Here is a 57,671-nt window from a genome sequence, read left to right on the forward strand (position 1 = left end):
GGCTCTCGCCCAGCTGGCCCCGGAAGATTGGGCCAGGCTACTGCTGCATCCTCAATACCGCTTGCAGATACTGTCCACGTCTTACAACGTGGCGGCCTTCCGCAAAGCGGCCGACCTGGGCGAGCCCAAACCCAAATTGGTGCATTACAGCACGGCTCAGTCCGTGCTGATCTGGCGCCAGGAATGGACCGTACGCTACCGCACACTGGAGGACGATGAGCTGATCGTGCTGGAAGCCGCCATTGGCGGCGCGACATTTTCCGAACTATGCGACCGGTTGGGCCGTTTTCATGACGAATCCGCCGCGCCAGCGCGCATGGTGGCGATACTGCAGGGTTGGCTGGCCAGTCATCTGCTGCGGGCGCACACAGTCTGATGTCATATCCCCCTACATGACCCATCGATATCGAGTACTGTGATGTAACTTCGGAAGCTGCTTCCGCGAAGGCCTGTTATCGGAATGAAACCGGAGGGCCGTAGTGTGAACATAGGACACAACACACAGAAGGAACGCCGTGTGCATATCGAGCCCAACCCCCGCCTGTTAGTAGAAGGGGGGCCCGCTCCGATTCTTATCGAGCCAGCCCTTGAGTCACTACTGAACCAGTCGATGCTGCGCGTCGACGTTATCGCCGAGCTGCATCGCTGCGGCACCTGGTACGAAGACGAACCCCGTTACCACTGTGGACTGTTCCATCTGGTCGGAGCGGGACAGTGCAAGGTGGAAAGCCGTTCCCTGGAAGAAGCCATGACGCTCGACGCCGGCGATCTGGTGGTGCTGCCACATGGCGATGCTCACTCGCTTCGCGTCGACGGTCGAGCCGATCTGCGTGCCGATGACGTCACCAGCCTGATCTGCGGTGAATTGCACTTCTCGGGCAATTCCAACCATCCCCTCAATCACGCGTTGCCATCCTGCTTCGTCGTGCGTTCGAAAGAGGCTGGCCATACCTTTCGCCAGCTTTCGGAAATGATGGTGCATGTCGTCAATTCCGGCATGGTCGGACGCCAGGTTCTCTTGAACAAACTGGCCGACGCATTGTTTACCTTGGCCGTGTGCGATTACGCGCATCGCGCCGAAGATCGCCGTGGACTGTTCGCCGCCCTGGGCGATACGCGCATCTGCCGAGTGCTGCAGGCGGTGCATGAAAACCCCGGACATGCCTGGACGATGCAGAACATGGCATCGCTGGCCTGCATGTCGCGCTCGGCTTTCGCCGAACGTTTCACCCAGCTGATGAAGGTGCCTCCGATGCAGTACGTCACGCAGTGGCGCGTGACGATAGCCGAACAGATGCTGCGGGACAGACAGATGTCGGTGGCCGCCATCGCCCAGCAACTGGGATACAGCAGCGAGGCGGCTTTCCGCCGCCTCTTCAAGCGGGTCAGTGGCGTCAGCCCGGGCCGCATCCGATCCGAGAGCGACGAGGCACCTGCCGAGCCCGCTGATGTACCGGTCATACCCAACGTGTTGATCAACTGACCTCCCATCACGGAGCCCAGGCTTTGCGTCACTTTCTCTGCGTTGCGTCGATGTGCCTTGCGCTATCGTGCACTACGGCGCTTGCGGCACCCGTCGCATGTGCCGTAAAGGTCGGCTGGCAAGTACTGGGCAGCGGCGGGCCGGAGCTCAATGGGCGCGCACAGAGCGGCCATGTGCTATGGATCGACGGCAAGGCCCGCGCCGTGTTCGATGCAGGCAGCGGCACCGCGGTGAATTTCGGCAAGGCGCATGCACGCATCGAGGATCTCGATGTCATCGCGCTGACTCATCTGCATACCGATCACAGCGCCGACCTTCCCGCCTATATCAAGGCGTCGTTCTTCGGTGAACGCGACCGCGCGCTGCCCATTCTGGGACCGGCCGCAGGCCATGGCTTTCCTTCCGTAGAAACCTTTCTGCAAGCACTGTTCGCCGACGAACGCGCCGCTTACCCATACCTGGGTGGATTCATGCGCGATGGTGAGGCGAGTTACCGGATCAAACCCGAGACCTTGTCGCCGCGCGATGGCGACATCGCCGTCGTATTCAAGAACGAGCGCATGACGATACGCGCCACGCCGGTAAAGCACGGGCCAGTACCCGCGTTGGCTTACCGGGTGGATGTCGACGGCCATGCGGTGGTGTATCTGGGCGATACCGATGCGCGTGCGCCAGCCTTGGTAAAGCTGGCCGAGCATGCGGATCTGATGGTGGCGAACATGGCGATTCCCGAAGGCGGCGACGATCCGGTAGCCAACGCGCTGCATGCACCGCCGTCGCGCATTGCAGCGTTGGCCAAGCAGGCGGGTGTGCGTCGACTCCTGTTGTCGCACTGGATGGTGCGCTCAGAGCAGGCGATGCCGGCGATCCGACGGACGATCGCTTCGATCTTTTCGGGCGAAGTGCTCGTTGGATATGATGGGGAATGCGTGAGTTTGGATGCTTCGAAGGGTCACGACTTCAGCCGCGACCACTCCGCGATCGCGCCTCAACCCGGCGCCAGCAACGCATCCAGATCGCCCTGATCGAAGCTCAGCCGCTCGCGACTGCCGCCACCCTCGAGCACCGCCTCGGCCAGTTCCGCCTTGCGTGCCTTGAGCTCCTCGATACGCTCCTCGACGGTCCCGGCGGTAATCAACCGGAACACGAATACCGGTTTGTCCTGGCCGATGCGATGCGCACGGTCGGAGGCCTGCGCTTCGGCGGCGGGATTCCACCACGGGTCGTAATGAATCACCGTGTCGGCCGCGGTCAGGTTCAGGCCCACGCCGCCGGCCTTGAGCGACAGCAGGAACAGCGGCACTTCGCCTTCCTGGAATTGGCGCACCGGCTCGGCGCGATCGCGTGTCTCGCCGGTAAGGGTGACATAGCGAATGCGTCGGCGATCGAGTTCGACGGCAATCAGCTTGAGCATTTCGGTAAATTGCGAGAACAGCAGCACCTTGCGGCCTTCGGCGAGCAAGGCCGGCAGCATGTCCATCAGCAACTCGAACTTGGCCGAATCGCGCACGCCACGCGCAGCTTCAAGCTTCACCAGGCGCGGATCGCAGCAGACCTGGCGCAGCTTCAACAGGGCATCGAGCACGACAATGCCGCTATGGGCGATACCGCGCTGCGCGATGACTTCGCGCAGTTCGTCGGCCAGTGAAAGACGCAGACTTTCGTATAGCTCGCGCTGGCGGCCTTCGAGCACGACGCGGCGAGTGATTTCGGTTTTCGGCGGCAACTCGGAAGCCACCTGCGCCTTGGTCCGTCGCAGGATGAACGGCGCGAGGCGACGATTGAGACGATCCTGGCACTCGGTGTCGCGCTGCTTTTCGATCGGCACGCGATAGTGACGACGGAACGCACCCTCGTCGCCAAGCAGGCCAGGCACGGCCAGATCGATCTGCGACCACAGCTCGCCGAGATGGTTTTCCAGTGGCGTGCCGGTGAGGCAGACGCAGCGCGGCGCACGCAAGGTCAGCAAGGCACGGCGCGCCTGGGTGCGTGGATTCTTCACCTGCTGCGCTTCGTCCAGCACGATCAGCGAGAACGGCTGCTTGCGCAGCGTCACCACGTCGCGCGGCAGCAGGGCGTAGCTGGTCAGCACGATATCCTGTGCGCCCAGCTGCCCGAATTCGCCACCGCGCTGCGGGCCGTGCAGCGCCAATACGCGCAAGCCCGGCGCGAAGCGCGCGATTTCCGATTGCCAGTTGGGAATCAGGCTGGTCGGTACGATGATCAGCGCCGGCTGGTTCAACGTCCCCTGCTCTTTCAGTGCAAGCAGGTGGGTGATCAGCTGCAGCGTCTTGCCCAGGCCCATATCGTCGGCCAGCACACCACCAACGCCGGCTTCCGCCAGCGCGTTCAACCAACGCAGGCCTTCGCGTTGATAAGGGCGCAGCTCGACCGTGAGATCGGCGGGCACCGCATCGCTGGCACGTTCGGCGGCATCGCGCAGACGCGCCGTGAAGCCACGCAGTTGCTCCGGTGCCTGCAGCTCGCCGCCCGACGGCAACGCATCGACGATTTCTTCCAGACGCCCGGCCTGCACGCGCGGCAGATGCAGTTTTTTGCGCGGGCGCTCCAGATATTCGGCCAGTGGCGCAAGCAGGCCACGCAGCTCTTTCAGACGCACCGGCACGCGTCGACGTTCGTCGACCGGCGCGTACCAAACGGCGTCTTCGGGCTCATTCGGCGACGGGCTGAGATTCAACTGGTGCTCGGCCAGCGCCTGCGCCACCGCGGGCAGCAGGTTGTGCCGCTTGCCTTCCACCTCGATACCGATTTCCAGATCGAAGGCATGATCGTCGGCGTCTTCCACCGCATTGCCGTACCAGCGGACCGGCCCCTCCAGCACCTCGAACGGAAAGCTGGCGTTGTAGTCGAGCTGAAACCCCTCGCCCTCCAGCTTGGGCCGCAGCGCCAGCCAACGTGCCGGCGTGTTGACTTCGAGAGCGCCGGCATAGCCTTTGCCAGGGAACAGCCAGGCATCCTCGGGCAAGGTGTCGGCAAGGTCCCAGGGCAGCCCTTCGGTGTCGACGCCCGGTGTGAGGCCGGCGCGTTCGAGCTGTTCCATTGCCGAAAGCTCTTCGGCACGACGACGGGTGATCTCGACCAGATGACCGTTACGTACACGCCGCACCAGCGGCTCGCCGCCACGACCCGGCAGGCGTTCGCCGGCGTAATCGAAGGCAAGGCGCGCATAGGCCAGCGGCGGCGTACCTGCGGCCAGGCGGGCGTGCCGCGTCAATGCATGCAAGGTCAGCACCGGCTTGGGCGCGAGCTCCGACTTGCGTAACTCCCCGAACACCTGGGGTAGCGGCACGCGATGCGCGAGACGACTGTCCGGTAACGCGTCGCGCAGGTTCTGGCTGTATTCGTGCTTGAGCGGCGGGAGGTCGAGCCAATGGGTTTCTTCCGCATCGGCATCGAGGCGGCCAAGTTCGGCACGTTCGGCATCGAGATACCACAAGCCATTGATACGCAGCAGGCGCAAGTTGGTCGGCATGGCGGGCAGCAGTCGCTGGCTGCCGTCCTTTTCCATCTGCCAATGCCAGTTGAGCTGGTGCGACTTGCCGCGGGACAGGCGCAAACCAGCCAGCCCACCGAGGAAGCACGGCGAGGTATCGAGTATTTCGGCAAGCAGTACATCGCCGACATGGCCGGACAGCCGCGCGTAGCTGCGACTCTTGCGCAGGGTCTGCGGCAGGCCGAGCAAGGTGGCGGCAAGACGTTGTTCATGGGGCGCCAACGGTACGTGCGCCAGATGCTTGCTATCGAGCGGCGCGGGGCGTACGAAGCGCCCTTGCTCACCTACCGACAGCAGCGCCGGCGCGACTTCCAGATGCGCCCAAGCGGCACCTTCCTCGGCCATGACTTCCAGGAAAAAGCCAAGTACACCGGGTTCATGTGCCGGGGGCGGCACCGGTACGGCAAGCAGCTTGCTCCACACGCCGGGCAGCACGTCTTCGCTGTCTTCCAGCGCGGAGGTAGAGCGTAGCGGCTGTTCGTCCGATGGCTGCATTGCGACTCGCGATGGCGCCCAAAGGAACCGAGCTTAGCAAGCTCGCCGTGCGAATGTCCGCAATAAAATGGTGAAGCCGTTCGCGGCGTTCACTGTGAAGAGCGAAGCAGGCCGCCATGCAGCCTGAAAAGCGCATGGCGACCGGCTTTAAGGCTTCTCGAACAACGACTGCGGATATTCCGGCTTCTGTTCGCGCGCCATCAATGCCTTGAGACCTTCCACCGGCGTCACTTCGCCATGCAGCACGGCGTGCACGCCGCGGCTGATGGGAAGTTCGAGACCGTGCTTGTCGGCCAGGCGCACGACCTCATTGGCCGTCAGCACGCTTTCGACCACCTGACCGATCTCGCGCACCGCTTCGTCGATGGCCTTGCCGCGACCCAGGGCAAGGCCCAGGCGGCGGTTGCGCGAAAGATCGCCGGTACAAGTCAGCACCAGATCGCCCAGACCGGACAGGCCCATCAGCGTTTCCGGACGCGCACCCAGTGCCACGCCCAGGCGCAGCATCTCGTTCATGCCGCGGGTGATCAGGCCGGCACGTGCATTGAGGCCCAGTTCCATGCCATCGGCGACACCGGTGGCCACCGCGAGCACGTTCTTCATGGCGCCACCGAGCTCGGCACCAAGTACGTCGCTGCCCGAATAGGCGCGCAGGTTCGGCGCATGCAGCAGCGAGGCCACCTTGTGCGCGAACGCGTCGTCTTCCGAGTGCACCGTGACCGCGCTGGGCAGCCCGGCGGCCACTTCGCGGGCGAACGACGGCCCGGTAACGACTGCCGCCGAGCGGCCTGGCAATTTTTCGGCGACCAGCTCGTGCAGGAAGCGGCCGGTACCCGGCTCGAACCCCTTGGTCGCCCAGGTAATCGATGCGCCCGGTTCAAGCAACGGGGCGATCTCATCGAGCATCGCCGCGAACGCATGGCTGGGCACCACGATCAGGACCACATCGGCGCCACGCAATGCGCGCGCCAGATCGCTTTCGTAGGTCAGCTCGGCAGGCAGCTCCAGGTCGGGCAGATAGCGCGCGTTGCGATGCGTGGCGGCCATGGCCGCCAACGCATTGGCATCGCGCCCCCACAAGCGCGTGGGCACACCGTTTCGGGCAGCCAGCGCCGCCAGGGCGGTGCCCCAGGAGCCTGCGCCAAGAACGGCCAGTGTCGGTCGAACGGCCATGGCCCTTGGCTCAGCTGTTGAGCGTCGGAGCCTCGTCACCGCCGGTCATGCGGCGCTGCTGCTCGGCATACAACGCGTCGAAATTGATCGGCTGCAACAGGAAGGGCGGGAAGCCGCCTTCCAGCACCAGGCCGGAAATGACCTGACGCGCATAGGGGAACAGCAGGTTCGGGCAGTAGCTGCCGATGATGCCGGCATGGTCCGGCTCGCTGAAACCGGCAATGCCGAACAGACCGGCCTGCTCCACTTCGGCCAGATACGCCGTGCGATCGCCGACCGCACAGGTCAGGGTCAGGCTCAGGGTCACTTCGTACAGGTCGTTACCCAGCGAGGTGGCCTTGTGGCCCAGGTTGAGCTGCACCTGCGGCGGCTGGTCGGTCTCGCCGATCTCCTGGAAGATCTGCGGCGCATTGGGCGCCTCGAACGAAACATCCTTGACGTAGATCTTCTGCAGCACCAGCTGCGGCTGGTTGGCCTGGCCATTGGCCTGGCCGTTGGCGATAACGTCTGCCATCGGGTATCCCTCGGTTCGCGAATGCGGTTTAAGCAAAGAGGTCGATTGTTTCATAACGGCGGGGAACGGGGAACAGCACATGCCGCAGCCTGCAGGCCCAGGCGAACGCCCCGGGCGTCAGTAGGGAAACCCCGGGAACTTGCATACGGCCCTGATTTCCTGAGAGAATACACGGCTCGACTATGCCGGCCCGACTCTATCGGGCATGTCCGCTACGCGATGCGGGCCTTAACGGCAACCTCGAAAGCTTCAATCTCCAGCATCGCGGGCGCCGAGGCGCCGCTGGGCCGATGTCGCCCTGGCTAACGGGCGGTCAAAAATTTTACGGAGGTCATCATGGCCCGTGTATGCCAAGTCACCGGAAAGGGTGTGCAGACTGGTAACAACGTCTCGCACGCTAACAACAAGACCCGTCGCCGCTGGTTGCCCAACCTGCATGAGCGTCGCTTCTGGGTTGCCAGCGAAAACCGCTGGGTGAAACTGCGCGTCTCCAACCAGGCGCTGCGCACTATCGACAAGAAGGGCATCGAGGCCGTGATCGCCGACCTGCGTGCCCGCGGCGAAAAGGTCTGAGGAGATAAGTCATGGCTAATAGCAAGCAAGACAAGATCCGCTTGATCTCGTCGGCCGGTACCGGCCACTTCTACACCACGCAGAAGAACAAGAAGAACACGCCCGACAAATTCGAGTTCAAGAAGTACGACCCGGTTGTCCGTAAGCACGTGATCTACAAGGAAGGCAAGATCAAATAATTCGCCATCAGGCGAATTATTTGATCTCTTCGAAAACCCGCCCTTGTGGCGGGTTTTTTTATGGCCCTGTCATGCCTCATTGTGGGGCGGCTTCAGAGAATCTCTAAAAAACCTCTCCTATTCGTCATCCCGGCGCAGGCCGGGATCTATTCCTCGGTCCTCGCTTGTCAGACAGCCTTTGGCAAGCATCTGAGCTGAGGAATGGATTCCGGCCTGCGCCGGAATGACGACAAGGTGAGGCTAATTGAGTCTTCTGAAGCCGCTCCCACAGAAAAAACAACTCAAGGCGCAGCGGCCCCCTGCTTCGAAGGCACCGCCGCAGCGGGCTTGGCATTTTTCACATAACGATCGAACCAGGTCAGCATCTCGTAGACCTCCTGCTCGTTCGATTCCATCGCCGTATACCAGTGCGGCTCGTGCGGCAGCATCACCAGACGCGTCGTGCCACCCAGGCCGCGGATCGCCTGGAACAGCTTGGGCGACTGGATCGACTCCGTACCCGGATTGGCGTCGTCCATGCCATGCATGAGCAGCAGGGGCGTCTTGATCTGGTCGGCGTGGAAGAAGGCCGACGCCTGCTCGTACACCTTCGGCGCCTGCCAGAGCGAACGTCGCTCGTTCTGGAAACCGAACGGCGTGAGCGTCTTGTTGTAGCTGCCGCTGGTGGCCACACCCGCGCGAAACAGCTGCGTATGCGCTAACAGGTTGGCAGTCATCAGCGCGCCATGACTATGGCCCGTAACGCCGATGCGGTTGCGATCGACCACACCCAGCTCCACCGCCTTGTCCACCGCCGCCTGCGCATCCATCACCAGCTGATCGATGTAGGTGTCGTACGCCTCGCGCGGATCGCCCACGATCGGAAACGATGCGTTGTCGATGATCGCGTAGCCCGAGAGCAGCAACAGACGATAACCGCGCAGGATGTCGAACTTCTGTTGCGACCCGCTGACTTGGCCCGCCTTGCTCGGATCGGCGTAGTCCAGCGGATAGGCATAGAGCACGGCCGGCAGGCGGGTGCCTTCCTTGTAGCCCGGCGGCGTGTACAGGGTGAAGGACAGTTCAACGCCGTCCTTGCGCTTGTAGGTCACCAGACGCTTGCCGATGCCACGCACCTGCGGCGTCGGGTCGGCGATATGGGTAATCGCATCATTGGTGGAAGCGTAAGCGGCCTCACCCGGTTTGGCATCGCTCATCGCTGCGCCGAGTGCATGCATGAACAGATTCGGCGGCTCGGCCGGCGATTGTCGCGCCGTGATGAAACGCTGGCCACCATCAAGTACCGCGACAGGCGATTCATAATGATCGCCACCGCTGCGGAACAGACGCTCGGTGCGTCCGGTGGAGAGCGAATAGCGGTCGAGGAACGGACGGTCTCCCTGGGGCGTACCACCCGAGCCTACGAGATACACGAAATCGCCATCCTGTCTCACGACGCGCGCACCCGTGGGCAGCTGGCGCATCATCAGCGAGCCGGGTTCGTTGTAGTTCTCGTCCATCGAATAATCCCACACCGTGCGGGCAGGCTTGGACGGATCGGCAACATTGATGCGAGTGATGTGGATCCAACGCTTGTTCGCATCCACCTCGTACACGAAAGGCTCATCGCCGTCGGCCAGCCAGCGCATGCCGCTGAAACGCTGCGCGGTCTGCGCCACTTCCTTCGGCTTGCCGCTGAAGGGGGCGGTCCACATCATGACCTTGTCGCGATGCGGCACATTCACCTTCCAATCGCCCTGGTCCAGCGCCTCGGGCCAGATCAGCGTGGCCGGCGCGTTGTCGCGCCATTCGAAGTCGCGCGGACCGGTCGGAACGCCATGAACCGGCACACGATCGGCCAGCGGCAGCGAGGCGATGACGGCCGATTGTCCACTGCGAACGTCGACGACATTAACGTCACGCGCAAAACGTTCGTAGGTGGTGACGTAGGAGTATGGCTTCTTGAGCGTTTCGACCAGCACATGCTCGCCATCGGGCGCACCGGAAACGCCCGCGATCACACCGGGGCGACCCACAGGTCGAACCTGGCCGCTGGCTGCGTCGACGGTAGCAAGCTGCGCGGTCGCGTAGTAGTCGAACAGCGCTTCGTCTTCAGGGCTGGAGAGCGTATCGCGCGCTTCGTACGAACTGCTTTCACCCTTGCCTTCGATCGATTCCTTGATCTCGGGACCGGCAGCCACATCCGCCTTGGGAGCGGGTCCCAGGTTGGACGGCACCAACTTGACCAGCAACGAATCGCTGCTGTGCAGCCATTGCACCGCATCGTCCATGACCGGGTTGAGCGATACGCCTTCCACGCGGTGCGCCTGACCGGTCAGAGCGTCGCCCAGCCACAGCTCGGTGCGCTCACGGGTGGTATTGGTAAAGGCGAAACGGTGCCCATCGGGAGACCATTGCGGCAGCCCAGGGCAGGCATCGGCCGGCAACGCCACCGGGAGCTGCTTGTGACTGGCCACGTCCTCTACCGTGAAATGCTTCAGGCAGGTGCGAATGCCATAGCCGCTGGAGGCATCGTGCCGGCTGTGATTGGCCGGCTCGATGCGCAAGCCCGCCAGCTTCAGATACGGCTCGGCAACGCGCGCTATCGGCGGGTATTGCGACTGCTCGACCAGCAGCATGCGCTCGCGGGTCGGATCGAGCATGGGCACCGCCGGCAATGGCGCGTGCATCACGCCGAGCAGCGGCTCCGGCGGCTTGTCGTAGCCAGCCAGCGCCAGGGCGGGCAGGCAGGCAAGCACGCAGGCGGTGAGCAGAAATCCTTTGGGTAGGGCGGACGGCATCGTGCGGTCTCCTGTGGGCATTCCACTGACGTTACAACGCCTACCGGGGTACACCTCCCTGCCGTAAGTCATGCTTAGGCTCGAAGAGCACTGCACGCTTTCATTCACCGCACTCCGGCGCTCACAATGAGGGGCATGACACCCCTCTTTCCCACCCTCCTGGGTCCCGACGCCTGGCAAGCACTGCCGGCACCGGTGCAACGCATGCACGGCTCGCCTGTGCGTGTCGTCGCGGAGGGAGAAGCCGATATCGAGGGGGCATCGCACCTCGTCGCCAGACTGCTGCGTCGCCTGCTCGGCCTGCCCGAGCCCGCTCCACGCCAGAAGCTACGCGTTGTCATCACGCCGGACGGCATGCAGGAAACCTGGGCTCGCCATTTCGTTTCGCGGCGCATGCAATCCGTGTTGAGTCGGCGCGTAGGCTCCGGGCTGCTGTATGAGTGCCTTGGACCCACGACGCTTGGCTTCGTCCTGCGTCGCGATGGCGATGCGATCGACTGGTCGCTGCAGCACGTGTGGGCTTTCGGCATTCCCCTGCCGCGCGTCTGCTTCGGCAGCATCCTCTCGCGCAGCGGCTGCGCGGACGGCCGCTATGCGTTCACCGTCGACACGCGCCTGCCGCTGATCGGACAACTGGTCGCCTACCGCGGCTGGCTGGAGATCGTGCCCGATGCATGACGTACGCTCTATGCGTCGAGTTTCTCCAACTGCGTGGTCATGGCATAGCTAGATAGTGCAGCCAATGCTTCATCCAGCGTAAACAAGCCCATGCAGGGCACAGCACCCCGCTGCATCAGTTCGCCATCGGCAAGCTTGCGCGCCACCACTACCGCCGGTATCGCCGGAATCTGCGGGCCATCGCCGGCACCGGCGTGGATCGTCCAGCGCAGATGAAGCGGTTGGCCGTGGTGATCCACGCCACGCAGTTGTACCACCATGCCGCCTTCGTCGGAACCGGCGCGAAGAAACCATTCGCTCATACGGCGCAGCCGCGATGCGTGGCGTGGCAAGTTCTTCGCCAAGCCCATACGCGCCAGCCACGCGAACATCCAGAGGCCAAAATGCAGGCGATAGAGCTCCAGGCCGGCGCGGAAGGTCACCGAACGCACACCTTTGTAGCGTTCGGGAAAAAGCACATTGTCGGGCACATCGCAGATGCCGACGAAGCGCGATCCCGCCGACAGGAACGGCGCGCGCTTCGTCGATAACCAACCGTAGGCATACTGCCATTGGCCATTGCGCCAGATCGGCACGCGCCGGCCGCAGTAACCCAGGATCGAAGCCACCGTCGCGTCGCCACGCGGCGTGCGGTTACCCGGACTGATGGCATGCTCGATCTCGTCGAGCGAGGCAAATCGATCGCGCAAATGATCGATCGCCGCGGCACTCATGGCCGGCAGTGTCGATGCACCGCTCACGATCAAACGCCCAGCTTCACGCGCCCTTGCATCCAGCGCACCGATGCCGGCGACAAACTGACGACCATCGGCCAGATCGACATAGTCGCTGCCGCAGGCAAGACAGGCTTCGGCAACACGGTAGTCCTGTGACTGGAACGGCCCGGCGGAATGGATCACCAGCTGCGGCGATTGTGCCGCCAGGGCTGCCGGCAGATCGGACGCGTGCACATCGATCATCGCCGTGCGCACGGAGGCATCGCCGAGCTCGACGCGCATCGCGTCGAGCGCCTTGAGCGTTCGCCCGGCAAGGGTCAACTGGAAGCGCTCATCGTGCGCCAGCTGACGTGCAATACGCTGGCCGAATACGCCGGTAGCGCCGATCAATAGCACTCGAAGCAAGACGGATGACCCCTGTGGAAAATTCTTATGTCGCCTCGTGGCAACGCAATGATTGTTTGTTATTGAAATTGCAATTTCAACGGCAAACTCTATGATGCGCCGGAGAGGCTGACCCCAACTTACGATGGGTACTGTGCAGCCGTGGAGGCTTCGACCATGAAAGCATCCGTTTTTGTCGGCACCAGTCTCGATGGTTTTATCGCCCGCGTCGATGGGGCTCTCGATTTTCTCCCGCCGGGCGGCGGCGAACCGCACGGCTACGACGAGTTCATGGCGACGGTGGATGCCTTGGTCATCGGCCGCAATACCTACGAGACGGTACTGGCTTTTGATCCGTGGCCGTACGGGAAGAAACGCGTTTTCGTGCTCACTACCGGCACGCTTGCGGCCGCTCCACCGGGTGCGATCGTAGAGCCTATGTCGGGCGATCCCAACGACATCGTGTCGCAGCTTTCCAGTCGCGGCATCGGGCATATCTACGTGGATGGTGGCATCACCATTCAGCAGTTTCTCCAGGCCGGACTCATCCAGCGCCTTATCGTTACGCGTGTTCCGGTACTCATCGGTTCGGGCATCCCACTCTTTGGCCCGCTGCAACAGGACGTGGCGCTCAAACATGTCGCGACACGTCAGTACGCCAGCGGGCTGGTTCAGAGCGAGTACGACATCGCATGAGTCCATCATCCACGGGTTATTCGGGAACGCCTCTTGCGAAGAAGCTCGGCATCGTGGAGGGCAGTCGCGTCGTTACCCTGCACGCGCCCGACGGCTACACTCGCTGGCTCTCACCCATTCCATCGGATGTCGTGTTCGAAGGGAAAGTCACACCGCTGACCGATATCGTGCATGTTTTCAGCACCGGGAAAGCAGAACTGAAGGTGACGCTGGAAACCTTGCGAAACGCCATCAAGCCTTCCGGAACGGTGTGGGTATCCTGGCCCAAGAAAACATCGAAGCTGCCCACGGATATCACCGACAACACGATCCGCGAGGTGGCGCTTCCGCTCGGCTTCGTCGATATCAAAGTCTGCGCGGTAAGCGACGTGTGGTCAGGACTGAAGCTCGTCATTCGCAAGGAACAGCGATAAAAAAAGCCCGCCGGTAAGGCGGGCTTTTACTTGAAGCAAACGAGCCGAAGAGATCAGGCTGCGCTGGTAACGCCGTAACCCTTCAAACGCTGCGCGAAGTTCTGCAGCGCCTGGATACCACTCTGCTCGGCTTCGTGAATCCACTGCTGCAGACCATTGAGTGCCTGGTCCGCACCGCGCTGTTCCATCAGGGCCGACAGACGCGTGCGGAAGTCGCACACCGTCTGCAGAGTCGGGCGCTTGGCCAGCACGGCCTGCATGCGGTCGCGACCTTCGTTGTCCAACCAGCGACCGCCATCGGCCAACGCCAGGCGCATGCGGCGCGGCACCGACTTGATGTTCTCGCCGGCATGCTGCGCTTCGTCGCGCAGGGTCGGCACGATGACTTGACGGTAATAATCGGTCATGGCCTGGAAGCGATGAGTCAGCACGGCCTTGAGCGTTTCGGCATCCGGCAGGTGTACGTTCGGGCGAATGTCCAGCGCCGGCGCAACGCGCAGCACCTTGGCCAGGCCCACGGCACGCAGCATGCAGATCGCTGCCCAGCCGATATCGAACTCCCACTTGCGCAGCGCGAACTTGGCCGAGCTCGGGAATGCGTGATGATTGTTGTGCAGCTCTTCACCGCCGATCCAGAAACCCCACGGGATCAGGTTGCGCGCAGTGTCGGCGCTTTCGAAATTGCGATAGCCCCACCAGTGACCGATACCGTTGACGAAGCCGGCGGCCCAGAACGGGATCCAGATCATCTGCACGGCCCAGATCAGGCCACCGATGACACCGAACAACGACAGGTCGATGACCGCCATCAGGGTCGGGCCCCAATAGGGGTGCGCGCTGAACAGCTTGCGCTCGATCCAGTCGTCCGGCGTACCGCGGCCGTACTTCTCCATGTCTTCCTTGTTCTCGCTTGCATCGCGATACAAGGAAACGCCATCGAGGAACACCTTCTTGATGCCGTAGATCTGCGGGCTATGCGGATCTTCTTCGGTCTCGACCTTGGCGTGGTGCTTGCGATGGATCGCCACCCACTCCTTGGTGACCATGCCGGTGGTGAGCCAGCCCCAGAAACGGAAGAAGTTCGCGATCAGCGGATGCAGATCGACGCCACGATGGGTCTGGCAACGGTGGAGGTACAGCGTCACCGTAAAGATGGTGATCTGCGTCATCACCAACGTATAGACCAGCATGGTGACCCAGCTGGCGTTGGTCAGTCCCTGGGACAGGAAAGTCAGCACTGCATCAAGCATGTATTTGCACTCGGGTATTTGGGTCTGAGTCTAGAACAGGGTGTCCGTACCCGCCAGCATGGAACCCTATGAATCTGAACGGCGAAATGTGCCGCAGTTCCCAGGGCTTTCGAGCGCCCGGTTGTTTAACGGTGTGGGCACCGTGACAATCATGCAATGACCGCGCCTACTACCGTTTTACAGCTACAAGATGTCAGCCGCCACCGCGCCGGCCGCCCCGCCGTGCAGGGTCTCAGCCTGACCCTGGACTCGGGACAGGTACTGGGTTTGCTGGGCATCAACGGGGCCGGTAAATCCACCACCTTGTCGATGATCGCCGGCGCCCTGAGCCCGGACAGCGGGGAGATCAGGCTGAACGGCGAAGACTTCCTGGAACGGCCTGAGCTGGCGCGCCAGGTCATAGGCTGGTTGCCCGAACGTGCCCCGTTGTGGCCGGAATTAACGGTCATCGAACATCTCGAGGCTCATGGAAGGCTGCGCGGCCTGGCATCTGCGGCGTTATGTCAGGCGCGCGACGCCGTGCTGGAGCGACTGGATCTGACCTCGCTGAGCCGACGCCTGGCCGGCGTGTTGTCGCAAGGCCAGCGCCAGCGGCTGGGCCTGGCCTGCGCACTGCTGCACAAGCCCGGACTGCTCGTGCTTGACGAGCCGGCCAATGCGCTCGATCCGGTGCAGGTGTCCATGCTGCGCACGCTGATTCGCGAAGTCGCCGACCAGGGCGCCGCCGTTATCCTCTCCACCCATCTGCTTGCCGAAGTCACCGCCGTCTGCGATCGCGTGGCGATTCTGCACGAGGGCACGTTGCGCTACGACGCGGCGATCGCGGGCGCCGGCCACGAAGCGCTGGAACAGACCTTTTTTGATATCGCCCTGCGTGGCGGCACAGGGAAACAGGCTGCATGAGTGTTTTGGCTGTGACGCGGCTGGAGTTGCGCCGCCTGTTCGTGCGCCCGCTCGCCTGGGTATTGGCCGCGCTGACGCTGGCCGAGCTGGCCTGGCGTTTCGTGCTGCTGCTGGGGGCGTTTCTCGCCAACCAGATCAAACTTGGCGCCACGCCAAGCGGTCCCGGCTATACCGATCTGGTCGCGGTGCCGATATTGAGCAGCTTTTTGACCGCCGGCGTGATCCCCTTCGGCCTGATCGAAATGGCGCTGGTCATCGTGCCGGTGTTGACCATGGCCAGCATCGCCGGCGAACGCACGCAGGGAACCCTGCCGCTGTTGTTCGGCACCGGTTTGCCAGCCTCACGGATCGTATTGGGTAAATATCTCGCGCTGCTGCTGTGGCTGGTGCTGTGGCTGCTGCTGGCCATCGCGATGCCGCTCAGCATCGCCCATGGCGTGCATCTGGATACGGGCAAGTTCGCGGCGGCGACGCTCGGTACCGCGCTCGCCCTGGCCACCCTGGCGGCCATCGGCGTTGCCTGTTCGGCCTTTTCCTCGCATCCGGCGATCGCAGCGGTGGCCAGCCTGATGATCGGCCTGGCGCTTATCGGCGTGAATTCCGGTGCGCAGATGGCCGGGATCGATAACGGGGCCATCAACTGGCTCGCACTCAGCACCCATCTGGAGACCCTGCTGCGCGGCCTGGTATCGACCAGCGACGTGCTGTGGTTCGTGCTGGTCATCGTATTCGCGCTGGCGCTGGCGACGCGCCGCCTTGCGGCAGACAAGGAGCGCGGCTGATGAAGCGTCGACTTTCGCAACGACTCGACGGCTGGTTGTTCGCGCTCGCCCTACTGCTGGGCGTCGCCGCGCTGGGCTATCTGAGCACACGCTACGACCACAGTTTCGACTGGACCTACGGCGGGCGGGCCAGCCTTCCGCCGGAAAGCCGCGCGGTGCTGGCGACGCTCAAAGGTCCGGTGGAGATCGTCAGCTACGCCAATCCCCAAGGCGATCTTCGGCAGACCATTGCCGGCTTTATTCAGCGCTTCCAGCGCGTCAAGCCGGACATCAACCTGCACTTCGTCGACCCGCAGCAAGACCCGGCGGCAATGCGCGAGCAAGGCATTACGGTCGACGGTGCCCTGATCCTGCACTACCAGGATCGCGAGCAACGCCTGGACGAACTGGACGAGCGCAGCCTTACCAATGCACTGGAGCGACTCGCGCGCGGCGGCGAGCGTATCGTCGCTTTCGTCACCGGCGATGGCGAACGTCGTGCCGACGGCAAAGGCAATGCCGACCTGGGCACCTTCATCGCGCAGCTTGAAGGGCGCGGCATGCGTGCGGTGCCGTTGAATTTCGCGCAGGTCACCGGCGTGCCCGAGCACACCAACCTGGTCGTACTCGCCAGCCCCTCACTGGCCTTGCCACCCGCCGAGATCAAGGCGCTGGTCGACTACGTCAATAACGGCGGCAACCTGCTGTGGCTGACCGAACCGTCGAACGACGATCTCGGGCTCTCGCCACTGGCAGAAGCGCTGGGCGTCCGCGTCCTGCCTGGCGTACTGGTCGACGGCCAGGGTGTCGCGCTGGGCTTGAAAGATCCACGCATCCTTGCCTTGGGCGACTACCCTGCACAGGCCATCACGCGCGGCTTCATGCTGTCGACGGTATTCCCGCAGGTTTCCGCGCTGGCGAAGGTATCGAACGCGAATTGGGGCATTGCACCCTTCCTGCGCTCAGGCGCGCAGAGCTGGACCGAGTTCAAGCCGATCGACAACGCACACGACTCGACCATTCGCTACGACGCCGACGCAGGCGAACTCAAGGGCCCGCTGGACTTCGGTTTTGCCTTGAGCCGTATTTCGCCCAGCCCCGACAAAGCCGAACAGCGCGCCGTAGTCATCGGCGATGGCGACTTCCTTTCCAACAGCTTCCTCGGCAACGGCGGCAATCGTGCCTTGGGCGAACGCGTCTTCGACTGGTTGCTGGGCGACGACGCACTGGTCAACCTGCCGCCGCGTGGAGCGCCAGACCGCCTGCTGCAATTGTCGCAAGCGCAACTCAACGCGGTGAGCATGGGCTTTCTGCTCGGGCTACCGCTGGCCTTGCTGCTGGCGGGCACGTGGATCGCCTGGCGCAGGCGTCGCGCATGAAACGCGCGACGCGCGGTCGGCTGGTGCTGCTGGTCGTCGTGGGCGCCGTGGTGGTCGCGGCGCTATGGCAATGGCAGCGCGACCGGCACGACGATCCGGGCAATCTGCTCGGCATCGATCCTGCCGCGGTCGACCAAATCGGCCTGCAATTTCAAAGTGCGCCGATGCAGCATTACAGCCGCCATGACGGCCATTGGTGGAACGCCGATAGCCACAACGCACGCGCGGACGATGGCCGCCTCAACGAGCTGGCTCAGACGGCCGCCGCCGAGGTATTGCAATGGCGACCCGCACAGGATTTCTCGCTGTCCAGGATCGGGCTGGCACCGCCCTCGGCCACCCTGGAATTGAACGGCCAGCGCGTGGAATTTGGCGAAACCTCGGTGACCGGGCCACAGCGCTACGTGCGCGTGGGCGATCGTATCGCCCTGATTCCAGCGCGTTATTCTCCGCGTCCGGTCGAAGGCAAGGCGATGTCATTGGGGTTGTAAGCCCTCGAACATTGATCGCCTCCTTACATCCGATCTTGTACAACGGGCGGGATTCCCCATATCCGGGGCAGTACACGAGAACCTCAAGGAGTCACCAGATGAGCAAGCAACCGATCGGCGTGGTCGGCATGGCGGTCATGGGCAGCAATCTTGCGCTCAATATCGAAAGTCGCGGCCACACGGTATCGATCTGGAATCGGTCCAGGGAACTGACCGACGAGGTGATCGCCAAGCACCCGGGCAAGAAGCTTGTCCCGACCTATACGCTGGAAGAATTCGTCGACTCGCTGGAAAAGCCGCGGCGCATCCTGCTGATGGTCAAGGCCGGCCAGCCGACCGACGACACCATCGAGAAACTCAAGCCGCTGCTGGACAAAGGCGACGTGCTGATCGACGGCGGCAACACGTTCTTTCAGGACACCATCCGTCGTAACCAGGATCTGGCCAAGTCCGGCCTGCACTTCATCGGCACCGGCGTGTCCGGCGGCGAGGAAGGTGCGCTGCATGGTCCGTCGATCATGCCCGGCGGCGCACGCGAGGCCTATGACCTGGTCGCGCCGATTCTCACCGAGATTGCCGCCAAGGCACCCGGCGATGGCGAGCCCTGCGTGGCCTATATGGGCCCCGATGGCGCCGGCCATTACGTGAAGATGGTGCACAACGGCATCGAATACGGCGACATGCAGCTGATCTCGGAAAGCTACGCCGTGCTCAAGAACGTGCTCGGTCTTTCCAACGACGAGCTGGGCAAGGTATACGCCGAATGGAACACAGGCGAACTCGATAGCTATCTGATCGAAATCACCGCCGACATCTTCAAGAAGAAAGATCCGAAGACCGGCAAGGACCTGCTCGACATCGTGCTCGACCGCGCCGCACAGAAAGGCACCGGCAAGTGGACCAGCCAGAATGCGCTGGACCTCGGCGTGCCGCTGCCGCTGATTACCGAATCGGTGTTTGCGCGCTTGTTGTCTTCGCTCAAGGAACAGCGCGTGGAAGCCAGCAAGCAGCTTGCCGGCCCGAACAACACGTTCAAGGGCGATTGTACGGCCTTTATCGAATCGGTGCGCCGTGCGCTATACCTGAGCAAGATCGTCTCGTACGCCCAGGGCTTTGCCCAGTTGCGCGCCGCGTCCGAGGAGTACAAGTGGGACCTGCCGTACGGCAACATCGCCAAGATTTTCCGCGCGGGCTGCATCATCCGTGCACGTTTCCTGCAAAAGATTACCGACGCTTACGACCACAATCCCAAGATCGTCAATCTGTTGCTCGACCCGTACTTCAAGAAGATCGCCGGCGATTATCAGCAGGCCTTGCGTGATGTGGTATCGGCGGCGGTGCAGGCGGGTGTGGCGGTGCCGGGTTTCTCATCGGCCATTGCATATTACGACAGCTATCGCACGGAGCGCCTGCCGGCCAACCTGATTCAGGCCCAGCGCGATTACTTCGGTGCGCATACGTTTGAGCGTATCGATGAGCCGGGTAGCTTCCACGAGAGTTGGGCGCCCGGGGCTTAAGAGCCCCCTCACCCCCGGCAGAGCCAGGGGAGAGGGAGCCAAAAGCGCGCAACGTTGACACTTTCCTCAGTCAGTTCCCTCTCCCCTGGCTCTGCCGGGGGTGAGGGTTAGGGTGAGGGGGCGCTCTTGCTCTTCACCGTCAACTCCACTGATCACACCCGTGCCCGAACTCCCCGAAGTCGAAACCACGCGCCGCGGCATCGCCCCGCACTTGATCGGCCGACGCATCACGGCGGTGACGTTGCGCCGTACCGATCTGCGCTGGCCGATTCCAAAGGAAATCACCGAGCTTTTGCCAGGCCAACGCATCGACGCGGTCGAACGTCGCGCGAAATACCTGCTACTACATACGCAGGCCGGCAGCGCGCTGTTGCACCTGGGCATGTCCGGCATGCTGCGCGTGCTGCCGCCCGATGCACCGTTGGGCAAGCACGACCACGTCGACATCGTCGTCGAGGCCAAGGCAACTCAAGGCGAGCGCGTCCTGCGCTTCACCGATCCGCGCCGCTTCGGCTGCCTGTTATGGCAGCCGCCGGAAAGCACGCATGAGCTATTGGCCGACCTCGGCCCTGAACCGTTAACCGACGATTTTGACGGCGATCTGCTGTGGCGCATGTCACGCGGCCGCAAAGCGGCGGTGAAGTTGTTCCTGATGGATAACGCCATCGTGGTTGGCGTCGGAAACATCTATGCCAGCGAAGCCTTGTTCGCGGCAGGCATCGACCCCCGCCGCGCCGCCGGCTCGGTATCGCGCGAACGCTACGCGCGCTTGGCGGCTGAGGTGAAACGCATCCTCGCGTGGGCCATTGAACGTGGCGGCACCACGCTTCGCGATTTTCTCAATCCTGACGGCGCACCCGGCTATTTCTTTCGCGAGTTGAACGTCTATGGCCGCGAAGGCGAGCCGTGCCGCACGTGCAGTACGCCGATTCGCCAGACCGTGCTTGGACAACGCTCCACTTTCTGGTGTCCACGCTGCCAGCGTTGAACATCCACGACCACACTGAAGCTTTTCAGCTTGACCCCACGCCAACTTCGTCCGTGAACGAGTAACCCCGGCAAAGCTTGCGATAAAGAATATGAGCCGGCGTCGGCTCAGGGATCTTTCGTGCGCAACATACCTATATCGATACTTCTCTGGGCTATTTCATTTGGCGCAGCGGCAAGTAATACGGCCGCTCCTTTTATCGATACGTTCGATCTTCCTTTTGATCGATACACCTGGCTGACTACGCACAACGCGTTCAACTATGGATTCACCCCGGTTCCAAACCAGACCTACCGCATACCCGAGCAATTGCGCGATGGCGTGCGGGGCTTGATGCTCGATTTCGTCCAATCACGCGGACGGATTTATCTATGCCACAGCGTTTGCCTTTCCGGCGAGCTGACGTTGGAAGCAACGTTCAACGAGCAAATCATGCCCTTTTTACGAACCCATCCAGATGCCATATTGACCTTGCATGTGGAGGATGGCGCTTCACGCAGCATGCTTCATACCGCACTCAATGGCGTGCCAGGCCTGGCAAGCATGACGTTCGATCCGCAAACATGGGATACACCCGATTGGCCCACGCCGCGACAAATGATCGGTGCTGGACAACGCTTGCTGATTTTCAATCTGAATAGCGACAACAGCGGCGATTTCGCGGTCGACGAAGGTAACGTGCACATCATGGCAAGTACTGACGGCACCGTTGAAAACTACTGGAGCCTGGGCGACACGATCTTCACCCACGACTACACCTGCAAGAGCCGCTGGAGCGACATTCCCCTCGATCGCAAGAACGTCGCCTTTCCGGGCAAGGCATGGAACCGGCTCTTTGTCATGAATCAGTTTCATGGCGTGAGCCTGGGTTTGCACGCGCGGCTGGACAATCGCTTTGACCGACTGCTCGATCGTGTCGACAACTATTGCGCGATCCCTGCCATGCGCAAGCCAAACTTCATCGCTGTCGACCACTACGAGCAGGGCGACGGCCTGGCATTTTCCGGTGTGGTGACTCAGGGAGGCGTGATCTTCTACAGAGACAACGCTGCCGGTGGAGATATCGTTTGCGGAGTACCCGGTCGCGTTCATATCGACGCGAATATCAAAAATGGCGACTTCACGGGTTGCGAAAATGACGAGGCTCGCTCCGCCCGCATTGCCAACTTGCCGGCAGGAACACGCATCAGCGTCTATGACTCGCCAGATGGCAATACAAGCGACGACTACACCACGATTGTGCTGCGCAAAGACGTCACCAACCTGATCGTCCCGAGCTTCGAAACCACCGGCACAAATGCAGATTGGGAAATCACCTATCGCCGCAAGAACGGGCTGGACGGAAAGATCTCACGCATCGTGATCGATCCGCCGAGCAGCCGCCCATGACAGCGAACGCCAGGGCGCGACATCCAGCGCGCCCTGGCAGCAGGATCAATCCGGCCAGAGAAATTCGACGTAGGTGTTGTTGAAATCAGGATGCTCGAAGTCACCGCCCAGCTTGGCGACAAGACCCGGCACGCCCTCGGCTTCCAGCGACTGGCCATCGACAAAGTGGGCACCGAGCGCCTGCATGTCGGCCAGCCGTTCGCATAACTGCCCTGCGCGGTCGATATCACGATCGGGCACGTTACGCAGGCTGATATCCGGTCGACCGAACTTGCGCATGCCACGCGTATGAACCCAGGACCGGCCGAGCTGGTCTTCGCCGTCGCGCATGATTAGCAGATGGTTGCGCGTGGGCGCGCCATCGGCGATGAGGTAACGGCGACGCCATGCGTCCGCATCGAGCAGACTGACGATCTGTGGGTCGAAAATCGCGGTGCCGCCCACGTCGAGCAGGGCCGCCATCACACCGAACGTATCACGCAGATAGCCGGTCGCCTGGCTGTCCTTGATGCGGCCACGGATCACCAGCACCTGCGGTGCGTCGAGCGCCAGCTTGTATGCCTCGGCGGCGTCTTCCTTGAGCATGCGACCCAGGCCGCCCTTGAGCGGGTAGCCTTCCCACTGGCGCAGCGCATTGTGGTGGTAGCTGGTCATCTCCACGCCATGCGGCAAGCCGTCGCTGCCATAGTCCTGCATCGGCGGGCGGCCGGTGCCGAAATTGCCGAAGACATAGAACTGCAGCAGGATTTCTTCGTCGCTGGGCTGCCAGTGCGGGCGCTGCCAGGCGGGGATGATGACGGGCTTGCTCATAGGGGGAATCCTTGTGGTGACAACGCGAGGGCTCAGGGCCGCTCGCCCAGCGGCAGCACGGTCTGCTGCAATTCGATGCGACCGTGCCCCTCGGTGATGTTCTTGAACTCGGCGCGGCTGACCGAGACATAGCGGTCATTGCCGCCGATCTCAACCTGCGGGCCGTCGGTGACGGCGCGGCCCTGTTCATCTACGCGAACCACCATGGTGGCCTTGCGCCCGGTATGGCAGATCGTCTTGATCTCCTCCAGGTTGTCCGCCCAGGCCAACAGATAACGGCTCCCATCGAACAACTCGCCGCGGAAATCCGTACGCAGGCCATAGGCCAGCACCGGTATGTTCAGCTTGTCCACGACATCGGAGAGCTGCCAGACCTGTGCCTTGGTCAGAAACTGCGCCTCGTCGACGAATACGCAGTGCAAGGCACCTTGCGCGGCGATATCGGCCTGTACCATGGCGAACAGATCCTCCTCGCCGGAGAACCGCCGCGCATTCGCCTTCAGGCCAATGCGCGAGGCCACGACACCCTCGCCAAAGCGGTTGTCCAGCGCCGGCGTGAGGATCAACGTGCGCATGCCACGCTCGTGATAGTTGTACGCGCTTTGCAGCAGCGTGGTGGTCTTTCCGGCATTCATCGCCGAATAGTAGAAATAGAGCTTGGCCATGGTGCACCTATCAAACAGGTGCACATGGTAACCCCGTCAGGCGTCGTCTACCTGAGTCGTTCCCCCGGTGAAGGCCGTTCGGGCCTGCGCAAGGCGCAGCTTGCGCTCGGCCGCCCAGCGCGAGCGATCGCACAAGGCATGGATCGCGTAGACCAGCCTGAACACCTGCAGGCGCCACCACACCGGGAACGAGTCGAAGACATCGCCGGCCAGCATCGAGGTAACGCCTTGGTCCAGCTGCAGGAACCCTTTGGAATTGCGAAACAGGTGCTGCATCACCGGGCCGTTGAACCGGTAGATAAAGAACGCGAAACGTCGCATGCCGGCACGTTGGCGGCGCTCCAGCCGGCGGATCAGGCGCATTTCCTGCCGTGGCTCGCGCAGGGCCTGGTCGATCACCGCCACGGCATTCTCGGCACCGCTCATGGCCAGGTACACGCCCGAGGAGAACACCGGATCGAGAAAGGCGAAGGCGTCGCCGATCAGCAGCCAGCCTGGACCGCCCATGCGTCCGGAGTCATAGGAGTAGTTGCCGGTGACGCGTACCTCGTCGCCGATCAACTCGGCCTGGCGCACGCGCTCCCACAGCGCCGGGTTCGACCGCAGCGTCTCCAGCAGAAACTCGGCCGGGCTGCCACGGCGCTGCTTGAGGTAATCGGGGCGACATACCGCGCCCACGCTCATCACGCCGTCGGGCAGCGGGATCATCCACATCCAGCCATGCGCAAAGCTGTAGATGCTGATGTTGCCGGCGTCCTCGCCACTGCGATAGGTCGCATTGTGGAAGTGGCCGAAGATGGCCGCGCTCTGGTGCTCCGGATTCTTGCGCTTGAGCTTCTTGCGACGCGACAGCAGAGCATCGCGGCCACTGGCATCGACGACATAACGTGTTGCCAGCTTGTAGGTGCGTCCGTCGTCGCTACGTACTTCCAGATGCGACTCACGCGAACCGGTCTGCTCGACCTGCACTACCTCGTGTCCCTCGCGGCCATCGGCCCCGCTCTCGCACGCGTGCTTGAACAGCATCTGGTCGAAATCCTGGCGCCATACCTGGAATGCATGCGGCGGGCTTTCTCCAACCACGCGGCTGAAAGCATAGGTGTTGTAGCCGCGCGCGTTGTCCGCCTCGAAATCCGCGCCGGCCTTGTACACGCCCATGGCGCGCACCTTGTCCAGCACCCCAAGGCGTTCGAACACCGGCAGGTTCATCGGCAGCAAGGACTCGCCGATATGAAACCGCGGATGATGGGCTTTCTCCAGCACCACCACCTTGTAACCCCGTCGGGCCAGCAGCGTCGCGGCCGTACTCCCCGCCGGCCCGCCGCCAATGATGGCCACATCGCAACGCTCGAACGCTGCATCGTCCTGATTCGTCATGCTTTCGTCCCCTGGCCCGCCCTCTATGGCGCCCATCCATTGTTCCCAAGCCTCCAAGCGTAGCAGGTAGGCTCTGGTAACATCGGGTGCCGCCTCTCGCATCGTCCCGATCATGCTCAATCCGCAACAATTGGCCGCCGTCGAACACTGCGACAGCCCGCTACTGGTGCTTGCCGGCGCGGGTTCCGGCAAGACCTCGGTGATCACGCAGAAAATCGCGTACCTGATTGCGCGCAAGAAGCTTCCCGCCGCCAAGATCGCCGCGATCACCTTTACCAACAAGGCGGCCAAGGAAATGCGCGAGCGCGTGGCCAAGCTGATCAGCAGCGAGGACGCAGCAGCCCTGACCGTATGTACCTTCCACGCGCTGGGTCTGAAATTCCTGCAGATCGAGCACGCGCGCGCCAATCTGCGCAAAGGCTTCTCGGTACTCGACGCCGACGACAGCGAAAGCATCATCAAGGAGCTGGCGCCCAAGGGCATCAAGCCCGACGCCCTGTTCGCGCTGCGCAACCTGGTCAGCCGCGCCAAGAACTCGGGCCTGTCGCCGGCCCAGGCGCAGGCGGCCGCGCGCAGCCCGCGCGAGCAGGATGCGGCGATGATCTACGAGCTGTATCAGGCCCGCCTGGCGGCATTCAACGCGGTGGATTTCGACGACCTGATCCGCCTGCCGCTGAATATCCTGGAGAACGACACCGAATGCCGCGATGGCTGGCGCGAACGCCTGCGCTATCTGCTGGTCGACGAATACCAGGACACCAACGATGCCCAATACCGGTTGCTCAAGGCGTTGGCTGGCGAGCGCGGCCGCATCACCTGCGTGGGCGACGACGACCAGTCGATCTATGCCTGGCGCGGCGCCAATCCGGAAAATATCGACCAGCTCGGCCGCGACTGGCCGAACCTGCGCGTAATCAAGCTGGAACAGAACTATCGCTGCGGCAAGCGCATCCTGCGCGCGGCCAACAAGCTGATCGCCAACAACCCGCATCTGCACGAAAAGAAACTGTGGAGCGACCACCCGGAAGGCCCGCAGATCCGCGTGCTGGAGTGCAAGGAAAACGAACACGAAGCCGAACGCGTCGCCGCCATCGCCACCACCCTGGCGGAAAAGCACAAGGCACGCTGGCACGATATCGCCATCCTTTATCGCGGTAATTTCCAGGCGCGCCCGCTGGAGAAAGCACTGCGTCTGGCACGCATTCCGTATCACCTCACCGGCGCACTGTCGTTCCTGGACCGCGCCGAAGTCAAAGATCTGCTTTGCTACTTGCGCCTGTTGACCAATCCTAGCGACGACGCGGCGTTTCTGCGCGTAGTCAACGTACCCAAGCGCGAGATCGGCGCCACCACGCTGGAAAAACTCGGCCAGATCGCGCAGACCAAGCACGCATCTCTGCTCGATGCGGCCCGCAGCGACGCCGTCTTGCGCCAGCTCACGCCACGCCCTGCCGCTGCACTGGCATCGTTCACCAACCTCCTCGACGAACTGCGCAGCGCAGCACAACACGAAAGCGCCGCCGATCTGGTCGAAACCATTCTCAAGCGTACCGGTTACGCCGCGCAGATCGCCACCAGCACCACCGACGCCACATTGCGCGAACGCCGCCTGGGCAACCTGCGCGAACTGGCCGACTGGTTCCGCGCCATGCAGAAGGGCAACAACAGCGCCGGCGACCTCGCCGCCCAACTCGCCCTGCTCAGCCATGCCGACCGCGACGAGCCCGGCAACGCGGTGCGCATGATGACCCTGCACTCTGCCAAAGGGCTGGAATTTCGCTTCGTCTTTATCGTCGGCTGCGAAGACGGCACCTTGCCGCATGATGGCGCGATTGACGAAGGCCGCATCGACGAAGAGCGCCGCCTGATGTACGTCGGCATCACCCGTGCCAAGGAAATGCTGACCCTCTCGTGGTCGGCCAAGACCAAACGCTACGGCGAAGTGCACAGCAACCAACCCAGCCGCTTCCTGCACGAATTACCGCAGGACGACCTGCATTGGCAGGGCAAGGATCCGGAGGCGGACAAGGAGGTCGTGCGCGAGACGGCCGAGTCGCACATGGCGAAGATTGCGGCGATGCTGGCTGGAAACTGATGTTTGACGATGGCGTGACGGTGTTATTTTTGCCTCACGCCTGGAATGCGCTAACTGGAATCTTTCACTGATCGGGCGTGAAGTACATGTCAGATCCAAAGCAGATGTACGAACAGGCGATCGCTGCCTTCAACCGGCGCGATTGGCGCAACGCACTCGACCTCACCAACAAACTCCTGCCCCTGGCTCCAGATCATGCTGCCTTGCATTACTTGAATGGCGTGGCGTCCCTGGAGCTGCAACTGCTGCCCGCGGCCGTAACCCATCTTGGCTACGCGAGTGAACTCGAACCCAGGAACGGTAACTACGGCGCGCAATTTGCCAGGTCGCTGCTTTCGCTCCGAATGACCAAGGAAGCCCTTACGACGGCGCATCGGACCATGGCCCTGGTCCCACGCGATGCCCAGACGCTCGATACCCTGGGCGTGGTTTTTTCGCTGTGCAATGCATATCAGCCAGCCGCCGATGCATTTCAGCAAGTAGTCGCCCTGGAGCCAAAGAACGCGCAGTACCGCTTCAACTACGCGACGACCCTGATCGCGGTTGGCAACCTCGCCGACGCAGAGGAGCAGCTCGAAAGCTGCATCACGATCAACCCGGCCTTCTGGAACGCACACCTCACGCTCGCCCAGATTCGTCGCCAGACATCGACGCACAATCACGTGGCTCGTCTGCGGGACTTGCTGCCAAGAACTGGCTCTGACCTTCAGGCCAGCATGCATCTGCATTTGGCCCTGGGCAAGGAGTACGAAGACTTAGCGGATTATCCCCATGCCTTCGCACACTTTACTCAAGGCAAGGCGGCCGGCGGGCGCACCAAGAGTTATTCGATAGCTCGCGACGAAGCGCTCTTCTCGGCGTTGGTCGAAGCCTTCCCTAACCCCCTCGCCGAGACCTCGGGCTACGACACCGACGAACCCATCTTCATCACCGGCATGCCGCGCAGCGGCACCACCGTGGTGGAACGCATCATCAGCAGCCATCCGGACGTCTTTTCGGCGGGCGAGCTACAGAATTTCGGCGTCGTATTGAAGCGCTCCTCCGGCAGCCAGACATTCTCGCTGCTAGACCCGGACACTGTCACTCGCTCGCTTCAGCTCGACTGGCAGCAAATCGGACAACGCTATATCGACAGCACGCGACCGTTGACCGGATCGAAGCCACGCTTCATTGACAAGCTTCCACACAACTTCCTCTATGCCGGCTTTATCGCCAAGGCGCTACCGAAAGCCAAGATCATCTGCCTGCGCCGGCACCCGATGGATACTTGCCTGAGCAACTTCAGACAACTGTTCACGCTCAGCTCGCCGTACTACGACTATTCATTCGATCTGCTCAACGTGGGGCGGTACTACGTGTTGTTCGATCGTCTGATGGCGCATTGGCAACACGTGCTGCCAGGCCGCATCCTCGAAGTCGAATACGAGGCGCTGGTTGACGCCCAGGAGGCCGGCTCGCGCGAGATCATCCAGTTCTGCGGCCTTTCGTGGAACGATGCCTGTCTCGATTTCCACCAGAACGCATCGCCGGTCGCTACGGCCAGCGCAGTCCAGGTAAGAGAGCCAATGAACCGCCGGACCATCGATCGCTGGCGCAACTACGAAGAGCAACTGGTCGAGTTGCACGCGCTCCTGCGCGGCGAAGGGATCGCGGTCGACTGAGCTACCGGACAGCGATCCAAAAAAAGCCACGCCAATGGCGGAGCAACGACGCATAGATCGCTATTGTCGACTGAATCCAAATACACCTGCCGTTGCCATTACCGAGGAAGCACCGACCATCAAAGCCAAAGCTACGACCCAGCTAATTGCATCGACCTGCCGCCAGTACATGGTGTATCCCGCTTGCATGCAAAGGATTCGCAAGTGATCTTTTGAACGGGCAAAGCATCTCCGCCCATCGCGGCAGAATCAATAGATAAACTCGATTCCAAATAATCATTGCTACTTCACCTTCGGCGCCTTAATTATGTCGAATCCACGACTAAGGAAGTGGCCTGTGAGGCTGCCAAGCCGCATATCGCAACCATCATGGCGACACTGGCGTGTGGCAAGTTTGTAACCCATGGTGGTAGCTACCAGTTAACATGATCGAATCTAAATTCCGTATTGGCCTTTGTCTATGACCGATCCCGCGCAAACCTATGAACAGGCACTAGCAGCCTTCAATCGACAGGACTGGCGTGGCTTACTTGAGCACACGGCGAAATTGATTCCGATCGCTCCGGAACATGCTGGATTGCATTACCTAACCGGGGTAGCGGCACTTGAGTTGCGGATACCGCAGCTCGCCGCACAACATATGGCCCGGGCGACCCAGCTCGATCCGACAAATAGCCGATACGCCGTCCAGTACGCAAAAACGCTGATCGCCCTGCATAGAACCAGTGAGGCATTGACGGTTGCCAATCGGGCCATGGCGCTGCAACCGCGGGATGCGGCGACACTCGACACCCTGGGTGTCGTGTTCTCGTTTTGCAACGCGTATGACCGTGCCACGGCCGTCTTTCGCCAGGTTGTGGAACTGGCCCCCCATGTCGGCCTGTTTCGCTTCAACTACGCCACTGCGCTGATCTCCGCGGGTGAGCTGGCCACTGCGGAGAACGAACTGGAACGCTGCCTGGAGCTCGAGCCGACGCGATGGAATGCCAACCTGACCTTGGCCCAGATCCGCAAGCAGACGCCATCGAGCAATCACGTTACTCGTTTGGAGAACGCACTGGCCGGTGCCGGAAGCGATCTTTCGGCAAACATGTATCTCCATCTCGCACTTGCCAAGGAGCTGGAGGATCTGGCGGATTATCCGAATGCTTTCGACCACCTCACCAAAGGTAAGACTGCGGCCGGAAAATCGCGTGCTTATTCGAGCGGTCAAGACAAAGAAATTTTCGAGTCCTTGATGACCGCATTTTCCGAGCCTGTTACCGAGTCGAGAGGCTTTTTGACCGATGAGCCGATTTTTATTATCGGCATGCCCCGCAGCGGAACGACCCTGGTCGAGAGAATCGTAAGCAGCCACCCGGATGTCTATACCGCGGGCGAGTTGTCTAACTTCAGCGCGGTTCTAAAACAGGCATCTCGAAGCCGGACACCCTTGCTTCTCGATCCCGACACCATTGCACACGCAAGCGATCTCGACTGGGAAGCTGTGGGTCGAAGTTATATCGATAGCACCCGACCGCTCACGGGCTCTCGACCCCGGTTCATCGACAAGCTTCCGCATAACTTTCTCTATGCAGGCTTTATAGCGAAGGCTTTACCCAAGGCAAAGATCATCTGCCTGCGCCGCAATCCGATGGACTCGTGTCTTAGCAATTTCAGACAACTGTTTACGCTTACCTCGCCATTTTTCGATTACACATTCGATTTGCTTGACGTAGGTCGCTACTACATTTTATTCGATCGCCTCATGTCGCATTGGCGTCGCGTTCTTCCCGGCCGCATCCTGGAGGTCGACTACGAATCCCTGGTCGATGCCCAGGAACAAGGCTCGCGGGAAATCATTTCCTTCTGCGGATTGACCTGGGACGACGCCTGTCTGAGGTTTCACGAGAACGCTGCGCCGGTGGCCACGGCCAGCGCAGCACAGGTTCGCGAACCCATGAATCGAAAATCCGTCGATCGATGGCGCCGCTATGAGCCGCAACTGGGCGAGCTGAAGGCCCTTTTGCTCGAGGCGGGCATCCCCATCGAATGAATTCAAGCACAAAAAAAAGCCCCGCTATCCGCGGGGCTTTTTTTCAATCAAAGGCAGATCAGTTTGCCTTGCCGAACTTGTAAGTCGCCTGGACGTAATAAGCGCGACCGTTCACGTTGTAGTTGAGCGAGTTGTACGGTGTGCCCTCGGTACCCGGATAGCTATGATCTACCGGCGGCATGTTGTTGAACACGTTATCCACCAGGAACGACAAGGCCAGGTTATCGGTCGGGTTGAACGTCACACTCGCGTTGTAAACGAACCACGGCGCAAGCTTGCCAGCGTTCGGCGCACCGTAGCCCACCTGGGTCGCGACAAAGTTCGGCGTCGAACCATAGCGATTGCCATAGAGGGTGGTGCTCCACTTGTCATACGTCCAGGTGATCGACGCATTGACCTTGGTCTTGAAATCCGTGCTGAACTCCGGATCGCGCAACTCGTCGATCGGCGGGTCGCCAGGGAACTGCTCAAGCTCGTGCTTCAACACGTTGCTGTAAGAAGTATTGAACGACAGCTTTCCGAAGCGGCCGATGTCCTGGATATAACCGAAGTTCGCCACGACCGCGTTCACCAGTTCCTGCGATACGTTCACCTTCGGCGTATAGATGGACTGAATCGTGCCCAGATGTACGCCATCGGTCGACGGGCCACGGGTGATCGAGGCCACGGCATTCAGACAGGTCGGCGAGTTCGGATCGATCTGGCCGATGCTGCACTGATATTCCTTCAGCGACAGGTTATCCGCGAACTGAGGCGCGACCTCGTTCTTGATGTTGTAGTGGTAGTAATCCACGCTCAACGACATCTGCGGCAGCGGCGCAAGGACGAAGCCGTAGTTCCACACCTTGGCCGTGATCGGCTTCAGCGTCGGATCACCGTTGGTGGTGCCGAAGTACTGAACGGAACTGTACTTGGGCTTACACGCTGCGATCTTGTCCGGGGTCGCGCCGTCAATGGCGCAGTTCGTGTAGTCGGTCACGAAAGAGTAGCTACCGCTCTGGCCCTGGAACTCATCGGCGAGCGTAGGCACCTTGAATGCCGTGCCGTACTTGCCACGGATCAGCAGCATTTCGAACGGACGGAACTCCAGACCGATGTTGTACGTGCCATGGTCCACGTCCTTGTTCAGAACCTTGTAGTTGTCATAGCGACCGGACAGATCGACCGTCAACATCGAGGTGATCGGTGCGCTGAACTCGGCGGTGGTCGCCCAACGCGAACGATGGCCCGCACCCTGCACGTCGGTGAAACCCCAGACTTGGTTGTTCAGTACACGCGCGTCCGGCGAGTAATCCCAACCCTGGTTGCCGCCTTCAGCCACGATCGCCAAGCCGGCGTCGCCGCCGGGCAGGGAGAACAGCGACGCGTTGGTGATCTGCGCGCGCAGCATGTTGTCCCACGTCTTTGAACGTGTCGAGGTATAGCCCGTGAAGCTGTCAAAATCAGCCTGGGAGACCGGCTGATAGAAAGCATTGTAGTTGGGCGAAAACACCGGGTAGTAGTTGAACAGCGGGTCCAGACCCTGCTGCGGGCCCAACACATGGCTCTGGAAGTAGGCGTCGATCGGCCCCTTGAAGCGCTGGAACGTGCGCGACAACAGTTGATCCTGAGAATGCGTGAAGCCGAGGTCGTAGTCCCACTTCGAAGATCCGAACGTACCCTTGACACCCAGATTGAGGTTGTAGGAGTTCTCGGTGTTTTTGTCTTCGATGTTCTTATAGCCACCCACTTCCTCGGGCGAGAAAGCGTGCTGCAGCAGCACCAGATCTTGCAGCTTCTGATCGTAGATCAGGCCATAGTCCTGGGTGCTCCAGAACATGAAGTTGGAGCCCGGCTGATACTTCTGTTCGTCGTAGTTGTAGAGCAGATCGCCATACAACTGGACGTTGTCGTTCACGTCGAACGTTGCATGGGTATAAAGGTTGGCCGTCTTTTGATCCGTGGTCAGCGTGGCATAGCCCGGGCTGACAAACTCGCCGCAATAATTGCCGCTGCCCGCACGGCTCTGGTACGCCGTTTTGCCGCCATATAGGCTGCTTACGTTGGAGCAGCCAACGCCGGGATTGAGCACGTTCGGGTCCTGATAACCGGTACCCTGATATTCGCTCAGCACCAGATAGTCACGGCTGGCCACCGCCGGGCTGGTGCCCTGCTGGTAGTACTGCCGGGTCAGGCTGCGATCGAAGCCCCAGATGGGCTGCGTGCTTTCGAACTGCACGCCGGCCAACACGTTCAGCTTGCCCCAGGTAAAGCTGTCGGCCAGGTACACGCGGCGATCAGCGCCACCGCCATCCTTGTGCCAGCCGTAGCGCACATCGAGCACCGGCGCATCGAGCTTCTTCTTCAGCACGATGTTGATGACGCCTGCGATAGCGTCCGAACCGTACAGCGACGATTGGCCGCCCGGCAGGATGTCGATGTGATCGACCATCTCGACCGGCAGGCCGCTCAAGTTATTGAAGGCGTCACTACCGTTGTAGAGTGCCGGGAAGTCACCCATCGGGCGACCGTCGATCAGGTATTTCACGAAGCCGACCGGCAAACCGAAAATGCTGAGGGTCTGCGCCGTCTGGGTGAAGCCGCCCGAGAAGTTCGCACCCTGCACCGCGCCCGTCGCGAACGACGATTGCTGCAGCGCCTCGGCGACTGTGGTGAAGCCCTTGGCCTTCAGGTCACTGGCTGTGATGGTGATAACCGGCGTAGCCGTTTCAACCTGGGTCTGCGGAATCAGCGAGCCGGTAACCGTAACGGCTTCGAGTTTCTTGGCCTTGCTGGCATCGGCCGACTGATCACTTTGCGTGTCTTGCGGTGCACCAGCAGCGTACGCGCTGGAATAGCCAACCGCCAAAGCCACCAAAACGGCAGCCGAAAGCTTGGACTTCAACATTGGTAACTCCCCTAAAGCTTTTCTACTTGAAGATTTCCGAGGGAGCCTCCTCCTGGCTTCCCTTCCCTCGAAACGTGGCGCGACGAGGCCCGTGTCCCCTTATGTGCCTGACCCCAAATTCAGACAGTCGTGCTTGACAACTGTTTAACATGGACATTTCGCGCACGCAACATTTTGTTGTGATTTTTTCACACCCTCAAACAGGTAGGGTTTTTTATAACCCTCTGTATTTGCTTACCAATATAGGTTTCGCGAAACTTACGGCGATATCGCCTGTGCCAAATGGCACATGGCTCCGAACCATCCGGGAAAACAAAAAAGCCGCACGGACTCGAGGTCCGTGCGGCTTGATATGGCCCCGCCCAAAGGCAGGCCTGGTGTTTACAGCGAGAAGTCGTATTCCGCGTTGAGCTGCACGTAACGCGGCGGCTGGAACCCGGTCGGGGTCAGGAAGGTCGACGAATTGAACGTGCTGCCGGCGATACCCAGGTCCGAATTGTAGTTCGCGTTCTGGATTTCGTTGACGGTCAACACCTGGTGCTTGTTGAACACGTTGAACACGGTCGCACGCAGCGTCACGCCCTTGGCCCACTGCGGCTTATACGAACCGTTGAGGTCCAGCTGCCAGTAGTTCGGCGTGGTGCCGATCGAACCGCGCGGCGCGGTGTGACCGTTCGTACCGTCGGCAGCCGTGCAATACAGGTACGCCGAGGCGCCACCCGAACCGTAACCGCCGATCACGTTATCGATCGGCGCATCGCCGTAGCAGTTCTCCGGACGACCGGACTGCCAGACGAAGTTCGCGCCCAGCTGCCACTCGTTGGTGATGTTCCACGCACCGAACGCCTTCAGCGTGTGACGGCGATCGTTCGGCTGATTGCCGTTGGCACCGGTCATGAGTTCCGGATAGTCGAACAGCTCCGATGTACCCGTGTCGGCCTGACCGATGTTCGAGTCCACCAGACCTTCCGAGTTACCCCAGGACTTGGCCCACACGTAAGAGACGTTCAGATAGAACTTGTCGTCGAAGTTCTTTTCCGCCGTCAACTGCAGGGCGTAGTAGTCACGCTTGTACTTGGGCTCGCCGAGCTGGGCCGCGCTCAGGTGAACCGGATAGAGCTGGCTGCTGCCCGCCATCAACGGCAGCTGCAGGTTGATACCGCTGCCCGGATTGAAGATATAGCAACCCGGCAAGCCCGGATTGTCACCCGGAGGCGACAGCGAGTTCGGATCCAGAGCCATGCCATACGTGGCGTTGGCATATGCGGCGACCGGACGGAAGTCGCAGGTGTCGTCGATACCCGTCAACACCTTGCGATAGATCGCCTTGGCACCCAGCGTCCAGCCGGCGAGCTGCTGCTGGCCACCCAGGATGAACTCACGCTGCTTGAAGGGCTTGAGACCGGACGAAGCGACCGACTGCGCGGGCGGCGTCACACCGGTTTCGCCGTTGGCATAGAGCGGATCGCCGATCGGGGTCAGGCCTTGCGGCACGCCGGTCGTCGGATCGATGCTCGTGTAGTTGTAGGTCTGGATGCGATACAGCGAAGCGGCTGCGCCACGGATAGCCACGCCCGCATCGACCGGCAGCGAGTAGTCACCGGCGCTGGCATACAGCTTGGTCGAGGAATCGCCATTCACGTCCCAGGACACGCCCAGGCGCGGTTGGAGATTGTGACCCTGGCTGAGGTAGGTCTGGCCCAGGCCATTGCGGTTGTTGAACTGGTCGTTGCGCAAGCCCAGACGCGCGACGAAGTTGTCCGTGACGTGCCACATGTCTTGCACATACTCGGCACGCTGCGTGATACCCACCTTGGCGCCCGTCGCGAACACCGTCTGGGTGACGGTGTTGTCCGCCGGAGACGCGCCCGAGGTCGGCGACAGCGGGTCGTACTCGTACAGAGCGCCGCCTTCGTAGACGGTACCCGTATTGGACTTGGTCACATCACGCGTGAAACCGCCGGACAGTTCGTGGTCGCCCACTTTCCACTGCAGGTCGATACGGCCGCTGGAACGGGAGTCTTCGCCGTTTGCACTGGTGAGCGAACCACCTGGCACGAAAGCGCACGACTGGATCGGCGCGAGCTGGCCCGCGACGACCGGATTGCGCCGGTCGTTGATCGCCGGGCAACCGGGCGCGAACGGGGCGTCGGCAAGGACGCCATCGTAGCTTTCCACCGTGCCGTTCGCCGAGACGGCGGTATTGATGCGCTTGTTCTTGCTCTTGCCGTACTGCACCTGGACGTTGAAGCTGTCAGTGATGTAGCCGGTGTACTTGAGAATATTGGTCTGGCCACCGGCTTTCTGGTTGTACACACCCTGTTGATCGAAATGATAGGGGTTGTTGTTCGCGTCGAAACCGTAGTTGTAGACGTCCGTGCTGTAGTGACGGGTATCGCTGAAACCGGTGTACTCGAGGATGTTGTCCTCGTTGATGTTCCAGTTCAGCTTGACCAGGTAGTACGGATCTTTTTCTTCCGTCTGCTGGAAGCCGCCGCCATTGGTGCCGCCATCAGGAATGTAGGTGCCGTAGCTCTGGTCGTTGGTCTTGGTCTGACTGACCAGGGCAAAGATGAACAACTTGTCCTTGATCAGCGGACCGCCCAACCAGGCGCTCCAGCGATTGCTGAAGTCGACCGGGCTACCGGGCGTGTTGCTGTTGGCGGAGGCATAGTTGCGATTGCCGCTATTGACCTGCTGCAATGTACCGTTGTTCTTGTACACCGTCGGGAAGCTGCCCTGCAGACCGATCGGATTCCAGGTGTCGTCGATACCACCCTTCCACTCGTTCGTACCCTGCTTGGTCTGGATCGAGATCACACCGCCGGTGGAGTTGCCGTATTCCGGACCGAACGCGCCATCCTGGATGTTTTCCGAGTCGATCGCTTCATACGGCACCTGCGCGAAGCTAAGCGAATCGAACTGGTTGGTGACGTTGAAGCCGTTGACGTAGTACGAGTTCTCCGCAACGGACGAACCGCCGAAGGACGCCAGGTTACCGAAAGCCGAGTCGCCACGCGTCACACCTGGCGCGAGCAATGCCGCAGCCGTCACGTTGCGGGCGATAGGGAGCGACTTGAGCTGATCGGCCGTGAAGGTGGTGGTGGTCTGCACGGAGGACACGTCGATCGCCGGAAGGGCATTGGCCTGGACGGTGATCGAACCCAGCTGGGTCGCATTGGCGCTCGCCGCTGCTACCGCGGTACCGGCATCCAGATTGAAGCCGGTACCGGCCGAAACGGTGATGTCGCGCGTAACCGTCTGGCCTTTTTGCGGATAACTGATGTGATAGTTGCCCGGGACAAGCGCCGCGGCACGGAAACGGCCATCGTTATCGGCCGTGATGGTGCGTACCTGGCCACTGCTCACATTGGTCAGCTGCACCTGCGCGCCAGGATCGGCCGTACCGTAGGCGATACCCACGGTGCTCTGCGCCATGACGGCGCCACCATAGACGCCCAGCGCCAGGGCAACGGACAAAACAATCTTCTTACGCGCGAAACGTGCGTACTGCATAGACATGTAGGTACTCCCCTCGAAAATCTCGAAAAAAAGCAAAAAACCTAACAGCAAAAATTCGGCTAGGTGTTCTTGTGTCGGCCCTGGTTAATTCGCCTGCTCAGTACCCCACCGACGCAGCGCGAATACCCTCCACCACAGGGCCGCTTGATCCCGAGAATACGTATTCAAGAGAAATGTTCAAGTTTCGTTTTTTTCTCACGAAACCCCTATATTTTGCGCCTTTTTTTTCAAGTTCTTGCCATCGAAACTTCTTGTGATTCGCTTTTTCTTTCGATGGCTAAAATGTTTATTTTTATATCCGCGCAATAGCCGATAAATAAAATGGACTGTAATTTAAATATCGATTTATTCAGCCCATAAATCAGGCAATGAAATTTCGGAAATGCAAAGGCAGTGAACCTCGCCAGATTCGAGCGATAGCAACGGTCACGGGCAACATCGCCTTCATCGTCTGCGGTGGATCGTGTTTTTCGATCGGATGTCCGCCAGGGTGAAATCATGCCTGGCCGCCGGGGCACGGTTTATGCGCAGACACATCGGCAAATTAGCTAACGAGTCTATCGTTTCAACTGCAACAATATCCTGCGATTCGCTTCAACTTGCGGACCCAGCCTTTGCGATCGACCATTCTTGCGTATCAGACGAGCCTCTCCTGCTCCAGCTCACTCTTGAGATACGCGTAATAGATAGGCGCGGCGATCAGTCCGGCCAGCCCGAATGCGGCCTCCATCACCAGCATGGCAATCAGCAGTTCCCACGCCCGTGCTCGAATCTGCGTGCCGACGATGCGCGCATTGAGGAAGTACTCGAGCTTGTGGATCAGTATCAGGAAAGCCAGCGCCGCGACGCCTACCCATAGCGATACCGACAGCCCGACGACGGTGATGGCGGTGTTGGAGATCAGGTTGCCGATCACGGGCAAAAGGCCGGCGAGGAAGGTCACCAGGATCAAGGTCTTGGTCAGCGGCAGATGGATACCGGCCAAGGGCAGCACAACGACCAGGAAAATCGCGGTGAAGACCGTATTGACGACTGAAATCTTGATCTGCGCGAACACGATGTTGTGAAACGCCTCGGCCAGCCGCTGACAACGCAGCCCCATGGCGGCGGCCAGCGGGCCGACCTGATGCGCTGGCCGTGCACGGCTCAAGGCGACGATCGCACCAAGTACCAGGCCGATAAGAATATGCACCAGGGCGCGTGCGGCACCCTTGCCCAGCAACTGCAAGCTGCTTGCATGCTTGCGGGTCAGCTCCAACGCCATGATGCGCAGATCGTCGACGCTGTCGGGAAGCCAACCGGTGATCGACGGCGGAAGTTGCTGGCGGGCCTTTTCGACCAGCGGCATCAGCTGGACCTGCCACAGCTGCTCGGGATTGCCGATCTCGTTGCGCAAAAAGCTGACGGTGCTAAGAATCAGCAGCATCAGCAGGCCGACCACGATCGCGCCAAGCACCGCCACCACCAGCACGCGTGCGCGATCGCTGGGGATGCGCCGCCCCAGCAACGGCGCCAGCGACTGCACCAGCTCGAATACCAGCAGCCCGGCCAGCAACGCCGGCAACAGGTGCAGCAGCAGGATCAACAGCAGGCCCAGGCCCACCAGGATGTAGCTGGCGACGGTGATGACAGGCTGCGCGGGGCGCGGGGCGGGCTGATGAAGGTCCATGGATCGGCCGCATAGGAAATTGCGGGGAGTCTGTCAGTACCTCGCCGCTATCGCCAGCCCTGCCACCCCGGGATCTGTTCAGACACAGTGCTGTCGTAAACTTTAGCGAGATTATCCGTTTGTCTCAGCCACAGGGTCCAAAGCATGTCTATCCGTTCATCGGCAACGCTCGCCGCGCTCGTTCTGCTCGCCGGTTGCTCGTCCGCTCCGTCTCACCGCGATGCCCATGCATCGACGACAACGGAGCCGGCCCTCCCCGCTGCGTCCACACCCGCGACGCCTGCCGACGACAATCTCAATGCAGTCGCCTGGACCCAGACGGCTGTCGAGCATGACCTGATTTACCTGCAGACCTACCGCGATGCGCAGAGCCGGTTGCTGGCGGCGATGAAAGACAAGCAATGGGACGCGCTGGCCAAGGACGACCGTGTCGCTCCCGCTGCCGGTCTGAAGCCTGCCGTAGTGCTGGATATCGACGAGACCGTATTGGACAACTCGCCTTACCAGGCGCGCCTGATCAAGAGCGGCGGCGAATTCAATGAAGCCGACTGGGCGGCCTGGTGCAAGGAAGAAAAAGCACGCGCCCTGCCGGGCGTGGTGGAGTTCACCCAGTTCGCCGCAAAACACGGCATTGCGGTGATCTACGTATCCAACCGCGCCAAGGATCTGGACGAAGCCACCCTTGGCAACCTGCGCAAGGCGGGCGTGCCGGTATCGGGCCCGGAAGCCTTCCTCGGCCTGGGCACCTTTGTGCAGGACTGCGAGCAGGTCGGCACGGAGAAGGGTTGCCGCCGCCAGCTGATCAGTCGCAAATATCGCGTGCTGATGCAGTTCGGCGATCAGATCGGCGATTTCGCGAACGTGCTGGCCAACACCACCGAAGGTCGCCAGAAGGCCATCGCTCCGTATATGGCCTGGATCGGCACGCGCTGGTTCGTGCTGCCGAACCCGAGCTACGGTTCGTGGGAGCCGGCGCTGTTCAACAATGACTGGAGCCTGCCCCGCGAACAGCGCCGGCAGCAGAAGATCGGCGCGCTGCGCTACAACTGACTCAAGACAATCGTTGAATATCAATAGCTTAGATATATATATGTAAGGTATTGCCTTAGCTTTAACGGAGAAGTAATATCTCTCTCGCCAAATCCTGCTGACCTCTAATTCACTGCAGGCGAGGCCATTTCCCTTCCGGCTCTGCCGGATTACCCCGCGAGGCCCAACGCCCGCGGGTTTTCTTTTAGGGCCATCAGACGCGCCTTCCGCCTCTTGTTTAGGCGCTGCCCCCACCTATACGCTCCGCCGGCCGTCCCGCCTGGCTGCGAACAGCCACTCACCGCGAGATCACCCATGCGCAGCCTTCGCTTTCGGTCGTTTCTGTTTATCGCCGCCACCGCCCTGGCTCTTGGCGCCTGCCATGACAAGGACCAGCAGCAAGCCGCGACACCGGGCGGCGAGACGCCGGAAGCGGCCGTGCAGCAGTCGGTCACCCTGATCAAGAACGGCGACTTCGGCGGGTTCTGGAAGCACGCCTTGCCGCCCACGGACTTCACCACGCTCCAACTGGATTGGAGCAAACCCGATCCCGACCGCCAGCCGCTTACCGACGAACAACGGGCCGAGTTCACCAAGAACTACACCGCCTGGACCGAGCCGGATGCGGAAAACAAGCGTTACGCCGAACTCAAGCCAAAGCTTGTACAGCTCTCCCAGCAGTACCGCGACCAGATGCCGGTGATGATCGGCATCGTCCAGCAGATCGCCAAAACCGGCGTGGAGCAGGACAAGAACATGACCGCCACGCAGAAAGCGCAGGCCAATGCGGTCGTCGACACACTGGCGCCCTGGGTGCAGCAGGCGCCATGGTTCGACCAGGACAAGGCCAAGCAGAGCATCGCCATTGTCGTTGCCACGGCGCGCAAGCTGGATCTGAAATCGGCCGATGAGCTGCGCGGCATGGATTTCGTCACCGCTATGCAGAAATATTCGATCGGCTATGAAGGCTTGAAGCAGGTGTTGAATCTCTATGGCCTGTCGCTGGACCAGACCTGGGACTCGGTCAAGCTCAGTACGATCGAGAACGCCAACGGCCACGCCCGCGTAAAGATCGACTATGTCCTGCTGGGCAAGCCGCTTTCGACCGAATCGGTGCTGATCCAGCAAGACGGCCGCTGGTACAGCGAGGACCTGCTCAAGAACGCCCGCGAGACGCATAAGCGGCTCAGCGAGCCGGCACCGAGCACCACGGCGGCGCCTGCGCCGGCCGCATCGACGGTCACCGCCAAAACGAGTTCTTAAGAGGCGGAGCGCCGCAATAGTTACAATAGCGGCATGCCGACTATCTCGACCGCGGATTCCACCGCCTCCCGTAGCCGTTCCCCCTGGTGGTTTCACCTGGCCGGACAGATTCTTGAACCCTGGGTGCGCCTGCGGCGCGATCCGGCCGAACCGGCTGCCATGCTGCAGCCTGGCGTGCCGGTCTGCTATGTCATCGAGCGCGATGGGCTGTCCGACGCGCTGATCCTCGAGCGCGCCTGCCGTGAGGCCGGCCTGCCCAGCCCGATGCAGCCACTCGCCGGCACGCGGCGCCGGCGATCGGTGTTTGCGCTGGCACGCCGCGACGGCTGGCTGTTCGGACGCAACCGTCACCGTGCCCCGAACGAACCCCTCGGCCAGCTGGTGCGCTCGCTGGAGGCACAGCCCGATCGCGACATCCAGATCGTTCCCGTGTCGATCTATGTCGGCCGCGCGCCCAACCGCGAGAGCGGCTGGTTCAGCGTGCTGTTCTCGGAAAACTGGGTCGTCGTCGGCCGCTTCCGCCGCATGCTGGCGCTGCTGCTCAACGGCCGCGATACGGCCGTGCACTTCTCCGCCCCGGTGTCGTTGCGCAGCGTGGTCAACGATGCAGGCGACGTACGGCCGGAGCGCTTTGCGCGCAAGCTGGCACGCGTCCTGCGCACGCATTTCCGTCGTATTCGCGCGGCAGTGATCGGACCCGATCTGTCGCATCGCCGCACCGTGGTCGACGCCGTACTCAATGCCGAGCCGGTGCGCGAAGCTATTGCCGCGTCGATGAGCAAAGAGAACTTGAGCCATGCCAAGGCATGGAGCAAGGCGCGCAAGCTGGCGATGGAAATCGCCGCGGACTATTCGCATCCGGTAGTGCGCTCGGTCTCGTTCCTGCTGTCGAACTTCTGGAACAAGTTGTACGACGGTATCGCCATGCATCATTTCGACAAGGCCCGCGCCGCCGCGCCCGGCCACGAAGTGGTGTACGTACCTTGCCATCGTAGCCATACCGATTACCTGTTGCTGAGCTATCAGCTGCATATGGCTGGCGTCGTGGTGCCGCATATTGCCGCAGGCGTCAACCTCAACCTGCCGGTGATCGGACCGATCCTGCGCCGTGGCGGCGCGTTTTTCCTGCGCCGCAGCTTCAAGGGCAACGCGCTGTATTCGGTGGTGTTCAACGAGTACCTGGCGCAGCTGATCGATCGTGGCGTACCGATCGAGTACTTCATCGAAGGCGGCCGTTCGCGCACGGGTCGCCTGCTTGCTCCGCGTGCCGGCATGCTGGTGATGACGGTGCGTGCGTTCCTGCGCGCGCCACGCCGCCCGGTGCTGTTCCAGCCTGTCTACATCGGCTACGAGAAGCTGATGGAAGGCAAATCGTATGCGGGTGAGCTGTCCGGCAAACCCAAAGAAAAAGAATCGCTGCTCGGTCTGTTGCGTGGCCTCAAGGTGTTGCGCCAACACTACGGCCATGTCGCGCTGAATTTCGGCGAGCCGATCGAGCTGACCCCGCTGCTCGACGCTACCGGCTCCGATTGGCGAGCCGCCAGCGGCGATCCCGATGCCAAGCCGGAATGGCTCAACAGCGTGGTCGACAGCCTGGCCGACAAGATCCAGATCAATATCAACCGCGCGGCGGACGTCAACCCGATCAACCTGCTCGCACTTGCCTTACTGGCCACGCCCAAGCATGCGATGGCCGAGAACGATCTGCTGGTGCAGCTGGAGCTGATGAAGGCCTTGATCGCCGAGCTGCCCTACTCCGACCGCGTCACGCTGACCCCGATGGACCCGGCCGGCATCATCGCCTACGGCGAGCAGATGGGCTGGATTCGCCGTGTGCGTCATCCGCTGGGCGACGTGCTGGTCACCGAGGACGAACAGGCGGTATTGCTGAGCTATTTCCGCAACAACGTCCTGCACCTGACCGCCACCGCGGCATGGGTCGCCTGCTGTTTCCTCAACAACCGTCGCATGACGCGCGTGTCGATCCTGCGACTGGGCAAGATCATCTATCCGTTTATCCAAGGCGAGCTGTTCCTGCCCTGGGATGCCGAAGGTTTCTCGCAGCAGCTGCAGGCAACCATCGACTTCTTCGTGCGTCGCGGCCTGCTCGAATCGACCGGTGAAGGCCGCGTACTCGAACGCGGCCCCGGCCAGGATGACGGCGCCTATCAGCTCAAGGTGATCGCGCGCACGCTCATTCAGGCGTTCGAGCGCTACTACATCACCATCGCGGCGCTGGTAAAGAACGGCCCGCATACGCTGACCGCTGCCGAGCTGGAAAACGCGTGCGCGCTGACGGCGCAACGCCTGAGCCTGCTCAACGAATTGTCCGCGCCGGAGTTCTTCGACAAGGCGCTGTTCCGTGGTTTCATCCAGAAGCTGCGCGAAAGCCGCGTCCTGACCACCGACGAAAACGGCAAGCTCGACTATGACCGCGCGCTCGAAGACATGGTGCGCGATGCGCGCGTGATTCTGTCGCGCGAAGTGCGCCACTCGATCCTGAAGATCACCCCGGGCGGCGACAACGAGAAGGAAGGCGTGCTGACCGAAGAAGAAACCACCGCCAGCGCGGCGAATACCAGCGAGATGTTGCACGAGCGGCATGTCGCCAACGAACACGAACAGCATGCAGCGACAGAATCGGAGAAGGATTCACGCTGAAAGAACGAGGTCGCTCGTAGATGACGAGCTGACCTCACCCTTTACGGTGGCATACAACTCAGATGCCTTCAGTCCTGCACCGCGGTGTCAGATGTCTCCAGGCCATGAGGCACATGGAGATGCCACGTAGAACGGAAAGTCTCCGGGACGTCCCAGCCAACCGCCATCAACGGCCCGCTCGATACGGGCTGGTCTTGTGGCGCATCCACGTTGGTCACCGTCACTTCCATAGTAAAGGCGTCGTGCTCGTAGTTGATAGGGTGATTGCCCGGACGCGCGCAGCGGACACCGACGGGGAATATGAGAGGCTCAAAGTCTTGCGGGCATTTGACATTCGAGAAGACGTAGCCGCCGCCATTGTCGACCGAGTAGGCCAGGGGATTGCGTCCATAGGAGGCGGCCGGCACATCGAACGTCACAACGCCTGACTCCCCCGGCGCCAACTCCACATGAGATACCTGCCTCATCGAAATCTGACTAGGCTCCGGCGGTTGGCCAGTGTGCGTTTCAAACGCGCATGCGGTGTGGGCAATGCCAAACATACCCAACGACACAAGTGCGACTTTCAAGGCGGATAGCGACATATAGCTCCTTTCGTTTTGTCGTTTTACAAGCCAACTTAGGCTCGGAAAATTATTCCACTGCGTGTCATACGCCGCCCGTCGCCGTTTCACAAAAATGCATAAAAATCAAGCTGTTTAAGCATGCTTACCATGATTATTTAGAATGCTCCAAGCGCCGCACTGCCTCCGATCTGACATGCCGAAAGCGATTCGGAATGCCGCGTAGCCAACGGAAGGCCGCCTTCGCCATAGCACGTCATAAAGAGACAGCCCCAAGAGGCTCGGAGCGAGCCAGCTAGCCTCTGCATAGCCAGGAACTACGCCAATTCCTGTAGCATGCAGGTCATGAGCGACCCATCCCATACCACTCATTTCGGCTTCCGTGACGTCCCGGTTGGCGACAAGCAAAAGCTCGTCGGCCAGGTGTTTACCTCGGTGGCGCGCAGCTACGACCTGATGAACGACCTGATGTCGTTCGGCGTACATCGCTTGTGGAAGCGCCATTTCGTGGCGGTCAGCGGCGTGCGCCGCGGCGATCGCGTACTCGACTTGGCCGGCGGCACCGGCGATATCGCCGCGCTGCTCAAGCCGGTGGTAGGCGAGGAAGGCGATGTGGTGGTCGGCGATATCAACGCGGCGATGCTGAGCGTCGGTCGCGATCGGCTGACCGACCGCGGGCTGGTCAACGGCCTGCGTTGGGCACAGCTCAATGCCGAGGCACTACCGTTCCCGGACAACAGTTTCGACGCCGTGACGATGGCCTTCGGTCTGCGCAATGTCACCGACAAGGAAAAGGCGCTGGCCGATATCTGCCGTGTGCTCAAACCGGGTGGCCGCGCGCTGGTGCTGGAGTTCTCGCGCGTGCAGAACGAGCTTTTCAGCAAGCTCTACGATTTCCATTCGTTCAAGGTGCTGCCCAAGCTCGGCCAGCTGTTTGCCGGCGATGCCGACAGCTACCAGTACCTGGCCGAGTCGATCCGCAAGCATCCGGATCAGGAAACACTCAAGAGCATGATGGAACGCGCCGGCTTCGGCCGCGTCGATGTGCGCAACCTGACCAACGGCATCGTGGCGATTCATCGCGGTTATAAGTTTTAAGAGCGTAGGAGTGAGTGGAGAGGAGTAAGGAGTGAGAGAAAAGCAGGTAACGCCCTGGCTCACCGATCCCTCAGCCCCTGCTCTCTCTTACTCCTCACTCCTCTCCACTCACTCCTAACTCCAACCCCATGCCGAACCGCCATCGCCCGCTCGCCCTGCTCGGTGCCATCGTCGGCTGGTTCGGTCTGTTGCTGCAGCTCTACCTCACCATCGAACTCAAGCGTATCGCCGGTGAGGGTATTGGCGCGGCGCTGTGGCTTTACTTCGGCTACTTCACCATCCTCAGCAACATCCTGGCCGCGTGGGCACTGACCGCTGCAGGCCTGCGGTCGGATCGGCCATCGATACGGTTCTTTCAACGCCCGGGCGTGCATACCGCCATCGCGATGAGCATGACCGTGGTGGGTCTGGTCTACAACATCATGCTGCGCCAGCTCTGGCACCCGCAGGGCTTGCAGATCATCGGCGACAACATCATGCACGTCGTCATGCCGGTATGGTTTCTCGTCTACTGGTGGCTGGGCGTGCCCAAGCAGACACTGCATTGGCGCCAAGTATGGGTATGGCTGTTGTATCCGGCCGCGTACTTCGGCTACGCCTTGCTGCGCGGCGCGTATGACGGCTGGTATCCCTATCCCTTCCTGGACGTGAAAGCGATCGGTTATGTGCAGGTGCTGCTCGACGCGATCGTCGTACTCGCCGCCTTCCTGGCGATCGCCCTCGTGCTGGTCGCACTCGGGCGATGGCAAGGGCGCCGGCTTCCGCTGGCGGCCTGATGCTCAGCCGGTTGCGCGAAGATCCATGAGCACGCGACCCACACGCAACATATCCACCTCGTGCGGGCCATCGCGCCAGGTCTCGGCAACCGCCTGCGCGTACCACGTCTGCAGCGCAGGTAACGCCAACATGCGCTCGACGTAAGCCTTTGCAGCATCGCTCAGCGCAAGCCCGTAGGTCTGCACGCGAAACACCACCGGCGCAAAGAACGCATCGACAGCCGTAAATGCCTTGCCGGCAAGGAACGGACCGCCGAAACGAGCCAGCCCTTCGGTCCACAAGCCATCGATGCGCGCGATATCCACATGCACGGGTGTCGGGATGTCATGCAGCTGTACGCGAACGCCGCAGCTCATCAGGCAATGATCGCGCAATGCCTGAAAGCCGCTGTGCATTTCCGCAGCCGCGCAACGTGCCCAGGCTCGCGCGAGGGCATCGGCCGGCCATACGCCGGGATGACGCTCAGCCAGGTATTCGGTGATGCCGAGCGAGTCCCACACGACCACATCGCCATCGTGCAGGCAAGGCACCCTGCCGCTGGGCGAAAAGCGCAGAAACTGACCGCGTGCAATCGTTTCGTCGAACGGCTCGATGCGCTCCACGAAAGGAATGCCCAAGGCCTGCATCAATACCCACGGCCGCAACGACCACGACGAGTAGTTCTTGTTGGCGATGTAAAGCGCGTACACGTTCTCTCCCCGTGAGTGATGACTTCAATGCTTGAGTGCAACCGCCTGCGCCGGTACAGGTACAGCACGGCGACGCGCATTGACCAACACCACGCCAGCGACCGTCAACACGCCGCCAGCCAGGGTCAGCCAGGTTGGCCGCTCGCTCAACCATAGCCAGCCGATCAATACGGCGATCGGCGGCGACAGGTAGATAAAACTGCTGACCTGCGATGCCGATGCACGCTTGAGTGCGATATTCCAGGCGATGTAGCCGACAAAGGTCGGCGCGACACCCAGCCACAGCAGGCTGGCGAGGTGCGAAGCGGGAGCCTGCATCACGGCCTCGCTCAAACCGGATAGGCCGAACGGCGCCGCGCCAAGCGTGCCACCGAAAAAGGTCGCGGCGGTGACGCCCAAGGTGCTGCTGCGAGCGAAGAACGGCTTTTGCCCGACGAAGTAGATCGCCGAGGCAGCCACGCATATCAGCACCAACGCCGCCATCGGCTCGAAGCTGAGCTGCTTGCCACTGGTCAGCACCACCAGGATCACACCGGCCAGCGCCACGCCCAGGCCGAGCAGCTTGCGCCCACCCAGCCGTTCGCGCAGCCAGATCGCCGACAGCGCGGCCGTTGCGCCGGGCACTAGGGAAATCAGGATCGCCGCCGTGCCGCTGGCGATGCGCGTTTCAGCGTAGCAAAGACACACGTGGTAGACGGTCAGGCCGATCAGGCCCAGCCCGATCAATGCCGGCCAGTCGCGGCGGGCCGGCATCGGCACCCGCTTGACCAGCAGCAGCACGCCAAAGCACAGCGAGCCGATCAGCAGGCGAGCGAACGCCACCTGCCCGGGCGTAAACGACGCGAGGCTATACGCGATCGCCGCGTAAGCCGAGGACCAGGTCAATAGAGCAATCGCGATCGCGATAAGTGCGCGACCGTCCAGACGTTCGTTTTCCATGGATGCACCGGGGAGGGAGAACGCGCATATCCTAGCGAGGACACGAAAAAGCGTGAATGATGGATCATAGGCTCATCCATCGATTTACCATCGATATCCTCAAAAGACGGTGTTCTGGCTATGGAATCGAAACTCGAACTGGACATCAAGGATTGGCAACTGATTGAGGCGCTACAGCAGGATGCGCGCCTGGGTTATGCGGAGCTGGGTCGCAAGGTGCACCTGTCGGCGCCGGCGGTCGCCGAGCGCGTTAAGCGACTGGAGGAAGGCGGCGTCATCCGCGGCTACCGCGCGGTGATCGAACCCAAGGCGCTCGGCTTCGGCCTGGACGCGATGGTGCGCCTGCGCTGCGACGGCGGCGTGTGCGCGCGCGTGGGCGAGCTGGTGGCCGACATTCCCGAAGTGATCACCTGTCGGCGCCTGGCCGGCGAGGATTCCGCGTCGCTGCGCGTGGTGGCGATGTCGGTCTCGCACCTGGAAAACATCCTCGACCGCCTGCTCAAGATCCATCCCAGCATCAGCACCACCACGCTGGTGGTATTGCAGACGCCGCACGAGGATCGGCCGCTGACGCGGGCGATGTGGAACGTGGCGTTGGAGAAGTCCTGAGGCCAGCGCAATCTTCCCAACCTTGTAGGAGCGACTTCAGTCGCGACAGGCCGTGACGCAACCGTGGGTCGCGGCTGAAGCCGCTCCTACAAGATAGGCGGCGGCACTAGCGTCTATGAAAAAGAAGGATTTGCGGGTCCAATCCCAGTGCCCCTGGTCATGAAGCCCTAGCCCAGGCGCAGTGGCATACTTGACGTTTACCGTCAGGGAAGCCTCACATGCGCCTGTTGCCTGTCTTCACGATCGCCGCGTTCGTATTGCCCGTAGCCGCCTACGCCGCCGACCCGCACTCGTACGCTCAGCCGGACATGGTCCGGGTGAGCCATCTGGATCTCGATCTGAAACTGGACTTCACCAAGCGGGAGCTGGATGGCCAGGCCACGCTGAAGCTGGACTGGAAGAACCCGAAGGCAAAGGACCTCGTGCTCGATACGCGCGACCTGAAGATCGCCAGCATCGAGGCCGTGGCCGCCGACGGCAAGACCAGCCCGCTGAAGTACGCCCTGGCGCCGCGCGACAAGGAACTGGGCAGCAAGCTGACCATCCAGGCGCCCAAGCACCCCGGCCAGGTTCGCATCGTGTACACCACGGTGCCGGAGGCGTCGGGCCTGCAATGGCTGACCCCGGCCCAGACGGCGGACAAGAAACTGCCTTTCATGTTCTCGCAGTCCGAATCCATCCATGCACGCTCCTGGGTGCCGCTGCAGGACTCGCCGGCGATTCGCTTTACGTATAAGGCGCATGTCAGCGCACCCAAGGAAGTACGCGTCGCGATGAGCGCGCTCAACGACGCCAAGCATCCGCTCGACGGCGATTTCAGCTTCGAGCAGCCGCATCCGATTCCGTCCTATCTGCTGGCCATCGCCGCCGGCGATCTGCAGGTGAAGGAGACCGGCCCTCGCTCGGCCATCTACGCCGAACCGAGCATCGTCGGCAAAGCCGCGCATGAATTCGAAGACACCGAAAAGCTGATCGAAACCACCGAGAAGCTGTACGGCCCGTATGCCTGGGGTCGCTACGACATCCTGGTGCTGCCGCCTTCATTCCCGTACGGCGGCATGGAAAACCCGAATATGACCTTCGCCACGCCCACCGTATTGGTCGGCGACAAGAGCCTGGTCTCGCTGGTGTCGCATGAGCTCGCGCATTCGTGGTCGGGCAACCTGGTGACCAGCGCCGCGTGGCGCGACATCTGGTTGAACGAAGGCTTCACCACCTATGTGCAGGGCCGTATCACCGAAGCCGTCTACGGCAAGGCGCTGGCCGACGAAGAAGCGCTGCTGTCGGCACGCGGGCTGCAGAAGGAGCTCGAGCACATGCCGGCGAACTCGCAGAAGCTCGCACCCGATCCGCACGGTGTCGGTGCAGACGATTCGCTTTCCGACGTGGCCTACTCGAAGGGTTCGTGGTTCCTGCGCACGCTTGAGCAACGCTTTGGCCGTGACGTGTTCGACGCCTACCTGAAGGGGTATTTCGCCCACTTTGCGTTCCAGAGCATCGATACCGAGCAAATGCTCGATTACTTGAAGCCCAACCTGATCGACAAATACCCGGGCAAGATGAGCTGGGACGAAGTGAAGGAGTGGGTCTACGAGCCGGGCGTGCCGAAGAACGCGCCTCTGCCCGACTCGCCGCGCTTCACCGCCATCGACAAGGAACGCGCCGACTTCCTCGCCGGCACGCTCGATGCGTCCAAGCTGGACGCCAAGGGCTGGAACACGCAGGAATGGATGTACTTCCTCGACCGTCTGCCCGACGTAGCGCCGCTGGACAAGCTCAAGCAGCTCGATGCCGCGTGGCACCTCACCGGTACGCCGAACGCCGAGATCGGCATGCGCTGGTACAGCCATGCCATCGCCGCCGGCGACAAGGACGTATGGCCGGCCGCCGCCGAACATATGACCCGGATCGGTCGCCTGTACCTCACGCTCCCGCTGTACAAGTCGCTGGTCGCCACGCCTGACGGTCTGGCCTTTGCCCAGCAAGTCTATGACAAGGCCAAGGCCGGTTATCACCCGCTGACGCAGCAGGCCGTGGAAGGCGTGCTCGCCAAGGCAAAGAAAGGCGACAAGAAGTCGTGACCTCAGTGGCCGCGCCGGGTTTCGCAACTTGGCGCGGCCATTCGTTTAGCATGCGTCGGCGGTTTGTCCGCTCGATCTAGCGCATCAGGAAGGATTTCGCATGAAAGCTTCAGCAAGACTGGCATGGACGGCGCTCTGTTTTGCGCTGATGTCGACCGCGATGGCTGCGCAGACGGTCGTCCCAACCCAACCCGCATTGCACGATGCCCTGATTGCGCTGGATAACACCCCCGGTACCGCGCTCGACGCCGCTGCCGTGCATCGCCTCAAGGCCTTGATCGGCCAATACGGCTGGCCGACCGTCAAGAACGCCGGGCGTGACGGCGTCGACGCCATTGGCGACCTGACCGAACGTGCGGGCATCGACGAAGATTTTCAGGGCGACGCCGAATCGCACTTCGCCTCGCGCATCGGCATCGACATCGATGCCCTCGCCTTCGCCGCGCTCAATGATCGCATCGAGGTGGCACACCAACGGCCGCAGCAATTCGGCACGCTGCTGGCGCTCGAGAAAGGCAAGGTAGTGACATCACCCGCGATCAAGGCATCGACGGCGAACGCGTATCGCGACTCGGCCGGCCTGCTCTTTTTGGACGTCTATCTGAAACAGGTACAAACCCAGGTCGACGGCGGCAAATCGCTCGCCGACGCCGCGGCCATTCCGCGCCTTTCGACAGAGAACCATCCGGTAAGCAACCCGCAGCTGCGAACCGATCTGCATGAAATGGTGTCGTCGGAACAAGTCGCACGAACGACCTATGTCATGAAAGGCATGAAAGAGGGTTCGGCCGAACAGAAACGCATCATAGCGATCGATGCGGCACACCTGCCACGCATCAAGGCGATCTTCGACAAGGTTGGCTTTCCCGATGCCGCCATGGTCGGACGCAGCGGCGTCTCCAACTTCTTCCTGCTTGTCCAACATGCGGACCGGGATCCTGCATTCCAGGCCAAGGTGCTGGAAAAGGCCGAGCCGCTCATGCGTAACGGCGAACTGTCACGTCAACAGTTTGCCCTGCTGACCGACCGCGTCTTGCTGGCACAGGGCAAGAAACAGCGCTACGGCTCGCAGGTCGAGGTCAAGGATGGCCGCAGCGTGCCGCTACCGATGGAAGACGCCGCGCATGTCGACGAGCAGCGCGCGACTATGGGCCTGGAACCTCTGGACGACTACCTGAAAGAATCGGACGCGATGTACGCGCCCGCAACAGCCGCAAGCAGCCATTGATCGATATGAATACGAACAACCCCGTTACCTCCTCCACGCAACGCCCGCTGTGGCAGCGCATGCTGATCCGTCGCCTGAAGTTTCTCGCCATCGTGGCGGTCGTGCTTGGCGTCGCGTTCGGCGGCAGCTACCTGTTCGCCCCGCAATGGCTGATGCGCGCCGATGCCGCGCGACAAGCGATGGCCGCGCATCTGGAAACGCACTCGGTCGACGTGGGCGACACGCACTGGGTTTATTACGAAAGCGGCCAGGGCAGCATCACGCTGGTCATGCTGCATGGCTTTGGCGCAGACAGGAATGTCTGGCTCAAGCAGGCCAAGATTCTCGGCGAACACTTCCACGTGATCATCCCCGACCTGCCGGGCTGGGGCGAATCCACACGCGTGGACGGTGCCAGCTACAACATCGATGCGCAGGCGGCACGTCTGAACGACTTTGTCACCGCACTGCGCTTGCAGCGCTTCGTGTTGGTTGGCCATTCGATGGGTGGTGCGATCGCCGGCGTGTATGCGGCCGAGCATCCCGAGCACGTGGCCGAACTGGTGCTGATGGATTCGCTCGGGTTGAAGACCACCCCCAACGACTTCACCCGTGCCGGCCTGGCCGGCAAGAATCTGTTCGACTACGACGACCGTGCCGGTTTCGAGCGCGCCACCGCGCTGACCTTCGCTACACCACCGCAAGTGCCTGGCCGTATCGTCGATGTGCTGGTCAAGCGCAACATCGCCAACCGCGCGTTCAACGACAAGGTCTTCAACGAACTGCGCGATGAGTCGCAATACCTGTCCCTGCAGAATCGCCTGGACAAGCTCACCATGCCGGTGCTTGGTCTGTGGTGCCATGACGACAAGGTCATGGACATATCGGGACTGGACAGTCTGCGCAATGGCTTGAAGAACTCCAGCGCGATCAGCTCGAGCATCTTGAACGGTTGCAATCACATGCCGCTGTTGGAAAAGCCCGATGAGGTGGCGCGCATCATCACTTCCTTCGCCTTGTCGCACTGACAGCAAAGGCACCGAAATCAGCCGGCACGCGACTCAAGCCGGCTTTTCTTCATGCATATGAACATGTCCGGATGCACGAGCAGCATATCCGGACGTTGAGGTGATGTCGGAACAAGACCGAGCTTTTATCGTGGAGGCACTTGAGGATGATCCGCTTCGCGGACAGCCTCAGGCCGTCCCCGCCTACATAGGAGCCACGATCTTGAACACTCCACTTAATACATCTGCCTCGAATCTGTCGTACGTCACGCAAGGATATTCCGAACCGAAGAAGGCGCTCGTCTCGCTGTCCGGTACGTTCGAGATGCGTCTGTTCAGCGCCGTCATGGTGCTCATCTTCTTCATGTTCGGCTATACGAAGTGGTTCGATTACGAAGCACAGGGCCTCGTTCCGTTGATCGGCAACAGTCCGATCCTCGGCTGGATGCATACGGCTTTCGGCGTGCACGGAGCCAGCTACGCGCTGGGCGTGGCCGAATGGAGCATCGGCTTGTTGTTATTGGCCGGTCTTCGCTGGGCGCCTGCAGCCTTTCTCGGCGCCCTGGGTTCGATCGTGACGTTCGCGATCACGCCGACGATGATTTTTTCGACGCCAGGCGCATGGCAGGCTTCTGCCGGCGGTTTTCCCGCCATGGGCGGCGCCACCAGCTTTCTGATCAAGGATCTGGTGCTGCTCGCCGTGTCCATCGCTATGCTGCGCCACACCGTGCGTGCGTGGCTCGCGAAGAAATGAGAAACAACGACGGGCGGGACGAGAAGGAAAATTAATCGGCAACGTCGGCGATCAGCCGATCGAGCTCGGCCTTCAGAATCGCCCCATTTTGGCGCAGCCAGTCGCGTTCTTCACGCCATTCGGGAAACAGGCTTTCCACCTGTGTCCAGAAACGCCGCGAGTGGCTGCGCACTCTCAGATGGCAAAGCTCGTGCACCAGCACATAGCGCAGCGCGGTCGGCGGCGCGAGCGCGAGCGCAAGATCGAGATTGATGCGATCACGCGTGTCCAGACTGCCCCAGAGGCTTTTCATCGGACGAATACGCAATGCCGTAGGCGCCAACCCCAACTGCGGCACGTAACCGGCAAGCCAGCGCGATACATCGCGACGAATCTGCGCTTCGAAATACGATGCAAGCAGACCGCGCGCGACAGGTAACGCCCGCGTATGCGGGCGTGGAATGATCAAGGTCAGGCCACCATCGAACGGCTCGACCTTCGGATACGGACCTTCGGCCCACTCCAGCTTGGTCACCTCACCGCGCAACGGAAAATCGGTGGCATAACCCAGACGCAACGGCGGCAGCGGCTTGGTGACCAGATGCAGTTCGTCGAGCTTCTGCTCCAGCCAGTCCGCATGACTGCGCAGGAACGCGCTCACTTGCGCCGGATGCGTGCCATTGGGGTACGTAACGCGCGCGCCCTTGGGCGTGACGGTGAGGCGCAGACGACGCGAGCGTGGATGCACGCTCTTCTGCACGCGGATGACGTTGCCACCCGTGGTTGCCAGTTCCAACCAGTCGCCTTCCAGATGCTGCGCCATGGTGTTCCGGTTCCTGCCTGCACGACCTGTCCCCCGAGGGGGGACTCCTACTCTACGCCGTGGCGAGGGGTCGCCGGCGGGGGTGAGAGCATTCTGCTTGGGGGAGGCTGAAAAACTTGTCATTCCGCAGCCGGGGCCTCTCCCTGTTCAGGTTTCCGAGGAAACCTGCCGGGAAGACCAATATGGGGCAAGCTTGCCCCCGTCCCAAGACGGGCAGATGACCGGATCGGTGTCAGGCATCGGCTGGGCGTGGCAGCCCGAACCACTCTTCCAGCTTGCCCAGCAGGCGCTCCAGCTCCAGGGTGAGCAGGGCAAAACGAGCGTCCATCTCGGCTGCGGCGTCCTGCTGGCTATCGCCCATCTCGTCCAGGACCGCGTCCAGGAACTTCATCTTGCGGACGATGAGGTCCTCGCCAAGCACGAAGCTGATGCGCTCATCGAAGGTGAGACCGAGCTGAAACACCTGTTTGCCATTACGCAGGTGCTCCTTCACCTCCTCGCTTTCCAGGTCCTGACGGCGGCAGCGGGCGATGGCGCCGGTGGCGGTCGCCGGGTCGCGCAGCTCGCATTCGTCACCCAGGGCCAGGCCGCCGGGCAGATTGCCGGTGGCCAACCAGTCGGTCATCAGCACGCGCGGGCCTTCTTCGGGCGCCAGCGGCACGGCCGGGAAGCTACCCAGTGCTTCGCGCATCTGGGTCAGTGCGTTTTCCGCCGACTTCCGGCTGGAGGTGTCGAGCACCAGCCAGCCATGGCGCTTGTCGACATAGGCGGACATGCGCGAGCTGCGCACGAAGGCGCGCGGCAGCAGTTCGGTGAGCAGGTCTTCCTTGATCCGCTTGCGTTCGCGGCCACCCACCTTGCGCCCTTCTTCCTCGGCGATCTTCTGCACCTTGCGCTGCAACTCGTCGTTGACCACGGCCGAAGGCAGCAGCTTGTCCTCGCTGCCAACCGTCACCAGCGTGCATGCCTTGACCGCATGAGTCATCGCAGCTTCCTCACCCCGCCCTACCGGCGGCACGAAACCCTTGGTGCCCATTTCCAGAGGACCACAGGGACGCAGACGATGCTCGCCCAGCACCTCATCGAGGCGATTGAGATCTTCGGCAACGGCGGGAGAAAAGCGGAACAGCGTGAGATTGCGGAAGAACATGAATAATCCGATCAGGAAAATAGTTTCGTCGTCCCGGCTTTTGCCGTGACCCAATATCTTTCGCTCAAAGGCACAGCCACCATGCCCCGGCATAGGCCGGGGCGATGTCCGTGCAGGCAGTTATTTGCTGACAGCGGCGACGGCGTTGACCACCGTATCGAGATTCGCGCGATTGAGCGCCGCCACGCAGATACGACCGGTGCCGATCGCATAGATGGCGAACTCTTCACGCAAGCGATCGACCTGCGCCTTGCTCAGGCCCGAATACGAAAACATGCCGGCCTGGCGCTGGATGAATTCATACCGGCCCAAGCCTTGCGCGGCCAGCTTCTCGACCATGCCCGCACGCATCGCATGGATGCGTTCGCGCATTTCGGTCAGCTCGCTTTCCCACAGCGCGCGCAGTTCGGCACTGCCGAGCACGCCGGCCACCAAAGCGCCGCCATGCGTGGCCGGGCTGGAGTAGTTCGATCGAATGGTGCGCTTGACCAGCGACTGCACGCGCTGCGCTTCTTCGCGGTTGGCACCGACGATCGACAAGGCGCCGACGCGCTCGCCGTACAGCGAGAACGACTTCGAATACGAATTGGCCACGACGAACGAATCGATGCCCGAGGCAGCAAACAGGCGCACCGCGGCAGCGTCCGCGTCGGTGCCCTTGTCGAAGCCCTGGTACGCCATGTCGATAAAGGGCAGCAGGTTGCGCTCCTTCACCAGTTCGACCACCTGTTGCCACTGCTCGACGGTCAGATCGACGCCGGTCGGGTTATGGCAGCAGGCGTGCAGCAATACGACGGTGCCGGGTTCGAGCTTGCCCAGATCGGCCAGCATGCCGGGGAAATCCAGGCCATGCGTAGCGGCGTCGTAATAGGCGTAATCGACTACTTCGAAACCCGCCGCCGTGAACACCACGCGGTGGTTTTCCCAGCTCGGGCTGCTGATCGCGATCTTGGCCTTGGGCAGCGCCTTGCGCAGCAGATCCGCGCCGACGCGCAGCGCGCCGCTGCCGCCGATGGTCTGCGAGGTAGCCACGCGCCCTGCCTCGAGCAGCGCCGATTCGGCACCGAATACGAGGCGCTGGGTGGCCTGGTCATAAGCGGCCAGGCCATCGATCGGCAGGTAACCGCGCGGTTTGCCCTCGCGCGCCATCGCTTCTTCCACTTCGCGCACGGCGCGCAGCAGCGGAATCTTGCCTTGTTCGTCGCAGTAGATGCCCACGCCAAGGTTCACCTTGCCCGGGCGCTGGTCGGCCACGAAGGCCTCGGTCATCCCGAGGATCGGATCGCCCGGGGTCATTTCAACGGAAGCAAAAAGGGACACGGCGCTACTCACAAGTGAAGGACAGTCAAAAGAAACACTTTACGCGTCATCGGAGGTTCCGGCCAGCCATGCATGGATATCGACTGGCGGTGCATCCACCCGCGCACCAAGCGAAGCGAAATCGAACAGGGCGCGGTCGGTCAGCTGCGACGGCGCGACATTGCCCAGCGCGCGAAAAATCGTCTCGCTGCGCCCGGGCTGCTGACGCTCCCAGTCTTCCAGCATGCGCTTGACCGCCTTGCGCTGGAGATTTTCCTGCGAGCCGCACAGGTTACAGGGAATGATCGGAAATTCGCGCGCCTGCGCGTATTCGGCGATATCGCTTTCCTTGCAATACGCCATCGGACGGATCACCACGTGGCTGCCGTCGTCCGAGCGCAGCTTGGGCGGCATCGCCTTGAGGCTGCCCTGGTAGAACAGGTTCAGGAAAAACGTCCCCAGAATATCGTCTCGATGATGCCCCAGCGCGATCTTGGTGATGCCGTTTTCCGATGCCCAGCGATACAGCGCGCCGCGCCGCAGGCGCGAGCACAGGCTGCACATGGTCTTGCCGGCGGGAATCACCCGCGTGACCGTGCTGTAGGTGTCCTGCTCGATGATATGGAAGGGCACGCCACGCCCACGCAGGTATTCCGGCAGGACATGCTCGGGGAAGTCCGGCTGCTTCTGATCCAGATTCACCGCAATCAACTCGAAGCGCACCGGCGCCTTGACCTGCAGCGACA

Annotated in this window: 48 protein-coding genes (2 of these 48 only partly in view); 28 read left to right on the forward strand and 20 right to left on the reverse strand. The window is 61.6% G+C overall.

Annotated features, from left to right (window positions below; genetic code table 11):
- The 3 genes from QMG46_RS01310 to QMG46_RS01320 form a co-directional block, all read left to right on the forward strand.
- On the forward strand, positions 1-376 hold the end of the coding sequence (locus QMG46_RS01310) for an HvfC/BufC N-terminal domain-containing protein (RefSeq protein WP_281850628.1). It extends 401 nt beyond the left edge of the window; only the last 376 of its 777 coding nucleotides appear in the window; its start codon lies beyond the left edge, outside the window; the stop codon is at positions 374-376.
- Positions 377-610: 234 nt separating this feature from the next.
- On the forward strand, positions 611-1,483 hold the full coding sequence (locus QMG46_RS01315; RefSeq protein ID WP_281850629.1) for a helix-turn-helix transcriptional regulator: 873 nt from the start codon (positions 611-613) through the stop codon (positions 1,481-1,483).
- A 23-nt stretch (positions 1,484-1,506) separates the two neighbouring features.
- Positions 1,507-2,508, forward strand: coding sequence for an MBL fold metallo-hydrolase (locus tag QMG46_RS01320; protein WP_281850630.1), 1,002 nt, complete (start codon positions 1,507-1,509; stop codon positions 2,506-2,508).
- On the opposite strand, the gene QMG46_RS01325 is transcribed toward QMG46_RS01320, so the two are convergent.
- The 3 genes from QMG46_RS01325 to secB all read right to left on the reverse strand — a co-directional run bounded on the left by QMG46_RS01325 (position 2,472) and on the right by secB (position 7,179).
- Positions 2,472-5,492, reverse strand: coding sequence for a DEAD/DEAH box helicase (locus tag QMG46_RS01325; RefSeq protein WP_281850632.1), 3,021 nt, complete (start codon positions 5,490-5,492; stop codon positions 2,472-2,474). The genes QMG46_RS01320 and QMG46_RS01325 overlap by 37 nt on opposite strands.
- Before the next feature lie 147 nt (positions 5,493-5,639).
- Positions 5,640-6,665 (reverse strand): NAD(P)H-dependent glycerol-3-phosphate dehydrogenase, encoded by a 1,026-nt coding sequence (locus QMG46_RS01330; RefSeq protein WP_281850633.1) that lies wholly within the window; start codon positions 6,663-6,665, stop codon positions 5,640-5,642.
- A gap of 10 nt (positions 6,666-6,675) precedes the next feature.
- On the reverse strand, positions 6,676-7,179 hold the full coding sequence (gene secB, locus QMG46_RS01335; protein ID WP_281850634.1) for a protein-export chaperone SecB: 504 nt from the start codon (positions 7,177-7,179) through the stop codon (positions 6,676-6,678).
- A 336-nt stretch (positions 7,180-7,515) separates the two neighbouring features.
- On the opposite strand from secB, the gene rpmB reads away from it, so the two are divergent.
- Both rpmB and rpmG read left to right on the forward strand, forming a co-directional pair.
- The gene (gene rpmB / locus QMG46_RS01340; protein ID WP_090449535.1) at positions 7,516-7,752 is read left to right on the forward strand and encodes a 50S ribosomal protein L28; all 237 of its coding nucleotides are present in this window, start codon (positions 7,516-7,518) and stop codon (positions 7,750-7,752) included.
- An 11-nt stretch (positions 7,753-7,763) separates the two neighbouring features.
- Positions 7,764-7,931 carry a 50S ribosomal protein L33 gene (gene rpmG, locus QMG46_RS01345; RefSeq protein WP_126675274.1) on the forward strand — a complete coding sequence of 56 codons (168 nt, stop codon included), beginning with the start codon at positions 7,764-7,766 and terminating at the stop codon, positions 7,929-7,931.
- Positions 7,932-8,212: 281 nt separating this feature from the next.
- On the opposite strand, the gene QMG46_RS01350 is transcribed toward rpmG, so the two are convergent.
- Entirely contained in the window at positions 8,213-10,711 is a 2,499-nt protein-coding gene (locus QMG46_RS01350) for a S9 family peptidase (RefSeq protein ID WP_281850636.1), read from the reverse strand.
- Between the two features lie 135 nt (positions 10,712-10,846).
- On the opposite strand from QMG46_RS01350, the gene QMG46_RS01355 reads away from it, so the two are divergent.
- Positions 10,847-11,389 (forward strand): DUF4166 domain-containing protein, encoded by a 543-nt coding sequence (locus QMG46_RS01355; RefSeq protein ID WP_281850637.1) that lies wholly within the window; start codon positions 10,847-10,849, stop codon positions 11,387-11,389.
- 8 nt (positions 11,390-11,397) lie between these two features.
- Here the strand turns inward: QMG46_RS01355 and QMG46_RS01360 are convergent, their stop codons facing one another.
- A complete protein-coding gene (locus tag QMG46_RS01360) occupies positions 11,398-12,501 on the reverse strand; it encodes a saccharopine dehydrogenase family protein (RefSeq protein ID WP_281852788.1) in 1,104 nt (367 codons plus the stop codon).
- Between the two features lie 165 nt (positions 12,502-12,666).
- Between QMG46_RS01360 and QMG46_RS01365 the strand changes: the two genes are divergently transcribed.
- Positions 12,667-13,185: a dihydrofolate reductase family protein gene (locus QMG46_RS01365; RefSeq protein WP_281850639.1), complete on the forward strand. Its 519-nt coding sequence runs from the start codon at positions 12,667-12,669 to the stop codon at positions 13,183-13,185.
- On the forward strand, positions 13,182-13,598 hold the full coding sequence (locus QMG46_RS01370; protein ID WP_281850640.1) for a DUF3052 domain-containing protein: 417 nt from the start codon (positions 13,182-13,184) through the stop codon (positions 13,596-13,598). Before QMG46_RS01365 ends, QMG46_RS01370 begins: the two co-directional genes overlap by 4 nt.
- Positions 13,599-13,651: 53 nt before the next feature.
- On the opposite strand, the gene QMG46_RS01375 is transcribed toward QMG46_RS01370, so the two are convergent.
- Positions 13,652-14,848, reverse strand: a complete 1,197-nt coding sequence (locus tag QMG46_RS01375) for a DesA family fatty acid desaturase (RefSeq protein WP_281850641.1) — start codon at positions 14,846-14,848, stop codon at positions 13,652-13,654.
- A gap of 156 nt (positions 14,849-15,004) precedes the next feature.
- Here QMG46_RS01375 and QMG46_RS01380 point away from each other — a divergent pair, with 156 nt between their 5' ends.
- From QMG46_RS01380 to QMG46_RS01410, 7 genes are all read left to right on the forward strand, one after another.
- Positions 15,005-15,751 carry an ABC transporter ATP-binding protein gene (locus QMG46_RS01380; protein WP_281850642.1) on the forward strand — a complete coding sequence of 249 codons (747 nt, stop codon included), beginning with the start codon at positions 15,005-15,007 and terminating at the stop codon, positions 15,749-15,751.
- Complete coding sequence (locus tag QMG46_RS01385; RefSeq protein ID WP_281850644.1) at positions 15,748-16,533, forward strand: ABC transporter permease; 786 nt, start codon at positions 15,748-15,750, stop codon at positions 16,531-16,533. Before QMG46_RS01380 ends, QMG46_RS01385 begins: the two co-directional genes overlap by 4 nt.
- Complete coding sequence (locus QMG46_RS01390; protein ID WP_281850646.1) at positions 16,533-17,891, forward strand: GldG family protein; 1,359 nt, start codon at positions 16,533-16,535, stop codon at positions 17,889-17,891. The genes QMG46_RS01385 and QMG46_RS01390 overlap by 1 nt, the downstream gene beginning before the upstream one ends.
- Positions 17,888-18,382 carry a hypothetical protein gene (locus tag QMG46_RS01395; protein ID WP_281850648.1) on the forward strand — a complete coding sequence of 165 codons (495 nt, stop codon included), beginning with the start codon at positions 17,888-17,890 and terminating at the stop codon, positions 18,380-18,382. The genes QMG46_RS01390 and QMG46_RS01395 overlap by 4 nt, the downstream gene beginning before the upstream one ends.
- A 98-nt stretch (positions 18,383-18,480) precedes the next feature.
- Complete coding sequence (gndA, locus tag QMG46_RS01400; RefSeq protein WP_281850649.1) at positions 18,481-19,899, forward strand: NADP-dependent phosphogluconate dehydrogenase; 1,419 nt, start codon at positions 18,481-18,483, stop codon at positions 19,897-19,899.
- Positions 19,900-20,059: 160 nt separating this feature from the next.
- Positions 20,060-20,887, forward strand: coding sequence for a bifunctional DNA-formamidopyrimidine glycosylase/DNA-(apurinic or apyrimidinic site) lyase (gene mutM, locus QMG46_RS01405; protein ID WP_281850650.1), 828 nt, complete (start codon positions 20,060-20,062; stop codon positions 20,885-20,887).
- A gap of 120 nt (positions 20,888-21,007) precedes the next feature.
- Entirely contained in the window at positions 21,008-22,276 is a 1,269-nt protein-coding gene (locus QMG46_RS01410; RefSeq protein ID WP_281850651.1) for a phosphoinositide-specific phospholipase C-related protein, read from the forward strand.
- A gap of 45 nt (positions 22,277-22,321) precedes the next feature.
- Here QMG46_RS01410 and QMG46_RS01415 read toward each other — a convergent pair whose 3' ends face one another.
- From QMG46_RS01415 to QMG46_RS01425, 3 genes are read right to left on the reverse strand one after another with little or no spacing between them, the layout of a single operon-like run.
- Positions 22,322-23,086, reverse strand: a complete 765-nt coding sequence (locus QMG46_RS01415) for a hypothetical protein (RefSeq protein WP_281850652.1) — start codon at positions 23,084-23,086, stop codon at positions 22,322-22,324.
- Positions 23,087-23,118: 32 nt separating this feature from the next.
- Complete coding sequence (locus QMG46_RS01420) at positions 23,119-23,751, reverse strand: thymidine kinase (RefSeq protein WP_281850653.1); 633 nt, start codon at positions 23,749-23,751, stop codon at positions 23,119-23,121.
- A 36-nt stretch (positions 23,752-23,787) separates the two neighbouring features.
- The gene (locus tag QMG46_RS01425; protein WP_281850654.1) at positions 23,788-25,128 is read right to left on the reverse strand and encodes an NAD(P)/FAD-dependent oxidoreductase; all 1,341 of its coding nucleotides are present in this window, start codon (positions 25,126-25,128) and stop codon (positions 23,788-23,790) included.
- A gap of 112 nt (positions 25,129-25,240) precedes the next feature.
- Between QMG46_RS01425 and QMG46_RS01430 the strand changes: the two genes are divergently transcribed.
- The 3 genes from QMG46_RS01430 (at position 25,241) to QMG46_RS01440 (ending at position 30,919) form a co-directional block, all read left to right on the forward strand.
- The gene (locus QMG46_RS01430) at positions 25,241-27,223 is read left to right on the forward strand and encodes a UvrD-helicase domain-containing protein (protein WP_281850655.1); all 1,983 of its coding nucleotides are present in this window, start codon (positions 25,241-25,243) and stop codon (positions 27,221-27,223) included.
- Between the two features lie 86 nt (positions 27,224-27,309).
- The gene (locus tag QMG46_RS01435; RefSeq protein WP_281850656.1) at positions 27,310-28,884 is read left to right on the forward strand and encodes a tetratricopeptide repeat-containing sulfotransferase family protein; all 1,575 of its coding nucleotides are present in this window, start codon (positions 27,310-27,312) and stop codon (positions 28,882-28,884) included.
- A 460-nt stretch (positions 28,885-29,344) separates the two neighbouring features.
- On the forward strand, positions 29,345-30,919 hold the full coding sequence (locus QMG46_RS01440; RefSeq protein ID WP_281850657.1) for a tetratricopeptide repeat-containing sulfotransferase family protein: 1,575 nt from the start codon (positions 29,345-29,347) through the stop codon (positions 30,917-30,919).
- A 58-nt stretch (positions 30,920-30,977) separates the two neighbouring features.
- Here QMG46_RS01440 and QMG46_RS01445 read toward each other — a convergent pair whose 3' ends face one another.
- From QMG46_RS01445 to QMG46_RS01460, 4 genes are all read right to left on the reverse strand, one after another.
- Positions 30,978-33,806 (reverse strand): TonB-dependent receptor domain-containing protein, encoded by a 2,829-nt coding sequence (locus QMG46_RS01445; RefSeq protein WP_281850658.1) that lies wholly within the window; start codon positions 33,804-33,806, stop codon positions 30,978-30,980.
- Between the two features lie 381 nt (positions 33,807-34,187).
- Complete coding sequence (locus QMG46_RS01450; RefSeq protein ID WP_281850659.1) at positions 34,188-37,328, reverse strand: TonB-dependent receptor; 3,141 nt, start codon at positions 37,326-37,328, stop codon at positions 34,188-34,190.
- A 227-nt stretch (positions 37,329-37,555) separates the two neighbouring features.
- Positions 37,556-37,828 (reverse strand): hypothetical protein, encoded by a 273-nt coding sequence (locus tag QMG46_RS01455; protein WP_281850660.1) that lies wholly within the window; start codon positions 37,826-37,828, stop codon positions 37,556-37,558.
- Positions 37,829-37,965: 137 nt separating this feature from the next.
- The gene (locus QMG46_RS01460; protein ID WP_281850661.1) at positions 37,966-38,997 is read right to left on the reverse strand and encodes an AI-2E family transporter; all 1,032 of its coding nucleotides are present in this window, start codon (positions 38,995-38,997) and stop codon (positions 37,966-37,968) included.
- Between the two features lie 144 nt (positions 38,998-39,141).
- Here QMG46_RS01460 and QMG46_RS01465 point away from each other — a divergent pair, with 144 nt between their 5' ends.
- The 3 genes from QMG46_RS01465 (at position 39,142) to plsB (ending at position 43,950) form a co-directional block, all read left to right on the forward strand.
- Positions 39,142-40,047 (forward strand): HAD family acid phosphatase, encoded by a 906-nt coding sequence (locus QMG46_RS01465; RefSeq protein ID WP_281850662.1) that lies wholly within the window; start codon positions 39,142-39,144, stop codon positions 40,045-40,047.
- A gap of 294 nt (positions 40,048-40,341) precedes the next feature.
- A complete protein-coding gene (locus QMG46_RS01470) occupies positions 40,342-41,289 on the forward strand; it encodes a hypothetical protein (protein WP_281850663.1) in 948 nt (315 codons plus the stop codon).
- A gap of 33 nt (positions 41,290-41,322) precedes the next feature.
- Complete coding sequence (gene plsB, locus QMG46_RS01475; protein WP_281850664.1) at positions 41,323-43,950, forward strand: glycerol-3-phosphate 1-O-acyltransferase PlsB; 2,628 nt, start codon at positions 41,323-41,325, stop codon at positions 43,948-43,950.
- Between the two features lie 68 nt (positions 43,951-44,018).
- Here the strand turns inward: plsB and QMG46_RS01480 are convergent, their stop codons facing one another.
- A complete protein-coding gene (locus QMG46_RS01480) occupies positions 44,019-44,534 on the reverse strand; it encodes a hypothetical protein (protein WP_281850665.1) in 516 nt (171 codons plus the stop codon).
- Positions 44,535-44,858: 324 nt separating this feature from the next.
- Between QMG46_RS01480 and ubiE the strand changes: the two genes are divergently transcribed.
- Together ubiE and QMG46_RS01490 are read left to right on the forward strand one after the other, a co-directional pair.
- Positions 44,859-45,611, forward strand: coding sequence for a bifunctional demethylmenaquinone methyltransferase/2-methoxy-6-polyprenyl-1,4-benzoquinol methylase UbiE (gene ubiE, locus QMG46_RS01485; protein ID WP_281850666.1), 753 nt, complete (start codon positions 44,859-44,861; stop codon positions 45,609-45,611).
- 128 nt (positions 45,612-45,739) lie between these two features.
- Positions 45,740-46,387 (forward strand): Pr6Pr family membrane protein, encoded by a 648-nt coding sequence (locus tag QMG46_RS01490; protein WP_281850667.1) that lies wholly within the window; start codon positions 45,740-45,742, stop codon positions 46,385-46,387.
- Between the two features lie 3 nt (positions 46,388-46,390).
- Here the strand turns inward: QMG46_RS01490 and QMG46_RS01495 are convergent, their stop codons facing one another.
- Together QMG46_RS01495 and QMG46_RS01500 are read right to left on the reverse strand one after the other, a co-directional pair.
- Entirely contained in the window at positions 46,391-47,077 is a 687-nt protein-coding gene (locus tag QMG46_RS01495; protein WP_281850668.1) for a glutathione S-transferase family protein, read from the reverse strand.
- A 24-nt stretch (positions 47,078-47,101) separates the two neighbouring features.
- Entirely contained in the window at positions 47,102-48,016 is a 915-nt protein-coding gene (locus QMG46_RS01500) for a DMT family transporter (RefSeq protein ID WP_281850669.1), read from the reverse strand.
- A gap of 120 nt (positions 48,017-48,136) precedes the next feature.
- Here QMG46_RS01500 and QMG46_RS01505 point away from each other — a divergent pair, with 120 nt between their 5' ends.
- The 5 genes from QMG46_RS01505 to QMG46_RS01525 all read left to right on the forward strand — a co-directional run bounded on the left by QMG46_RS01505 (position 48,137) and on the right by QMG46_RS01525 (position 53,674).
- Complete coding sequence (locus QMG46_RS01505) at positions 48,137-48,625, forward strand: Lrp/AsnC family transcriptional regulator (RefSeq protein WP_281850670.1); 489 nt, start codon at positions 48,137-48,139, stop codon at positions 48,623-48,625.
- 218 nt (positions 48,626-48,843) lie between these two features.
- Positions 48,844-50,706 (forward strand): M1 family metallopeptidase, encoded by a 1,863-nt coding sequence (locus QMG46_RS01510; RefSeq protein ID WP_281850671.1) that lies wholly within the window; start codon positions 48,844-48,846, stop codon positions 50,704-50,706.
- 100 nt (positions 50,707-50,806) lie between these two features.
- On the forward strand, positions 50,807-51,934 hold the full coding sequence (locus QMG46_RS01515) for a DUF6624 domain-containing protein (protein WP_281850672.1): 1,128 nt from the start codon (positions 50,807-50,809) through the stop codon (positions 51,932-51,934).
- A gap of 5 nt (positions 51,935-51,939) precedes the next feature.
- Positions 51,940-52,941, forward strand: a complete 1,002-nt coding sequence (locus QMG46_RS01520; protein WP_281850673.1) for an alpha/beta fold hydrolase — start codon at positions 51,940-51,942, stop codon at positions 52,939-52,941.
- A 202-nt stretch (positions 52,942-53,143) separates the two neighbouring features.
- Positions 53,144-53,674 carry a YkgB family protein gene (locus tag QMG46_RS01525; RefSeq protein WP_281850674.1) on the forward strand — a complete coding sequence of 177 codons (531 nt, stop codon included), beginning with the start codon at positions 53,144-53,146 and terminating at the stop codon, positions 53,672-53,674.
- Between the two features lie 31 nt (positions 53,675-53,705).
- Here QMG46_RS01525 and QMG46_RS01530 read toward each other — a convergent pair whose 3' ends face one another.
- From QMG46_RS01530 to ttcA, 4 genes are all read right to left on the reverse strand, one after another.
- On the reverse strand, positions 53,706-54,476 hold the full coding sequence (locus QMG46_RS01530) for a M48 family metallopeptidase (RefSeq protein WP_281850675.1): 771 nt from the start codon (positions 54,474-54,476) through the stop codon (positions 53,706-53,708).
- A 232-nt stretch (positions 54,477-54,708) separates the two neighbouring features.
- Positions 54,709-55,626 (reverse strand): recombination-associated protein RdgC, encoded by a 918-nt coding sequence (locus QMG46_RS01535; protein WP_281850676.1) that lies wholly within the window; start codon positions 55,624-55,626, stop codon positions 54,709-54,711.
- A 120-nt stretch (positions 55,627-55,746) separates the two neighbouring features.
- Positions 55,747-56,946, reverse strand: coding sequence for an amino acid aminotransferase (locus tag QMG46_RS01540; protein ID WP_281850677.1), 1,200 nt, complete (start codon positions 56,944-56,946; stop codon positions 55,747-55,749).
- A 39-nt stretch (positions 56,947-56,985) separates the two neighbouring features.
- Positions 56,986-57,671, reverse strand: the 3' portion of a protein-coding gene (ttcA, locus tag QMG46_RS01545) for a tRNA 2-thiocytidine(32) synthetase TtcA (RefSeq protein WP_281850678.1). 178 nt of this gene lie beyond the right edge of the window; the window shows 686 of its 864 coding nt (coding positions 179-864); its start codon lies off the right edge, out of view; the stop codon is at positions 56,986-56,988.

Origin of the sequence: Dyella sp. GSA-30, assembly GCF_027924605.1 — a bacterium.
In the GTDB taxonomy this organism is placed as follows: Bacteria; Pseudomonadota; Gammaproteobacteria; order Xanthomonadales; family Rhodanobacteraceae; genus GSA-30.

Excerpts from the sequence above, each read along its gene's own strand:
- gndA (WP_281850649.1), top strand. The coding sequence starts at position 18,481 with ATGAGCAAGCAACCGATCGGCGTGGTCGGCATGGCGGTCATGGGCAGC.
- QMG46_RS01440 (WP_281850657.1), top strand. The coding sequence starts at position 29,345 with ATGACCGATCCCGCGCAAACCTATGAACAGGCACTAGCAGCCTTCAAT.
- secB (WP_281850634.1), bottom strand. The coding sequence starts at position 7,179 with ATGGCAGACGTTATCGCCAACGGCCAGGCCAATGGCCAGGCCAACCAG.
- plsB (WP_281850664.1), top strand. The coding sequence starts at position 41,323 with ATGCCGACTATCTCGACCGCGGATTCCACCGCCTCCCGTAGCCGTTCC.
- QMG46_RS01330 (WP_281850633.1), bottom strand. The coding sequence starts at position 6,665 with ATGGCCGTTCGACCGACACTGGCCGTTCTTGGCGCAGGCTCCTGGGGC.
- QMG46_RS01365 (WP_281850639.1), top strand. The coding sequence starts at position 12,667 with ATGAAAGCATCCGTTTTTGTCGGCACCAGTCTCGATGGTTTTATCGCC.
- QMG46_RS01420 (WP_281850653.1), bottom strand. The coding sequence starts at position 23,751 with ATGGCCAAGCTCTATTTCTACTATTCGGCGATGAATGCCGGAAAGACC.
- QMG46_RS01415 (WP_281850652.1), bottom strand. The coding sequence starts at position 23,086 with ATGAGCAAGCCCGTCATCATCCCCGCCTGGCAGCGCCCGCACTGGCAG.
- QMG46_RS01500 (WP_281850669.1), bottom strand. The coding sequence starts at position 48,016 with ATGGAAAACGAACGTCTGGACGGTCGCGCACTTATCGCGATCGCGATT.
- QMG46_RS01390 (WP_281850646.1), top strand. The coding sequence starts at position 16,533 with ATGAAGCGTCGACTTTCGCAACGACTCGACGGCTGGTTGTTCGCGCTC.
- QMG46_RS01520 (WP_281850673.1), top strand. The coding sequence starts at position 51,940 with ATGAATACGAACAACCCCGTTACCTCCTCCACGCAACGCCCGCTGTGG.
- QMG46_RS01505 (WP_281850670.1), top strand. The coding sequence starts at position 48,137 with ATGGAATCGAAACTCGAACTGGACATCAAGGATTGGCAACTGATTGAG.
- QMG46_RS01430 (WP_281850655.1), top strand. The coding sequence starts at position 25,241 with ATGCTCAATCCGCAACAATTGGCCGCCGTCGAACACTGCGACAGCCCG.
- QMG46_RS01445 (WP_281850658.1), bottom strand. The coding sequence starts at position 33,806 with ATGTTGAAGTCCAAGCTTTCGGCTGCCGTTTTGGTGGCTTTGGCGGTT.
- QMG46_RS01370 (WP_281850640.1), top strand. The coding sequence starts at position 13,182 with ATGAGTCCATCATCCACGGGTTATTCGGGAACGCCTCTTGCGAAGAAG.
- QMG46_RS01465 (WP_281850662.1), top strand. The coding sequence starts at position 39,142 with ATGTCTATCCGTTCATCGGCAACGCTCGCCGCGCTCGTTCTGCTCGCC.
- ubiE (WP_281850666.1), top strand. The coding sequence starts at position 44,859 with ATGAGCGACCCATCCCATACCACTCATTTCGGCTTCCGTGACGTCCCG.
- QMG46_RS01535 (WP_281850676.1), bottom strand. The coding sequence starts at position 55,626 with ATGTTCTTCCGCAATCTCACGCTGTTCCGCTTTTCTCCCGCCGTTGCC.
- QMG46_RS01315 (WP_281850629.1), top strand. The coding sequence starts at position 611 with ATGCTGCGCGTCGACGTTATCGCCGAGCTGCATCGCTGCGGCACCTGG.
- QMG46_RS01325 (WP_281850632.1), bottom strand. The coding sequence starts at position 5,492 with ATGCAGCCATCGGACGAACAGCCGCTACGCTCTACCTCCGCGCTGGAA.
- QMG46_RS01375 (WP_281850641.1), bottom strand. The coding sequence starts at position 14,848 with ATGCTTGATGCAGTGCTGACTTTCCTGTCCCAGGGACTGACCAACGCC.
- QMG46_RS01355 (WP_281850637.1), top strand. The coding sequence starts at position 10,847 with ATGACACCCCTCTTTCCCACCCTCCTGGGTCCCGACGCCTGGCAAGCA.
- QMG46_RS01455 (WP_281850660.1), bottom strand. The coding sequence starts at position 37,828 with ATGATTTCACCCTGGCGGACATCCGATCGAAAAACACGATCCACCGCA.
- QMG46_RS01530 (WP_281850675.1), bottom strand. The coding sequence starts at position 54,476 with ATGGCGCAGCATCTGGAAGGCGACTGGTTGGAACTGGCAACCACGGGT.
- QMG46_RS01435 (WP_281850656.1), top strand. The coding sequence starts at position 27,310 with ATGTCAGATCCAAAGCAGATGTACGAACAGGCGATCGCTGCCTTCAAC.
- QMG46_RS01350 (WP_281850636.1), bottom strand. The coding sequence starts at position 10,711 with ATGCCGTCCGCCCTACCCAAAGGATTTCTGCTCACCGCCTGCGTGCTT.
- QMG46_RS01395 (WP_281850648.1), top strand. The coding sequence starts at position 17,888 with ATGAAACGCGCGACGCGCGGTCGGCTGGTGCTGCTGGTCGTCGTGGGC.
- QMG46_RS01450 (WP_281850659.1), bottom strand. The coding sequence starts at position 37,328 with ATGTCTATGCAGTACGCACGTTTCGCGCGTAAGAAGATTGTTTTGTCC.
- QMG46_RS01460 (WP_281850661.1), bottom strand. The coding sequence starts at position 38,997 with ATGGACCTTCATCAGCCCGCCCCGCGCCCCGCGCAGCCTGTCATCACC.
- QMG46_RS01380 (WP_281850642.1), top strand. The coding sequence starts at position 15,005 with ATGACCGCGCCTACTACCGTTTTACAGCTACAAGATGTCAGCCGCCAC.
- QMG46_RS01490 (WP_281850667.1), top strand. The coding sequence starts at position 45,740 with ATGCCGAACCGCCATCGCCCGCTCGCCCTGCTCGGTGCCATCGTCGGC.
- QMG46_RS01510 (WP_281850671.1), top strand. The coding sequence starts at position 48,844 with ATGCGCCTGTTGCCTGTCTTCACGATCGCCGCGTTCGTATTGCCCGTA.
- rpmB (WP_090449535.1), top strand. The coding sequence starts at position 7,516 with ATGGCCCGTGTATGCCAAGTCACCGGAAAGGGTGTGCAGACTGGTAAC.
- QMG46_RS01515 (WP_281850672.1), top strand. The coding sequence starts at position 50,807 with ATGAAAGCTTCAGCAAGACTGGCATGGACGGCGCTCTGTTTTGCGCTG.
- QMG46_RS01385 (WP_281850644.1), top strand. The coding sequence starts at position 15,748 with ATGAGTGTTTTGGCTGTGACGCGGCTGGAGTTGCGCCGCCTGTTCGTG.
- rpmG (WP_126675274.1), top strand. The coding sequence starts at position 7,764 with ATGGCTAATAGCAAGCAAGACAAGATCCGCTTGATCTCGTCGGCCGGT.
- QMG46_RS01425 (WP_281850654.1), bottom strand. The coding sequence starts at position 25,128 with ATGACGAATCAGGACGATGCAGCGTTCGAGCGTTGCGATGTGGCCATC.
- QMG46_RS01480 (WP_281850665.1), bottom strand. The coding sequence starts at position 44,534 with ATGTCGCTATCCGCCTTGAAAGTCGCACTTGTGTCGTTGGGTATGTTT.
- QMG46_RS01470 (WP_281850663.1), top strand. The coding sequence starts at position 40,342 with ATGCGCAGCCTTCGCTTTCGGTCGTTTCTGTTTATCGCCGCCACCGCC.